The sequence below is a fragment of the Pseudomonas sp. IPO3774 genome (assembly GCF_013386835.1).
In the GTDB taxonomy this organism is placed as follows: domain Bacteria; phylum Pseudomonadota; class Gammaproteobacteria; order Pseudomonadales; family Pseudomonadaceae; genus Aquipseudomonas.
Genome location: NZ_JACAQY010000013.1, coordinates 403940 through 461380, shown reverse-complemented (window position 1 = coordinate 461380; position 57441 = coordinate 403940). Strand labels below are relative to the sequence as shown.

Genomic DNA, 57441 nt, shown 5'->3' with positions numbered 1-57441 from the left:
CTGCCACCAGCGGCTCAGGCGCAATTGCTACCCCCAGCCCGGCCACCGCCGCCTCCAGCAAATAATACAAATGCTCAAACCCCTGACCGTACTTCAACGCGCAAGCGTCGATCCCATGGTGCTGCGCCCAGCTGGGCCAGGCTTGCGGGCGTGAGGTAGTGTGCAACAGGGCCTCACTCAGCAGCGCCTCGGGAGGCGCCTGGCGCAATCGCTCGTAATGGGCAAAACGCGGGCTCATGACCGGGCCGATGCGTTCGCTGGCCAATTCGTACACCTGCATATCCGCCGGCCATGGGGGTTCGGCGAACACCAGCAGCGCGTCCAGGCCGGGGCGGCGCGGGTCAAGATCGCCTTCACCCGCCGACAGATGCAGGCGCAAATCCGGCAACTCGGCGTTCAGGCGCCCCAGACGCGGAATAAACCAGCGCGCCAGCAGGCTGCCGGAGCAGCCGAGTACAAACGGCGCATCGGCACTGCTTTGCGTGAGCTCGGCGCAGGTGTCCCTCAGTCGCTCGAAGGCCTCGAAACTCGCATCCCGCAGACGAATGCCGGCATCTGTGAGTTTGAGGCCGCGCCCGTCCTTGGCGAACAGGTTTACACCAAGGTGTTCTTCCAACACCTTGAGCTGCCGGCTGACCGCACCATGGGTCACGTGCAGTTGCTCAGCGGCCTGGCTAACGCTGTTCAGGCGCGCAGTCGCCTCAAAAGCGCGCAAGGCATTCAGCGGTGGGAGGTCTCGGCTCATCTGTGAGTTTTCCTGACAGGTTGTGGCGATCTTATCGGTTTTCACGTGGAAGCGTCAGGGGTAGAGTGACCGTCATTGCCTCTTACACATTTTCTACCTGGAGCGTCCCATGACTCAGACCCAGACCGATTTACGCAACGGCCCGGATGCCAATGGCCTGTTTGGTTCGTTCGGCGGCCGCTACGTGGCGGAAACCCTGATGCCGTTGATCCTTGACCTGGCCCGCGAATACGAAGCGGCCAAGATCGATCCGGCCTTCAACGAAGAACTGGCCTACTTCCAGCGCGACTACGTCGGACGCCCAAGCCCGCTGTACTTCGCCGAGCGCCTGACCGAGTTCTGCGGTGGCGCCAAGATCTACCTCAAACGCGAAGAGCTGAACCACACCGGCGCCCACAAGATCAACAACTGCATCGGCCAGATCCTGCTGGCGCGGCGCATGGGTAAAAAACGCATCATCGCCGAGACCGGCGCCGGCATGCACGGTGTGGCCACCGCCACCGTCGCCGCGCGTTTTGGCCTGCAATGCGTGATCTACATGGGCACCACCGACATCGAGCGCCAGCAGGCCAACGTATTTCGCATGAAGCTGCTGGGCGCTGAAGTGATCCCGGTAGTCGCCGGTACCGGCACCCTGAAAGACGCGATGAACGAAGCCCTGCGCGACTGGGTGACCAATGTCGACAGCACCTTCTACCTGATCGGCACCGTGGCCGGTCCGCACCCGTACCCAGCCATGGTTCGCGACTTCCAGGCCGTTATCGGCAAGGAAACCCGTACCCAGCTGCAAGCCCAGGAAGGCCGTCTGCCCGACAGCCTGGTGGCGTGCATCGGCGGCGGTTCCAACGCCATGGGCCTGTTCCACCCGTTCCTGGATGACACCAGCGTCGAAATCATCGGCGTTGAAGCGGCCGGCTACGGCATCGAGACCGGCAAACACGCGGCCAGCCTCAACGGCGGCGTACCGGGTGTGCTCCACGGCAACCGTACCTTCCTGCTGCAGGACGACGATGGCCAGATCATCGACGCCCACTCGATCTCCGCGGGCCTCGACTACCCGGGCATCGGCCCTGAACACGCCTGGTTGCACGACATCGGCCGCGTCCAGTACACCTCGGTGACCGACGACGAAGCCCTCGACGCCTTTCACAAATGCTGCCGCCTGGAAGGGATTATTCCTGCACTGGAAAGCGCCCACGCCTTGGCCGAAGTGTTCAAGCGCGCGCCGACCTTGCCGAAAGATCACCTGATGGTGGTCAACCTGTCCGGCCGTGGCGACAAAGACATGCAAACCGTGATGCACCACATGGAACAGTCCAAGCAGGAGAAACACTAAATGAGCCGCCTGCAAACACGTTTTGCGCAACTGAAAGAACAAAACCGCGCCGCCCTGGTGACCTTCGTCACCGCTGGCGACCCGGGGTATGACACCTCGCTGGCGATCCTCAAGGGCTTGCCGGCGGCCGGCGCCGATGTGATCGAACTGGGCATGCCGTTCACTGACCCGATGGCTGACGGCCCGGCCATTCAACTGGCCAACATCCGCGCGCTGACCGCCAAGCAGAACCTCACGAAAACCCTGCAAATGGTTCGCGAGTTCCGCGAGGGCAACAGCGACACGCCGCTGGTGCTGATGGGCTACTTCAACCCGATCCACATGTACGGCGTGCCACGCTTCATCAGCGATGCAAAAGAAGCCGGCGTCGACGGCCTGATCGTGGTCGACATGCCGCCGGAACATAACGGCGAGCTGTGCGACCCGGCCCAGGCTGCCGGTATCGACTTTATCCGCCTGACCACGCCGACCACCGACGACGCGCGCCTGCCCACCGTGCTCAACGGCAGCTCAGGGTTTGTGTACTACGTGTCGGTGGCCGGTGTGACCGGTGCCGGTGCCGCGACCTTGGAACACGTCGAAGAGGCCGTGACCCGTCTGCGTCGGCATACCGACCTGCCGATCAGCATCGGTTTCGGCATCCGCACCCCGGAGCAGGCCGCTGCAATCGCCCGCCTGGCAGACGGTGTGGTGGTGGGGTCGGCACTGATCGACCACATCGCCAACGCCAACAATGATCAACAGGCCATCGACGGTGTATTGACCCTGTGCTCGGCGCTGTCGGAAGGTGTACGCAACGCCCGTAAGTAAGCGGCTCGTAAGCGGTAGGTAAAGTTCCTGATACAGAGGAATCATGCTGGCAAATCAGCACCTAAGCTAACAAGACCAAGGGATTTCGAACCCGGTTCGAAATCCCTTTTTTGTTCGTGCAGTACTGAGGAAACAGCCCCATGAAAATCCCCAAACGTTTGATTGCAGGTGTAGGCGTGCTGGTGCTTGGCGCCAGCGCCCTGGTCCAAGCTGCGCCCTATGATCAGGGTGGCGGACCTGACCGTGGTGGCCCACAGGGCCAGCACGATCAACGTGGCGATGACCATCGCGGGCCGCAGGACAACCACCGTGGCGGGCCGCCTCAGGACTTTGGTCCTGTGAGACAGGTCATCCGCGACAACCATGGCGACTTCCGCCGTGGCGCGCCGCCGCCTCCCGGCATCCACCTGGTGCGCGGCCAGCGCCTGCCACCAAACTACTATGGTGAGCGTCTGGACCCACGGGCGCTGGGCCATCTGCCGCAATACCCTGGTTATGAATGGCGCCGTTCGGGCGGGGACATCGTGTTGATCGCCGTTGGCACCAGCATCGTCTATCAGATTCTGGATGGCGCGCTGTACTAGAGCCGCACTGCTTTTGTGGTGAGGGAGCTTGCTGTGGCCGGGGAGCTGGTGTGGCGAGGGAGCTTGCTCCCTCGCCACACCAGCTCCCCGGCCACAGCAAGCCCCCTCGCCGCAGCAGTCGCCTAAATCTCGATACGCTCGACCTTGCCGACCAACAAGATGTAGGACAACGCACCCAACAACGCCAGCACCGCGATATACGTAATCGCCGGTGCAAACGAATCCCCTGTCGCCAGAAAGCCAATCACGATCGGCGTGGTAATCGCCGACAGATTGCCGATGAAGTTGAACACCCCTCCGGTCAGCCCCAGCAGCCTTGCCGGCGCCAGGGTCGACACCAATGACCAGGTGATCGACGCCAGGCCATTGCCGAAAAACGCCACCGCCAGAAACGCAATCACCCACGCCGTGGAATCAACAAAGTTGGCGCCGATGATCGCCGTGGAAATCAACAGCCCGCCAATGATCGGCAACTTGCGCGCAAACCCCACGGACGCTCCCCGGCGAATCAGCCAATCGGAAAACAGCCCCGAACACAGCACCCCGACAAACGCCGCCAGAAACGGCAGCGACGCCAGCAGGCCGGACTTGATGAAGTCCATGCCGCGATATTTCACCAGGTAGGTCGGAAACCACGTCAGGAAAAACCACAACGTGGAATTCAGGCAGAACTGCCCCAGGTAGATCCCCCACAGTTTGCGCTTGCTCAACACGATGCCGAGGTCGACCCAGCTGAACGGTGCCTTGGCCGCCTGCGCCTGGATGTCCACCAACCCGCCGCCTTCGCGGATCAGCTCGATTTCCGCCGCATTCGCGCCTTTGAAATCCCGTGGCTCGCGGTACACCGCGTACCAGATCAACGCCCACACAATGCCCACGCCGCCGGTGGCGACAAACACCATGTGCCAGCCAAAGGTGTGTTGCAGCCAGGCCAACACCGGCGTGAGAAACGCCAGCCCGACAAATTGTCCGGAGGTATAAACGCCGATCGCCGTGGCCCGTTCACGCTCGGGGAACCAAGTGGTGACCACGCGGCTGTTGATCGGGTAGGCCGGGGCCTCCAGGGCGCCCACCGCCATGCGCAATACGAACAGCGCGATGAAGCTGGCGGCGAAACCGAGCATCACCGTGGCCACCGACCACAGCAGCAGGGCGACGCTGTAGAGAATGCGCGGCGGCACCCGGTCCACCAGCCAGCCGCCGGGAATCTGCATGGCCGCGTAGGTCCAGCCGAACGCGGAGAAGATCAGCCCGACATGCACCGGGTCGATCCCCAGCTCGCTGGTCAGGGCCGGAGCGGCAATCGACAGGTTGCTGCGGTCCAGGTAGTTGATCACCACGGTGATGAACAGCAGCACCATGATGAAGAAACGCTTTCGGCTGGGCGTGACTAAAGAAGCCTGCCCGGTGAAGGACTCGGATTGCATGGGGGTTGCCTCTTCTTATGGTTATTGAGGACAGGTCTTACTGACGAAACCGAATCAAATGTGGGAGCGGGCTTGCTCGCGAAAGCGGTCTACCAGCAGCGGAGGTGTTGACTGACACTCCGCCTTCGCGAGCAAGCCCGCTCCCACATTGATCGGGTTTTCATCTCAAATTCGCGGTGTTTACCACTCCGCAAAACTGCCATCGGCATGCCGCCAGATCGGATTGCGCCAGCGATGCCCGATGGCCGCGCGTTCGATCACGTATTCCTCGTTGATCTCGATGCCCAGGCCTGGCCCGTTGGGGATTTTCACAAAGCCCTGGTCGTAGTCGAAAACACCCGGATCGCGCACGTAATCCAGCAGGTCATTGCTCTCGTTGTAGTGAATGCCCAGGCTCTGTTCCTGGATGAACGCGTTGTAGCAAACCGCATCCAGCTGCAGGCACGCTGCCAGGGCAATCGGGCCGAGCGGGCAGTGCAGGGCAAGGGCCACGTCGTAGGCTTCGGCCATGTTGGCAATCTTGCGGGTTTCGGTGATACCGCCGGCGTGGGACGCATCCGGCTGGATGATGTCGACGTAGCCTTCGCTGAGCACGCGCTTGAAGTCCCAGCGCGAGAACAGGCGCTCGCCGAGGGCAATCGGGGTGCTGGTGAGCGGCGCCAGCTCTTTCAGCGCTTCGTAGTTTTCGCTGAGCACCGGCTCTTCGATAAACATCAGTTTGTAGGGGTCGAGTTCCTTCATCAGCACCTTGGCCATGGGTTTGTGCACCCGGCCATGGAAGTCGACGCCGATGCCGACGTTCGGACCGACCGCATCCCGCACGGCGGCGACGTTGGCCAGGGCCTGGTCGACCTTTTCGAAGCTGTCGAGAAATTGCAGCTCTTCGGTGCCGTTCATTTTCACCGCAGTAAAACCACGGGCCACGGCTTCCTTGGCGGCGCGGGCAGTGTCGGCCGGGCGGTCGCCACCGATCCACGAATACACGCGGATCTTGTCGCGCACCTGGCCACCCAGCAGGTCGCTGACCGACACGCCGAGGGCCTTGCCCTTGATGTCCCACAGCGCCTGGTCGATACCGGCGAGAGCGCTCATATGGATCGCGCCGCCACGGTAGAAACCGCCGCGATAGAGCACGGTCCAGATGTCTTCGATATTGCGTGGGTCCTTGCCGATCAAGTAGTCGGACAATTCTTCGACCGCGGCAGCCACGGTATGGGCGCGGCCCTCGACAACGGGCTCCCCCCAACCAGTCACGCCCTGGTCGGTTTCAACCTTGAGGAAGCACCAGCGCGGCGGGACGATGAAGGTGGTCAGTTTGGTGATTTTCATCTTCTTATCTCTCTTGTAGATGGAGAACGCTGATCAGCCCAAGGCATGCCAGGCGGCGACGTAGGCCTGGGCGTTGCTCGCCACTTGGGCGACGCTCATGCCCGGCTTGAATAACCCGGAGCCCAGGCCGAAGCCTTTGACGCCCGCGTCGAAAAATACCTGCATGTTGTCCGGGGTGATGCCGCCTACCGGCAGCAGCACGGTGCCGGCGGGCAGTACCGCGAGCCAGGCCTTGACCACCGCCGGGCCCATTTGCTCGGCCGGGAACAGCTTCAGCACGTCGGCGCCTTCGGCCAGCGCGGCAAACGCTTCGGTGGGCGTGGCCACACCCGGCGACAGATACAGGCCCGCGGCCTTGGCGGCCCGCAGCACCTTGGCATCGCTATGGGGCATGACGATCACCTGGCCGCCGGCGGCTTTGACTTGATCGACCTGTTCCGGGGTCAGCACGGTGCCGGCGCCGATCAGGCAATCGGCGGGCAGGCTGTCCCGCAGGATGCGGATGCTGGAATAAGGATCCGGCGAGTTCAGCGGCACTTCGATCACCCTGAAGCCCGCCGTGTACAACACCTCGCCAATCGCCAGCGCCTCCTCCGGTCGCAGGCCGCGCAGGATCGCGATCAAACCGTTGTGTGTCAGTGCTTGCTTGAGCATGTCGGGCCTCTCGTCAGGTTGCAGGCAGCAGCCCCGCCGCCATGGCCAGTTGCCAAAGGCCACGCTCAGTAGCCTCCTGCGCCAGGGTCACGTGGGGGAAGCCACAGAGTTGGAGTGCACGCTGGTAGCGGGTGCAGAGTTGGGGTGTGCCGACCAGGACGATGTCGCGCTGCTGGCTGGGCTTGCGAGTGCGCAGGCCGGTCAGTTCGTGGCCGATCAACAGCCCGGACAGATAGTCCGGTTGCTCGTCAGGCGCCAGCTCGCCGGTCAATCCCAGGGAGCGTGCGCTGAACAAGTTCGACAACAGGCCCGTTTGGCCGTCTGCCGACAGCGCAACCTGAACACCGCGATCAAAAGCGGCCACCTGAAACTGTTCGGAAGGGCGCTGGGTGCGCCCCAGAATGCTGTGTTGACTGAGCACGGCGAACAACTCGCCGGTCATGAAAGTATCGAAGTGAGTGATGCAGCCTTCCACCACCTCCACCCACTTGGAATGGCTGCCCGGCAGGCCGATCAATACGTCGCGCCCGGTATGGGCAGCCAGGCTTTGCAGCACGCCGAGCACCTGGGTTTCTTCACCGCGCATCACATTGGGCAACGCGCCGCGTTGAATCACGCCGGGCACGATGTGCACCGCTGCGCCCCGCAGGCTGCGCACCCCATGCAGCGCCTGGCCGAGGGTAGAGACGTCGGCCGGGGTGTCGCGGTAAGCCGCTTCGCTCCAACCCTGGGCGCTGCCGACCATGCCGCAGGCGATAACGGGAAGGTCGGGCTGGGTGTCGAGCCAGTCACCGCAGGCTGCGTCGAATGCCAGCTCGAACCCGTTGCTGCAGCGAACACCGGCTATTTCCCGGGCTTCAGTCGGCAGGTGCATGATCCCCGACGCCAAGGTGCGCCGTTCGATCACGACGCCTGCCGGGCCGAGCTTGTAAGCACGAAGGGAACTGGTTCCCCAATCGAGCGCGATCAATTGCGCCTGCATCGCTTCACCTGAGTGTTCTGAGCGGATGAGGCGAATATAAACCCAAGACCGGCAAAGTCTCAATATATAAATATCAGTCCCATATATAGGGAAATTGCAGGCTTAAAATATTGACAAATCCAGCGTGCGCATCGCCCCCATCCAGATCGCGTGTTCGGTGTGGTCCTTGAGGTCATCACCGGTGGTCGGGTGCAGGAACACCACCAGGCCGTTGCGGTTGAGGGCCAGCCAAGGCAGCACGACGCCGATGTATTCAGGTTCGAATGCCAGCTGGCAGCTCCAGTCCGGGTGCGGGCCCACCGGGCGTTCATGCACGCGGCCCATGCGCAGCGGAAACAATTGCGCGGCGTCTTCGCAGAGTTTGCGCGCCTGGTCGATGGTGTTGGCGTCGAAATAGATATGGGCGTGGTAGCCCTTGATACGTTGCATGACAGGCTCCGGGCTCATTGATCGGCAAATCCTAGACCGCAATGGACGGCAGGGCCAGACCGGTCAGCGATTGTGCGCTGCTGGCCTGTTCGGTCATCAGCCAGTCGACGAAACGCTCGATCAACTGGCTGCGGCGTTTGCGCTGGGGCAGCACCACGTAATAGCCGAAGCGCGAGATCACCGTGTCGCCAATCGGCCGGCACAGCCATTTTTGCTCCAGCAGGTTATCCACAAGGTGACGCCAGCCGATGGCCACGCCCTGGCCCGCGATCGCGGCCTGGATCAACAGCGTGTAATTGTCGAAACGCAGTTGGCCCGGAGTGGGCGCGGTGGTGATGCCCAACTCACGGAACACGCCGCTCCAGTCGAACCACTGGTTGTTGTTTTGCTGGCGCAGGTGCAGCAAGGGGAACTCCAGCAGGCTCTGCACCGACAGTGGCGCGACTCGGTCCTGGAGTAGCTGCGGGCTGCACACCGGGAACACTTCCTCGTTGAACAGCCACAGGCTGTCGCCCTGTTTGAAGCGGCCGTCACCGAACAGCACCGCTACGTCGATATCGCTGCGCAACGTGGCGTGGTTACGCTCGCTGGTGACCAGGCTCACGTCCACCTGCGGGTTGGCTTCATGGAAACGATGCAGGCGTGGCATCAGCCAATACGCGGCGAAGGCAAAGTCGGTCGCCACCTGCAGGACTTCATGCTGGTCCTGCTCGGCAATCGCGCTCAGGCCCTGGTTGATGCTCTGCAAACCGGCCTGTACCTGCTCGAATAACAAGGCGCCCGCGTCGGTCAGCTCGATGCCACGGTAGATGCGATCAAACAGGCGCACCTTCAGCTGTTCTTCCAGGCGCTTGATCTGCTGGCTGATGGCCGGCTGGGTGGTGCCCAACTCCATCGCCGCTGCCGTAAAGCTGCGTTGGCGCGCTGCGGATTCAAAGGCACGCAGCAGGTCGAGTGACAGGTGACCGAGGGATTCATACATAAGCTGGGCTTATCCTAGACATTGCTTCTCATGGGCTTTACCACGATTTCCATGGCCTGCATGCTCATTCGCATAAACATCGACTATGGAATGCCGCGAAACCATGAAGCGCAAGAACATTCTTTTTATCATGGCCGATCAAATGGCCGCGCCGATGCTTCCGTTCTACGGTCCTTCGCCTATCAAACTGCCAAACTTGAGTCGCCTCGCCGCTGAGGGCGTGGTGTTCGACGCCGCTTACTGCAACAGTCCGCTGTGTGCGCCATCGCGCTTTACCCTGGTGAGCGGCCAGTTGCCGAGCAAGATCGGCGCCTACGACAACGCAGCCGATTTCCCCGCCGACGTGCCGACCTATGCCCACTACCTGCGTCGCCTTGGCTACCGCACAGCGCTGTCGGGCAAGATGCATTTTTGCGGCCCCGACCAGCTCCACGGCTATGAAGAACGCCTGACCAGTGACATCTACCCGGCCGACTATGGCTGGGCCGTGAACTGGGATGAGCCGGACGTGCGCCCCTCCTGGTACCACAACATGGCGTCGGTGCTGCAGGCCGGGCCGTGCGTGCGCACCAACCAGCTGGATTTCGACGAAGAGGTGGTGTTCAAGGCCCAGCAGTACCTGTTCGACCATATCCGCGAGGATGGCGACCAGCCGTTCTGCCTGACCGTGTCGATGACTCACCCACACGACCCTTACACCATTCCCAAACCGTTCTGGGACCTGTACGACGACAACGACATCCCGCTGCCTGCAACACCGCCACAGGCTGACCTCGACCCTCACTCCCAGCGCCTGCTCAAGGTCTATGACCTGTGGGACAAGCCGCTGCCGCTGAACAAGATCCGCGATGCACGCCGCGCTTACTTCGGCGCGTGCAGCTACATCGACAGCAACGTCGGCAAGCTGCTGCAAACCCTGGAAGACACGGGCCTGGCCGACGACACCATCATCATCTTCTCCGGCGACCACGGCGACATGCTCGGCGAACGCGGGCTCTGGTACAAAATGCACTGGTTTGAAATGGCCGCCCGGGTGCCGCTGCTGATCAGCGCGCCGGGGCAGTTTGCGGCCGGCCGGGTGACCGCCGCCGTGTCCACCGCCGACCTGCTGCCTACCCTGGTGGAACTGGCCGGCGGCGAGCTGGACCCGAGGCTGGCGCTGGACGGCCGCTCGCTGGTGTCTCACCTGCAAGGGCAGGGCGGGCACGACGAAGTGTTCGGTGAGTACATGGCCGAGGGCACCATCAGCCCGCTGATGATGATTCGCCGTGGCGCCTACAAGTTCATCTACAGCGAGGACGATCCTTGCCTATTGTTCGATGTGCACAACGACCCGCACGAGCGGGAGGACCTCAGCCAGTCACCGGAACACCGGCCACTGTTCGAGGCGTTTTTGCATGAAGCGCGGGCCAAATGGGACATCCCGGCGATCCACCAGCAGGTGCTCGCCAGCCAACGCCGTCGCCGCCTGGTGTTCGAGGCGCTGACCCAGGGCAAGCTGAAGAGCTGGGACCACCAGCCACTGGTAGACGCCAGTCAGCAATACATGCGCAACCACATCGACCTCGACGATCTGGAGCGCAAGGCACGTTTTCCACAACCCTGCCAAAACCAATAAAACTGAGGGGAAGGCCATGCAAAAGTTATCCACCGTGTTGAGCGTTGCGCTGCTGGCATTGAGCAGTGCCGGCGTCTACGCGGACACCAGCTGCGACACCGTGAAGATGGCCGATCCGGGCTGGAGCGATATCGCCGCCACCAATGCCATTACCGGTTTCCTGTTGAACGGCATGGGCTACAAGGCCAAGGTCGACACCCTTGCGGTGCCGATCACCTTTGGCGGGCTCAAGGACGGCCAGGTGGACGTGTTCCTGGGTAACTGGATGCCGGCGCAGCAGGGCTTCTACGACAAGTTCGTGGCCAATGGCGATGTGGTGCAACTGGCGAAGAACCTCGACGGCACCGAGTTCACCCTGGCCGTGCCGGACTATGTCTGGGACGCCGGGGTGCATGACTTTGCCGACCTGAACAAGTTTGCCGACAAGTTCGACAAGAAGATCTACGGCATCGGTTCGGGCGCGCCGGCGAATCTCTCGTTGCAGGAAATCATCAAGAAGAACGACTTTGACCTGGGCCAGTGGAAGCTGATCGAGTCCAGTGAACAGGCGATGCTGGCCGAAGTGTCCCGGGCGGTGAAGAAGCAGAAGTTCGTGACCTTCCTCGGCTGGACGCCGCACCCGATGAACGTGCAGTTGAAGATGCATTACCTCAAGGGTGGGGAGAAGTACTTTGGTGACACCGGCAGCGTGTATACGTTGACCCGCAAGGGCTATGCACAGGCGTGCCCGAATGTGGGGAAATTGCTGACCAACCTGAGTTTCACCCAGGAGATGGAGAACGCCATCATGGCTGAGGTGGTGAACAAGAAGCTCAGTAATGCGGACGCGGCGAAGGCGTGGATCAAGGCGAACCCGGCGGTGCTGGACAAGTGGCTGGACGGGGTTAAAACCGTGGACGGCCAGGATGCACTGGCCGCTGTAAAAGCCAAACTCTGATGCACTGATCGTTCCCACGCTCTGCGTGGGAACGCATCCGGTGACGCTGCGCGTCACGACTCAAGAGCGGACGCAGAGCGTCCAAGACGGCATTCCCACGCAGAGCGTGGGAACGATCATCATGAGCCTGATACTCTGATTCAAACCTCTTCAACCGAGTTTCCAATGCCCTGGCCCAACCGCCATACACTCTTCCCCTTCCTCAGCTGGCTCCCGCGCCAAACCCGCGCCAGCGTCGGGCGAGATGCAATCGTTGGCCTGAGCGGTGCAGTCCTGGCATTACCCCAGTCCATTGCCTACGCGCTGATCGCCGGTCTCCCACCGGAGTATGGTCTGTACGCCGCGATCATCCCGGTATTGATCGCCTGCTTGTGGGGCTCTTCCTGGCACCTGATCTGCGGCCCCACGGCAGCCATCTCTATCGTGCTCTACGCCAGCGTCAGCCCGCTGGCCGTGCCCGGCTCCCAGGACTACATCACACTCATCCTGCTGCTGACGTTCCTGGCCGGCGTCTTCCAATGGCTGTTGGGCATGCTGCGCTTCGGCGCCCTGGTGAATTTCGTCTCGCATTCAGTGGTGCTCGGCTTCACCCTCGGCGCTGCGGTGGTGATCGCCCTGGGCCAACTGCCCAACCTGCTGGGGCTGGACCTGCCCAGCCAGGCCACGGCGATCAACAGTCTGCTGGCGCTGATCAACCATGCCGGGGAGTGGAATCGTCCTTCACTGGTGCTCGGGCTCGGCACCTTGCTGGTGGGGGTGCTGCTGAAACTCTGGGTACCGCGCTGGCCAACCCTGTTGATCGCGCTGGCCCTGGGCAGCCTCATCCCGTGGCTGTGGCCGGCGATGTTCGGGGAGGTGGCGCGGGTCAGTTCATTTGTCGGCAAGCTGCCACCGTTCAGCCCGCTGCCGATGGACCTGGACATGGTCCTGCGCCTGCTGCCGAGTGCCGTGGCGGTGGGCATGCTGGGGCTGGTGACCAGCCTGTCGATTGCGCGCTCACTGTCGGCGCGCTCCCAACAATTGCTCGATGCAAATCAGGAAGTGCGCGCCCAGGGTTTATCCAACATCGTCGGTGGATTTTTCTCCGGGTACTTGTCGGCGGGTTCCTTCACACGGTCGGGCCTGAGTTATGAGGCAGGCGCCTGTTCGCCGCTGGCGGGGGTGTTTTCCGCATTGTGGGTGGCGTTGTTCGCGCTGTTCGGTGCGGCATTGATCGCGCATATCCCGATCCCGAGCATGGCCGCCAGCATCCTGCTGATTTGCTGGGGGTTGGTCGACCATCGCGGTATTCGGGCGCTGTTCCGGGTCAGCCGCGCAGAGTTCGTGGTGATGAGCCTGACCTGCATCGCCACGCTGTTGCTGGAGTTGCAAACGGCCATTTACGCCGGGGTGCTGGCGTCGCTGTTTTTCTACCTCAAGCGCACCTCGCAGCCGCGGGTCCAGCAATGGCGTGACGGTGAGGACGATGTGCTGCGGGTCGGCGGGTCGATCTTTTTTGGCGCCAGCCATTACCTGCAGGTGCGGCTGCAAAGCCTGCACGGCCAGCGGGTGGTGATCGAGGCGCAGCAGATCAACTTCATCGACTATTCCGGGGTGGAGATGCTGCACCAGGAAGCGCGCCGATTGAATGGAGTGGGGCGCAGCCTGGCGTTGCGCAAGGCCCGGCCGCAGGTGGTGGAAGAGCTGAAGAAACTGGAAGGGGCCGACAAATGCCCCATCCATTTCGAAGACTGAATGCGGTTAAAACTGTGGGAGCGGGCTTGCTCGCGAATGCGGTGTGACAGTCGCCGTATGTATCGACTGATCCACCGCATTCGCGAGCAAGCCCGCTCCCACATTTGGATTGCGTCAGGCCAGTTGGCTACGCAATTCAGCCAGCACCGGCGCGGAGTCCGGTCGAACGCCGCGCCACAGGAAGAACGCTTCCGCGGCCTGTTCCACCAGCATCCCCAGGCCATCCATTGCCACCGCCGCGCCCTGCTCACCGGCCCAGCGGCAGAAAGCCGTAGGCTCTTTGCCGTACATCATGTCGTAGCAAAAAGTCTTTCCGGGTTCGATCAGGCTGCCGGCAATCGGCGGTACATCGCCTGACAGGCTGGCGGACGTGGCATTGATGATCAGATCCACCGGTTCACGCAGCCAGTCGAAACCGCTGGCGGACACCGGGCCGAGATCGTCGAACAGCTCGGCGAGCAATTCGGCTTTTTCCACGGTGCGATTGGCAATGATCAGCGAAGCCGGCTGCTCAGCCAGCAATGGCTCCAACGCGCCGCGCACCGCACCACCGGCGCCCAGCAGCAGGATGCGTTTGCCTTGCAGGCTGAACCCGGCATTCACCGTCAAATCCCGCACCAGGCCGGCGCCGTCGGTGTTGTCTCCCAACAGGCTGCCATCGCCGAGCTTGCTCAGGGTATTCACCGCGCCGGCCCGTTGGGCGCGTTCGGTCAGGGCGTTGGCCAGGCGATAGGCCTCTTCCTTGAACGGTACGGTGACGTTGGCGCCACGGCCTTGTGCGAAAAATGCTTTTGCACAGCCGGTGAAATCCTCCAACGGCGCGAGCAAGGTGCTGTAGTCCAGTTGCTCGCCGGTCTGTTCGGCGAACAGACGGTGAATCAGCGGCGACTTGCTGTGGCCGATGGGGTTGCCGAAGACGACATAACGATCCATCAGACCGCCGCCTTGGGCAGCACACCCAGCCAGTCGCGGTCTTGCAGGAAGTAGTCGGTTAGGCGCGCTTCTTCGCTGTCGGGGGCGGCTTTCCAGTCATAGCTCCAGCGCACTTGCGGTGGCAGCGACATCAGGATCGACTCGGTACGCCCGCCCGATTGCAGGCCAAACAAAGTGCCACGGTCGTAGACCAGGTTGAACTCGACGTAGCGGCCACGGCGGAATTCCTGGAATTCGCGCTGCTGCTCGGTATAGGCCATGGCCTTGCGGCGCTGGACGATCGGCAGGTAGGCGTCGATGTAGGCGTCGCCGATGGCGCGCATGAAGGCGAAGCTGGTGTCGAAGTCCCACTCGTTCAAATCATCGAAGAACAAACCGCCGATGCCACGCGGTTCGTTGCGGTGCTTGATGTGGAAGTAGGTGTCGCACCAGGCCTTGTAGCGTGAATAAACGTCCGGGCCAAACGGCGCGCAGGCCTGTTCGGCGACGCGGTGCCAGTGGATGCAGTCTTCTTCGTTGCCGTAGTAGGGCGTCAGGTCGAAGCCGCCGCCAAACCACCACACCGGCTCTTCGCCTTCTTTTTCAGCGATGAAAAAACGCACATTGGCGTGGGAAGTCGGCACATGCGGGTTGTGCGGGTGGATCACCAGCGACACGCCGAGGGCCTCAAAACCGCGACCGGCCAATTCCGGGCGATGGGCACTGGCGGACGGTGGGAGGCCGCTGCCAAACACGTGGGAAAAGTTAACGCCGCCTTTCTCGATTACCGAACCGTTTTCGATCACACGGGTGCGACCGCCGCCGCCGGCAGGCCGGGTCCAGGCGTCTTCGATGAAGCGAGTGTCCGTCTCGAAGGTTTCCAGGGCGCTGCAAATGCGGTCTTGCAGGTCAAGCAGGTAGGCTTTGACAGCCTCGGTGCGGGTAGTCATGACATCACCTTGAATCGGGCAACGCTACACGAGGCCATTGGGCATCGGCGGCAAATGGGCGCACAGGATACCACTGCACCCACTGCTGCCACAGTTGACGAAGATCAAGCTTAGGAGTCCGATAGGGGGCTACGCGAAATGACTTAAGGAGAGTGCAGATGGCCAAACGTATCCAGTTCCGTGCCCATGGCGGCCCCGAAGTGCTTGAGTATGTGGACTACACCCCGGCCGAACCCGGCCCGCAGCAGGTTCGCGTGCAGAACAAGGCCATTGGCCTGAACTTCATCGACACCTATTTCCGCAGCGGTCTGTATGCACCACCGGCCTTGCCGTCGGGCCTGGGCGCAGAAGGTGCTGGCGTGGTTGATGCGGTGGGCAGCGAAGTCACTCAATTCAAGGTCGGCGATCGCGTGGCCTACGGCAGCGGCCCGCTGGGCGCCTACAGCGAATTGCATGTGTTGCCGGCTGCCAACCTGGTGCACCTGCCGGACGACATCAGCTTCGAACAGGCCGCCGGCGCGATGCTCAAGGGCCTGACGGTGCAGTACCTGTTGCGCCAGACCTATGAGTTGAAGGGCGGCGAAACCATTCTGTTCCACGCCGCTGCCGGTGGCGTCGGCTCCCTGGCTTGCCAATGGGCCAAGGCCTTGGGCGTGAAGCTGATCGGTACCGTGAGTTCGCCGGAAAAAGCGGCGCTGGCCAAATCCCTCGGCGCCTGGGAAACCATCGACTACAGCAAGGAAAATGTCGCACAACGCGTGCTGGAACTGACTGACGGCAAGAAGTGCCCAGTGGTGTACGACGGCGTAGGCAAGGACACCTGGCTCACATCCTTGGACAGCGTCGCGCCACGCGGGCTGGTGGTGAGTTTCGGTAATGCTTCGGGGGCGGTGGATGGGGTCAACCTGGGGATTCTGGCGGCCAAGGGCTCGCTGTATGTGACCCGGCCGACATTGGCGACCTATGCCAACAACCCGGAAAACCTGCAGGCGATGGCGGATGATCTGTTTTCGATGATCATCAGCGGGAAGCTGCAGATTGATATTAACCAACGGTTTTCGTTGGGGGATGCGGCGAAGGCGCAAATTGAGTTGTCGGCGCGGCGGACGACTGGGTCGACCATTCTGTTGCCATAAGGCGTTGGATTTTCAGCGGCTTTGAGGGCCTCTTCGCGAGCAAGTCGAATCGTCGCACCGCCGCTCCCACATTTGTCCGCGTTCCAAAAGTTGGACTCGGTCAAATGTGGGAGCGGGCTTGCTCGCGAAAGCAGGCGGCTCGGTCTCAGGAAGGCCGCACAACCTCACCCGTCGCCAGATCCCGAATCAGACTCGGGTTCTTGCGCCCCCCCAGATTCCCCCCCAATACCAGATCCACCTGCCCGCGGAAGTACTGCTCCACACGAATCCGCGTGCGCGCCGCCGGGCGGCCCTGCGGGTTGGCCGAGGTGGAAATCAGTGGCCCGACCAGCGAGCACAGATCCCGCACTTGCGGATGATCAGTCACCCGCAACGCCACCGTGTCATGCACCCCGGTAATCCACTCGGGCAGCAAGTCCTGATGGGGCACCAGCCACGTATTCGGGCCAGGCCAGGTACTGGCCATGCGGTCCATCCACTCATCGGGAAAGTCTTCGAAGAGAAAATCGAACTGACGGATATTGTCGGCAATCAGGATCAGCCCCTTATCCACAGACCGGCCCTTGATCGCCAGCAACCGATCCACCGCTTCTTCGTTCCAAGGGTCACAGCCCAGGCCCCAGACCGCCTCGGTTGGATAGGCAATCACTGCGCCTGCGCGAATTTCTCGTGCGGCTTCTCGCACACGCCACCTGTTGACCATTACTCACTCTCCGGACTAAAGCTCTGCGCAGTTTACCGATCTTCGTTACAAAACCTAGCCGCGCGCAAGCCAGCGCCCGCTTTCGCAGATCACCCGGCCTTCCAGTTCCAGCTCCGTCAGGCTGGCCAGCACCTCGGACAAGGCCCTGCCACTGGCAATCGCCAGGGCTTCACTGGTGTGGGGCGCCGCGTGCAACAGCGCCACCAGCGGATGATTGACCGCAATCGGCGCCGGGCGGGAGAGGGCCTGCCAGCCACGCAGGTTTTCGAGAATGTGCTCGATGGTTTCCACCAGCACCGCGCCATCGCGGATCAGTTGATGGCAGCCTTTGGCCCCGGGGTGATGGATGGAGCCGGGGATGGCGTATACCTCGCGCCCTTGCTCCGCCGCCAGCCGCGCGGTGATCAGCGAACCGCTGGCCATGCTGGCCTCCACCACCAGTACCCCAAGCGACAGGCCACTGATAATACGGTTGCGGCGCGGGAAGTTGCCGGCCTGGGGCGCGGCGTCCAACGGAAACTCGGAAACCACGGCGCTGCCTTGGGCAATCATCGCCTCGGCCAAGCGTCGATGGCGCTGTGGATAAAAATTTTCGAGCCCGGTGCCCAGCACGCCGATTGTATGTCCACCAACATCCAAAGCCGCCTGGTGAGCAGCACCGTCGATACCCAGGGCAAGGCCACTGGTGATGACAAAACCGGCACTCGCCAGGCTGCGGGAAAACGCGGCGGCGGTATCCATTCCTGGCCTGGAGGCGCGACGGCTGCCGACCATCGCCAGCTGCGGTTTCTCCAGAATCGCCGGGTTGCCGGCGACGAATAATAGCGGGGGTGCGTCATCCAATTCTGCAAGCAATGCCGGGTAGTCGGGTTGGTCCCACATCAGCAAATGCTGGGCCGGACGCTCCAACCAGGCCAATGCCGCACTGGCACCATCACGTACTTCCTCGCAACGCCGGGCATCGGCGCTGGCCACCTTGAGCCCCAGGGAGCGCCAGGCACTGGCCGGTGCGCTGATGGCTTTTGACGCAGAACCAAAGGCCTCGATAAGTTTTTTAAAGCCCTTGGGACCCAGTTCCGGCAGCCTGTGCAAGCGTAGTCGGGCTTCCAGTTCTGCCGGGGAAATTTCACGGTCATTCGTCGGTAACATTTGATCGTCCTTGATCGGAACAAGCTGTGGATAACTCTGTTGGTAACTTATTTAGCAACCTAATTATTGTCTTCGTTCAGGCGCCTCAAAACGGTCCATTACCGCCAGCGATCGCGACGCGCTGAGCACCAGGCCGTAGCTGAGCTTTTCGTAGGTGCGGAACACCATTAGCGTCCCGGCCGGCTCGTCGGGCATCTTCACCGGAGCACCGGTCACTCGGTCCCGAACGGTTTCCCCGGTTTTCACCACGGCCAGCAAATGGCCTTCCATCAGGCCGTCACGACGGCCCTTGTTCAGCGTCACCGCGTCCAGCACGCCGATCTGCGTCACGCCCCGTGGCACGTCGATGATGTGCCCGGCAGTGGCGCGAGCAGGCATCTGAATCACCAGGCTGGCCAGGTCGGTGGGCGCTTGCTGGCTGAGCAATCGGTCGCCGGGCCGCACTTCCTGGGTGACGCGCTGCACACCCAACGTGCTGACATCGCCCGCCGTCACAAAACGTGCGGTGCCAATGTCGTCGACGTTGATACCCAGCAATTCCTGGCTTTGCGGGTCGGTATAGGCCTTGCCGCGACGGAAGATCCCGTAGCTTTCGACTGCAGGGTCCAGGGCACCTCGCGCATAAATACGCTCGCCATCGGCGCCCAATACTCGTCCGGCATCTGCTGCAACAATATAGGGAGCGTGCTCCAGTTCCTGGGGGGTATCGAGAATGCGGTTGTGCAGTAAAAAGCGCTGGATGGCCTGCTGCGTATGAAGCGGCAACGGTTGGCCGGGCTGTGGATAGCTCTCGGGAACCTGGGCAATAACGGCCTGGGCCCACAGCAGCAAGACGAGTAGCGATTTCCTCATGGGGTGAATCTCCTTTATTATGTGCATTCGCGTGAAACGCCTTGGCCTTCGCGGCTTTCGGACGTTTTCCCACGGCACTTATCCCGGCACATCAAGGGTCCATCCCCGGCGCCGACTTGCCTTTACCTCACATGTGCAGCAATTACGCTTATGGCTATTTTGAACATCCTCGAATTTCCGGACTCACGCCTGCGCACCATCGCCAAGCCAGTGGCCGTAGTGGACGCCAAGGTTCGTCAGTTGGTCGATGACATGTTTGAAACAATGTATGAAGCCCCGGGTATCGGCCTCGCCGCGACCCAGGTCGACGTGCATCAGCGCGTCGTGGTCATGGACCTGTCCGAAGACCGCAGCGAGCCCCTGGTGTTTATCAACCCTGAGTTCGAAACCCTGACCGACGAGATGGGCCAGTACCAGGAAGGCTGCCTGTCGGTGCCCGACTTCTACGAGAACGTCGACCGTCCCCAGCGCGTCAAGATCAAGGCCCTGGACCGTGACGGCAAGCCGTTCGAGATGATTGCCGAAGGCCTGCTGGCGGTTTGCATCCAACACGAGTGCGACCACCTCAACGGCAAGCTGTTTGTCGATTACCTGTCCACGCTTAAACGCGACCGGATCAAGAAGAAGCTGGAAAAGAAGCATCGCCAGCAAGCTTGATTCCCTTCTTTCAAAGGCTTGCTCCGGCAAGCCTTTTTCTTTTGTGAGACGTTTCCCATGACCGAGCCACTGCGCATCGTTTTTGCCGGCACCCCCGAATTCGCCGCCGAACACCTCAAGGCCCTGCTCGCCAGCCCTTATGAAATCGTGGCGGTCTACACCCAGCCCGATCGCCCGGCCGGTCGTGGGCAAAAACTGATGCCCAGCCCGGTCAAGCAGCTGGCACTGGAAAACAACATTGTGGTGCTGCAGCCGCCGACCCTGCGCAACGCCGATGCCCAGGCCGAACTGGCTGCGCTGAAGCCAGACCTGCTGGTGGTGGTGGCCTACGGCTTGATCCTGCCCCAGGCTGTGCTGGATATCCCGCGCCTGGGCTGCATCAACAGCCACGCCTCGCTGCTGCCTCGCTGGCGTGGCGCGGCACCGATCCAGCGTGCCGTCGAAGCCGGTGATGCGCAAAGCGGGGTGACCGTGATGCGCATGGAAGCAGGCCTGGACACCGGGCCGATGCTGCTGAAAGTCACCACCCCGATCACCGGGCAAGACACCGGCGGCAGCCTGCATGATCGCCTCGCCGAAATGGGCCCGCCGGCTGTCGTCCAGGCCATCGCAGGCCTGGCTGCCGGCACTCTGCAAGGTGAAGTTCAGGACGACAGCCTCGCCACCTACGCCCACAAATTGAACAAGGATGAAGCCCGCATCGACTGGAGCCGCCCGGCCGTTGAGCTGGAGCGTCTGGTGCGTGCCTTCAACCCGTGGCCGATCTGCCACAGCACGCTCAATGGCGAGGCCTTGAAAGTACTGGCCGCCACCCTGGCCGAAGGCAAGGGCGCCCCCGGCGAGATCATCGGCGCCAGCAAGGACGGCCTGTTGGTAGCGTGCGGTGAACAGGCGCTGTGTCTGACCCGTCTGCAATTGCCCGGCGGCAAGGCGCTGAACTTCAGCGATTTGTTCAACAGCCGCCGTGAGAAATTTGCCGTTGGCATCGTCCTCGGCCAAGCGGTGGACGCGCAATGAACCCACGTCTGGCCGCCGCCAAGGCCCTGGCCGCCGTGCTCAACGGCAAGGCTTCCCTCAATAGTTCGTTGCCGACCCAACTGGATAGAGTCGAAGACCGCGATCGCGGCTTTACCCAGGACCTGGCCTTCGGTACCGCCCGCTGGCAGCCACGTTTATCGGCGCTGGCGGCCAAGCTGCTGCAAAAGCCGTTCAAGGCGGCAGACGCCGATGTCGAGGCGCTGCTGCTGGTGGGCCTGTATCAACTGCTCTACACCCGCGTGCCGGCCCACGCAGCCATCGGCGAAACCGTCGGTTGCGCCGACAAGCTGAAAAAGCCTTGGGCCAAGGCCCTGCTCAACGCCGTGCTGCGCCGCGCCCAGCGCGAAAGCGAAGCGCTGCTGGCCGAGCTGGAACATGACCCGGTGGTGCGCACCGCCCACCCGCGCTGGCTGCAAAAATCCTTGAAGGCGTTCTGGCCCGAGCAGTGGGAAGCCATCTGCGCGGCCAACAACGCGCACCCGCCGATGATCCTGCGGGTCAATCGCCGTCATCACACCCGCGACGCTTATCTCACATTGCTTGGCGAAGCCGGTGTAGCGGCCACGGCCTGCGTCTACAGCCAGGACGGCATCGTTCTTACAGAACCGGGCGATGTACGTAACCTGCCCGGGTTCGCCGAAGGCTGGATCAGCGTGCAGGACGAAGCCGCTCAACTGGCCGCCGACCTGCTGGACCTGGCCCCGGGCCAACGCGTACTGGACGCCTGTTGCGCCCCCGGCGGCAAGACCTGCCACATCATGGAAGTGCAAGCGGACCTGGCCGGTGTCGTCGCCGTCGACCTGGAAGCCAAGCGCCTGGTGCGTGTGCGGGAAAACCTCGCCCGCCTGGGCCTCAGCGCCGAGCTGATCGCCGCTGACGGCCGCGACACCGCCACCTGGTGGGACGGCAAGCCGTTCCAGCGCATCCTGCTGGACGCACCGTGCTCCGCCACCGGCGTGATCCGCCGCCACCCGGACATAAAGCTGACCCGCCAACCCGACGACATCGCCGCCCTGGCCGTGCTGCAAGGCGAGTTGCTGGACGCGTTGTGGCCGACCCTCGAAGTAGGCGGCATCCTGCTGTACGCCACCTGCTCGACGCTGCCTACCGAAAACACTGAAGTCATCGAAGCCTTCCTTGCTCGCACCAGCGGCGCACGGGAACTGGACCTCGACATCCAGGCCGGGATCAAGCAGCCTCATGGCCGCCAGTTGCTGGCCCAGGAAGGCGGCCACGACGGGTTCTATTACGCCAAGCTGATCAAGATTGCCGCCGCTCGCGGCTGAATGGTTTTAAGGGAGTGACCGGATGAAAATCATCATCCTCGGCGCAGGGCAGGTTGGCGGTACGCTGGCCGAGCATTTGGCCAGCGAAGCCAACGACATCACCGTGGTCGACACCGACGCGGAGCGCCTGCGGGATTTGGGCGACCGTTTGGACATCCGTACCGTACAGGGCCGCGCCTCGTTTCCTACAGTGCTGCGCCAGGCCGGTGCCGACGATGCCGACATGCTGGTGGCAGTCACCAACAGTGACGAGACCAACATGGTTGCCTGCCAGGTCGCCCACACCCTGTTTCACACTCCGACCAAGATCGCCCGAGTGCGTGAGGCGGCCTACCTGACCCGCGCCGGACTGTTCGACAACGACGCGATCCCGGTCGATGTGCTGATAAGCCCGGAACAGGTGGTGACCCATTACATCAAGCGCCTGATCGAACACCCGGGCGCCTTGCAGGTGATCGACTTCGCCGAAGGCAAGGCACAGCTGGTGGCGGTCAAGGCCTACTACGGCGGGCCGTTGGTGGGCCAGCAACTGCGCCAACTGCGCGAGCACATGCCCAACGTCGAGACGCGGGTGGCGGCGATCTTCCGTCGCGACCGGCCGATCCTGCCCCAGGGCGATACGGTGATCGAGGCTGACGACGAGGTGTTTTTCATCGCCGCCAAAGCGAACATTCGCGCGGTGATGAGCGAAATGCGCCGTCTGGATGAGACCTATAAACGCATCGTCATCGCCGGCGGCGGGCAGATCGGTGAGCGCTTGGCCGAGGCCATCGAAAGCCGCTACCAGGTGAAGATCATCGAGATGAATCCGGCACGCTGCCGGTATTTGTCCGACACCCTCGACAGCACCGTGGTCCTGCAGGGCAGCGCCTCGGATCGTGATCTGCTGCTGGAAGAAAACATCGCCGACGCCGATATCTTCCTGGCCCTGACCAACGATGACGAAGCCAACATCATGTCGTCGTTGCTGGCCAAGCGGCTGGGGGCGAAGAAGGTGATGACCATCATCAACAACCCGGCCTACGTCGACCTGATCCAGGGCGGCGATATCGACATCGCCATCAGCCCGCAACTGGCGACCATCGGCACCTTGCTGGCCCACGTGCGCCGCGGCGATATCGTCAGTGTGCACTCGTTGCGCCGGGGTGCGGCGGAAGCCATCGAGGCGATTGCCCACGGTGATTCAAAATCGAGCAAGGTGATTGGCAAGGCGATCCGCGATATCGGCCTGCCGCCGGGCACCACCATTGGTGCAATCATTCGCGATGAAGAAGTGATCATCGCCCACGACGACACGGTGATCGCCACGGGCGACCACGTGATTCTGTTCCTTGTGGATAAAAAACATATCCGCGATGTGGAGAAGCTGTTCCACGTGGGCCTGAGCTTTTTCTGATCAAACGGAGTGACCGACATGCTCGAATCCCTGGAAAAAATGCTCGCCAAGGGTGTGGATAACTCACTGCTGCGGTTTGGTTTGGGCAAGGGTTATCTTGATCTGAAGGACAACGCCAAGGCGGCCGAGCATTTGCAGAAATGCGTCGAGTTCGACCCGAAGTATTCGGCGGCGTGGAAGCTGTTGGGCAAGGCGCAGCTGGGGCAGGGTGATAACGCTGCAGCGCGGTTAGCTTGGGAGAAGGGTATTGAAGCGGCCCTGGCACATGGCGACAAGCAGGCCGAAAAGGAAATGACCGTATTCCTGAAGAAACTCGACCGCCAAGCTTAAGCAGAACCCAATGTGGGAGCGGGCTTGCTCGCGAAGGCGTCGTGTCAGTCACCGAATTTGTGTCTGATACACCGCCTTCGCGAGCAAGCCCGCTCCCACATTTTGTTTTGTGCCAACCTTGAGTCAGCCGTACATCAATACCACCGCGCCTCACCCGGCGGGCGTTTCTTGAAGCGTTTCATGCTCCACATGTACTGGCTCGGGTAAGCCCCCACATAGCGCTCCACCACCTTGCTCATCGCCGCACACGAAGTGGCGGTGTCGGTGCTGTACATGTCTTCCGGCGCCGCTTCCAGGATCACTTTGTAGCCCGAGCCATCCGGCAGCCGCAGGGCATGCAGGAACACCCCGACCGCCTTGTGCCCCGCCAGCATGTTCGGCACGAACTTGCTGGTCAGCGCCTGGGTGGCGAAGAACGGCACGAAGATCCCGGCCGATTCCGCCGGCTCCGGATCCGCAGGAATGCCCACCTGGCCGCCTTTGCGCACTTCCTTGATGACACTGAGGATGCCTTCCTTGGTGGACGCCGCCACGCGGTTACCCAGTTGCACCCGCTGTTTGCGCAGCAAGTCATCCACCGCCTTGAGCTTCGGCGGGCGGTAGAAAATGATCGGTTTGCACTGGCTGCAATAGAAGTGGTTCAACACTTCCCAGTTGCCCAGGTGGCTGGTGATGCCGACCACGCCTTTGCCCGAGGCCAGGGCTTCGTGCAGCACTTCCAGGCCTTCGACCTCGCGCACCAGGTCGATGGAACGCTGGGCCGGCCAGATCCAGGCGCAGGCGCTTTCGGTCAGGGACTTGCCGATGTCCATCAGGCTGCGTCCAACGAGACGCTCGCGCTCGGCCGGATCCATGTCCGGGAAGCATTTGGACAGGTTGATCCGCACCGTCTCACGGGAACGGTTGGGGGTTTTCCACATGATCCAGCCAATTGCCGAACCGACCGCTTGCACCGCGCGCCAGGGCAGCAGGGCAAACAACCGAAGAGCGCCTACCAGCAAGGCGCCTTTAAACTTTTCCACAGGTCACTCCTGATCGTGTGTGGTGCGCAAAGCCGCCATTCTAACCGGCGTTGGCGAGGTCCGCGTAACGGTCGCAGTCCTGAGTGTGGTCCATGACCATGCCCGAGGCCTGCATGAACGCGTAGCAGATGGTCGGCCCGACGAAGGTGAAGCCGGCTTTTTTCAAGGCTTTGCTCATGGCCTCAGCCTCCGGCGTAATGGCCGGGACCTGGCTGCGGTCCTTGAAATGATTGACCTTGGGCACGCCGCCCACAAACGACCACAGAAACTCCACGGGGTCCTGCAGCGCCAGCCAGGCGGCGGCATTGCGCCGGGTGGCATTGAGTTTCAGGCGGTTACGCACGATGCCCGGATCGAGCATCAGCGCTTCGATCTCGGCATCGCTCAGTTGGGCCAGACGCTGCGCATCAAAGCCGAACAAGACCTTTCGATAATGCTCGCGTTTGCGTAAAACGGTGATCCAGGACAGGCCCGCCTGGAACCCTTCGAGCAAAAGCAACTCGAACAGTCCCTGCGCATCGCGCAGCGGCGTTCCCCACTCCTGATCGTGATAAGCCATGTACAGCGGATCTTCAGAACACCAAAAGCAGCGTGGCATAAGGCTCCAGGGGATGGTGGCGCGGCCGAATCGGGTATACTCCCGCTCTTTAAATCGCAGCCCAAGTAACAGGTGAATTTCGTGAGCCAGCCTACGCCAGCCGTGCGTACCTTCCAAGACTTGATCCTCGCCCTCCAGCAATACTGGGCCGAGCAAGGTTGTGTGGTACTTCAGCCCTACGATATGGAAGTAGGCGCCGGCACTTTCCACACCGCTACCTTCCTGCGGGCCATCGGCCCGGAAACCTGGAACGCCGCTTATGTGCAGCCCAGTCGTCGCCCGACTGACGGCCGCTACGGCGAAAACCCGAACCGCCTGCAGCACTACTACCAGTTCCAGGTGGTTCTGAAGCCAAACCCGGACAACTTCCAGGAGCTGTACCTGGGCTCGTTGAAACATGTCGGCCTGGACCCGCTGGTCCACGACATCCGTTTCGTCGAAGACAACTGGGAATCGCCAACCCTGGGCGCCTGGGGCCTGGGCTGGGAAGTCTGGCTCAACGGCATGGAAGTGACGCAGTTCACTTACTTCCAGCAAGCCGGCGGCATCGAGTGCTACCCGGTGACCGGCGAGATCACCTACGGTCTCGAGCGCCTGGCCATGTACCTGCAAGGCGTGGACTCGGTCTACGACCTGGTGTGGGCTGACGGCCCGTTCGGCAAGGTGACCTACGGCGACGTGTTCCACCAGAACGAAGTGGAGCAGTCGACCTACAACTTCGAACACGCGAACGTCGAGAAGCTGTTCGAACTGTTCGACTTCTATGAAAGCGAAGCCAAGCGCCTGATCGAACTGGATCAGCCGCTGCCGTTGCCAAGCTATGAAATGGTTCTGAAGGCATCCCACACCTTCAACCTGCTGGACGCCCGTCGTGCCATCTCGGTAACTGCGCGCCAGCAATACATCCTGCGTGTACGCACCCTGGCGCGTTCCGTCGCCCAAGCCTACCTGTTGGCTCGCGCCAAGCTGGGCTTCCCGATGGCCACCCCGGACCTGCGTGATGAAGTGTTGGCTAAGCTGGAGGCTGCACAATGAGTGCTCAAGATTTCCTGGTTGAACTGGGCACCGAAGAGCTGCCACCCAAGGCACTGAATACCCTGGCCGACGCATTCCTGGCCGGTATCGAAAAAGGCCTGCAAACCGCTGGCCTGAAGTTCGCCGCAAAAAAAGTCTACGCCGCGCCGCGCCGACTGGCTGTGTTGCTCACCGCACTGGAAACCCAGCAGCCGGACCGCAGCATCAACCTCGACGGCCCGCCACGCCAGGCCGCCTTCGATGCTGAAGGCAACCCGACTCAAGCCGCCCTTGGTTTTGCCAAGAAGTGTGGCGTCGAGCTGAGCGAAATCGACCAGAGTGGCCCGAAGCTGCGTTTCAGCCAGGTCATCACCGGCAAGCCGACCGCCAGCCTGTTGCCGACCATCGTTGAAGACTCGCTGAACGACCTGCCGATTCCCAAGCGCATGCGCTGGGGTGCCCGCAAGGAAGAGTTCGTGCGCCCGACCCAATGGCTGGTGATGCTGCTCGGTGACCAGGTCATCGACTGCACCATCCTCGCCCAGAAGGCCGGCCGTGATTCACGTGGCCACCGCTTCCACCATCCTGAAGCCGTGCGCATCACCGCGCCCGCCAACTACCTCAATGACCTGCGTGCAGCCTATGTGCTGGCGGATGCCAATGAGCGCCGCGAGCTGATCAGCAAGCGTACCGAAGAGCTGGCCCGCCTGCAGGAAGGCACCGCCATCGTGCCGCCAAGCCTGCTGGACGAAGTGACCGCTTTGGTTGAATGGCCAGTGCCGCTGGTGTGCTCGTTCGAGGAGCGTTTCCTCGACGTGCCGCAGGAAGCGCTGATCACCACCATGCAGGACAACCAGAAGTATTTCTGCCTGCTGGACGTCGACGGCAAGCTGCTGCCGCGCTTCATCACCGTGGCCAACATCGAAAGCAAGGACCCGCAGCAGATCATCGCCGGTAACGAAAAAGTCGTTCGCCCGCGCCTGACTGACGCCGAGTTCTTCTTCAAGCAAGACAAGAAGCAGAAGCTCGAAGACTTCAACCTGCGCCTGCAGAACGTGGTGTTCCAGGAAAAACTCGGCAGCGTATACGACAAGGCCGTACGGGTTTCCAAGCTGGCGGCCTACATCGCGCCACGCATTGGTGGCGATGCTGCCTGGGCTGCGCGTGCCGGCCTGCTGTCCAAGTGCGACCTGGCCACCGAGATGGTCGGCGAGTTCCCGGAGATGCAAGGTGTTGCCGGTTACTACTACGCCCTGAATGATGGCGAGCCGCAAGACGTCGCCCTGGCGCTGAACGAGCAGTACATGCCGCGCGGTGCTGGCGCCGAGCTGCCGACCACCCTCACCGGTGCGGCCGTGGCCATCGCTGACAAGCTGGATACCCTCGTCGGTATCTTCGGTATCGGCATGTTGCCTACCGGCAGCAAAGACCCGTATGCGCTGCGCCGTGCGGCCCTGGGCGTGCTGCGCATCCTGATCGACAAGAAGCTCGACCTCGACCTGACCCAGGCCGTGGTGTTTGCGGTTGGCCAGTTCGGTGCCAAGGTCAAGCAAGCGGGCCTCGCCGAGCAAGTGCTGGAGTTCGTGTTCGACCGTCTGCGTGCGCGTTACGAAGACGAAGGCGTGGACGTTTCGGTGTACCTGTCGGTACGTGCCCTGCAACCAGGTTCGGCGCTGGACTTCGACCAGCGTGTGCAGGCCGTACAGGCCTTCCGCAAGCTGCCGGAAGCCGGTGCCCTGGCCGCCGTGAACAAGCGTGTGTCGAACCTGCTGAGCAAGGCCGACAACCTCGGCAATGCCGAAGTCGACCCGGGCCTGTTTGCCGATGCCAAGGAGTTCTCGCTGAACTCGGCCATCGCCAAGGCAGAAAATGCAGTGAAGCCGCTGATCGCCGAACGCAACTACGCCGAAGCCTTGGCGCGCCTGGCCACCTTGCGTGAGCCGGTGGATGCGTTCTTCGAAGCGGTGATGATCAATGCCGAAGACGCGGGCGTGCGGAAAAACCGCTACGCCATGCTGGCGCGCCTGCGCGGCCTGTTCATCAATATCGCTGACATTTCCGTACTGAGCTGACCATGTTGAAACTGCTGATTCTCGATCGGGACGGAGTGATCAATTACGACTCCGACGCTTACATCAAATCGGTGGCGGAATGGATTCCACTGCCCGGCTCGATCGAGGCCATCGCGCAGTTGAGCAAAGCGGGCTGGACAGTGGCCATCGCCACCAACCAGTCCGGCATCGCCCGCGGCTACTACGACATCGCCACCCTCGACGCCATGCACGCGCGCCTGCGCACGCTGGTGGCCGAGCAGGGCGGTGAAGTAGGGCTGGTGGTGTATTGCCCGCACGGCCCGGATGAAGGCTGCGATTGCCGCAAGCCCAAACCGGGTATGCTTAAAACTATTGCTGAACATTACAACGTGCCATTGGCTGGGCTATGGTTTGTCGGGGACAGCCTCGGTGACCTGGAAGCCGCCAAAGCCGTCGACTCTCAGCCAGTTTTGGTAAAAACCGGGAAAGGCGAAAAGACCCAGGCTAAAACCCTGCCGGTAGGTACTTTGATTTTTGACGATCTGGCGGCGGTTGCCGCAGAACTTATCAACAACTAGCAGCCCTTCTGACTTCCTGACCAAGGACTGTTCGGGAGCGCGCTTTTAACAGGCGGGCGTTGTCCCGCAACGGTAAATGCCGCCATGTCGATTTTGCAGGCCATCAGAACCTTCTTCTTTTACCTGCTGTTGGGCACCAGCTCTTTTCTCTGGTGCACCCTGAGCTTTTTTATCGCGCCTTTCCTGCCGTTCAAGGCGCGCTATCGTTTCATCAACGTCTTTTGGTGCAACTGCGCGCTGTGGTTGACCAAGGTGTTCCTGAACATTCGTTTCGAGATCAAGGGCGCCGAAAACGTCCCGGACCAGCCTTGTGTGATTCTGTCGAACCACCAGAGCACCTGGGAAACCTTTTTCCTGTCTGCGTACTTCTCGCCCCTGAGCCAGGTGCTCAAGCGTGAGCTGCTGTACGTGCCATTCTTCGGCTGGGCCATGGCCATGCTGCGACCGATCGCCATCGACCGCGACAACCCCAAGGCCGCACTCAAGCATGTGGCCAAGAAGGGCGATGAGCTGTTGAAGGATGGGGTTTGGGTGCTGATCTTCCCTGAAGGCACACGCGTGCCCTACGGCACTGTGGGCAAGTTCTCACGTGGCGGTACGGCCCTGGCGGTGAACGCCGGGCTGCCGGTGCTGCCGATTGCCCACAACGCCGGCAAGTTCTGGCCAAAGACCGGCTGGGCCAAGCGTGAAGGCACCATCACTGTAATCATTGGCGAGCCCATGTATGCCGAGGGCGAAGGCCCACGTGCCATTGCAGCGCTGAACGACCGTGCCCAGGCATGGAATGAAGCGCAACAAAGGGCCATGGGTTCGTTGCCGCCGGAGCCGGTTGTGGTCGACACGCCGGTGATTTGAGTTTCTGTGGATAACCTGTGTACGGTTTGTTGGCGAATTGCTCTTTTTGGCTTATAGGCTGCTGATTTACTTACATATTTCCCAAGCTCATAAAACAGCGAAAAAGGTGCATAAGTTTTTCCCGCATTAAAAAACCGGTCCTTGAGACCGGTTTTTTATGCACAGGTGAAAAGCCGCGATTCAGTCTCGCCACAATGGCAGCTGAAGGATGAAGGTCGTACCTTTATCCACCTCGCTTTCGCAGCGAATTCTCCCACTGTGACGATCCACGACGGCCTTGACCATGGTCAGCCCCAACCCCAATCCTTCACTGCCCTGAGCCGAGGCGAAGCGCCGGTATTGAGCGAAGAGTTCGGGCAAATCCTGCGGGGAGATTCCTCGCCCCTGGTCGCTGATACGGCACTCCAAAGCGTCTTCATGGCGGGTCAGGCTTAACGTAACGGTGGTGCCCGATGGGCTGTATTTCACCGCATTTTCCAACAGGTTGAACAAGGCTCGGGTCAGCAGCGATTGGTCTGCCCACACCGTTTCTTCGCCGTCTTCATCCAGGTGATGGACCAGGCGAATGCCTTTCAACTGGGCGTGCACTGCGACTTGATCAAATGCGTCGAGCACCAACATGGCGAACAGGCTGGGCTGGAATTGGTAGCCATCGGATTCGGCTTTCGCCAGCTGCACGAATGATTCGGTCAGGTTCAGGGCACGGCGGACTTGTTGTTCGATCTGCGCAAATATCGGCGCGGCGGTGTCCTGAACATCCAACAGGGCCAGGATCGCCGAATGCGGCGCACGCAAGTCATGGGACAGAAAGCGCAGCAGGGTCTCCCGTTGCTGCTGGGCATCACGCTCAATGCTCAGGTCTGTGAGGCTCAGCAGCCAGCCCAGGGCCACGTCACCGTCTGCAGGCAGCAGCGGCGCCAGGTCGAGGCGCAGGCTGCGGTCAAGGGTGTCGCGGAACTCGACAATATCCAGCGTCGACAGGGCAGGGCGAACACCGTCCTGCAGCGGTGGATAACCCAATGCGGCGAGCTGATCCAAGAGGTTTTCGGCCACCAGTTCATTGCCGAACACATCGCGGGCAATTCGATTGGCCAGCAGGACGTTGCCCTTGGGATCGGTAATCAAGGTTGCTACAGGCAAACATTCCAGCCCATCGGCCATGAAGCGACGAGTGTCCCGGGTGCGGCTGACCGCTTGTTCGAGGGCGAAGATTCGTCCCTGCAATACATCACCCTGGCTGGCGGGCGCTCGACGGCGCTCCGGGAGTACTTTGGGCTCGTTGTCCAGGCGTGCCAGTTCCCAGCCGAAGTAGGCCAGGATCACGCTCAGGCGCCGCCAGTTCCAGATCAGGTAGCTGAGCAGCATGCCAATCAGACTTGCTGCCGGCGACCACCAATGGCCCAGGCGCAACAGGCCCCATGAACCCAGAAGCGCAGCCCCCATGCAACCGAGGGTCAGCCACAGTGCATAACGCGGGCGAAACAGCAGAAGGCCCAACAGCACCGCGACCATCGCGGTGGCCAGTAGCGTCGCCATCCACACGGGCAGATCGACAATACTGCGCCCTTGCAGCAAGCCATTGAGAATATTTGCCTGGATCTCCACGCCCGGGGTGGTGCCGACACTGGCCGAAAGCGGCGTGACATAACGGTCGCCCATGCCCGGTGCCGTAGCGCCAATCAGGATCAAGCGGTCGCGCAGCAACTCGGATGGCACCTCCCCGCGCAAGACACTGATATACGGCACGCTGGGAAAGCCGGCATGACTGGCAATAAAAGGAATTCGAATGGCATTTTCCCGCTGCCAGCTGGAGCTTTCCGACGGACCAGGTGCGCCCGGCATTCCGGATGGCTGGCCGCTCAGTTCAAACGCCAGCCAAGCTAACTGCGGTGTCAAATTACCGGGTGGACCTTCACGCAAATACAGGCTTCGAACGATGCCGTCGCTGTCCGCTTCCACGTTGATATGGCCGACGCTACGGGCGCAATCACGCAAGGGCAACACAGGCAGGATTTGCGCCACAGGCTGGCCGTAGCGTGGCGAACCTTCACGAATCAAAGGCAACAGGACGTTGCCAGCGCTGCACATAGCCTCGGCCAGGCGCAGGTCATTGGCTGGCTCCCGGGCGGGCTCGCTGAAGATCACATCAAACAGGATGCCGGCAGGCTTGGCGGCGCTCAGCCGATCAAGCAGGTCGGCATGCACACGTCGGGACCACGGCCATTGGCCAAGTTCCTTCAGACTTCGGTCGTCGATCGTTACCAGCAGGATGCGTGGATCCACCGATAAAGGCGCCAGCCGGCGGAGGCTGTCATACAGCAGGTTATTGAGGGCCAGGCCAGGGCTCAGGGACAGGAAGGCCGTGATGGGTAATAGCAACAGGCTGACCCACAGCCATTCGCGCACCAGGCCATTGAACAGCCGCTGAGCCTGAGTCGGTTGGCGCTTTTCAGCCCTGTGCCACAGCCTCACCGGCTCGCGTCCAGGGCACTACTGCACGCGGTTCGCGGGTGGGTAATAGAAAATGTCATAAACCCCGGTTTCTCCCTCAAGCCCGTGTTCATCATATGCCGACAAGCGAACGTGATAGAACGATGCTTTCAGCCCAGTGAAGCGCATTTGCGGCTTGTCGGAGAAGTTTTCCTGCTTGATGTTCAGAAACTCCTTATCGGTCGCGACCTGGGCCCGGTAGCGTTGGGCCCCGGCCAATGGCCGCAGGAACAGGGTCCAGACAGGCGCATCGCCCTTTTGGCCGTCCTGGCCGACCAACCGTGGCGCATCAAGCAGTTCCACGGGTTTGAGTTCGCCTTGTTTCTTGAACGCGAGGCCCTGCCGCGCACCAACCTTTACTTCACCAGAGACTGGACCGGTAATGGGCTTCTTCTTGATAGGATGCGGGGTCGGTGGAGCGTCATCACGATTGACCGCCACTTGCCCGTTGAGTACTTCCACCAGCGATTGTTCGCCATCGTTACGTACACGGAAATGCGTGCCGCGTACCCCCAGAACGCCCACCGGGGTCATGATCTGGAAACGGTCATAGTCGCTGGCACGCTTGATCACGTAAGCCTCGACCTGACCCTCTTCAAGAATCACCTGGGGAATGGATTGCTCCTCGACCAGATGCAATCGGACCTGGGAGCTGGAGGGCAAGACAATCCGCGAGCCGTCCCCCAGCAACAGGCTGACAAATGCGCCCGATGAGGTTTTCACGCTTTCTTGTTCATCAATGAACATGCCTTCTTCCAGGGCCGCGGACACACCCTTGGCATCCAGTTTCCAGGCTTCGCCCGTGAGGTGCTGCACCACTGCCGGAAGCGGTTGCGCGCGGCACATCCGGTTGTCGTCGATATAGGGTGCACGGGGAGGGGCAGGGCGTGCCAAGGCCGGAAGACTCACTACGCCAAGCGTAACGATCAGGCCCGAACTCAACAGCGTAGAAGCGGCAGAGCGGAATCGGCAAGGGAAAAAGGTCATGGCGCTCATCAAGATTCTAGTTCTAATGGGTCATCAGAAAGCACTTTCAGGCAGCGTCTTGCAGCGGGAAGACCTTGAGTACCGTCTACGATACTCGATGAGGTATCCAGTCGATAGCCGAAATATCTGGGAGCGTGAGATCCATTGCAGAAGATGACACGTCCCTGTGTCGGAGCACTTCCGTCGCTCCAATCCGTGTGTCATCCAGCGAGAGCGAATTTACCTACAACATAGGTGCATCGGACCGATTCGCAACATTTGTTCAGATTTGCGGGTACTTAAAATACCCAACGTTGGGTCTGCTGCTGTTCGCTGAGTTGCTGAAACGGTGAACGGGCGAAGCCCATGCCATTGCCGGGCTCACTCAAAGTCTGCCGTTCCTCGAACGGCATAGGTATCACCGGCTTATTGGCCCCGACCGTTTCCGTGCCCAGCGTAGCAACCATCACCACCAATACCAGTCTTCCCCATACATCAACCTTCCCCAGAACGGCCATACGTCTCGAAACAGCATAAAACCAGATTGCCATTGATCCTTTTCCTGAAGGTCTCGAGCCGGTATCTTCCCAGCTTGGGTGTTGACGATTTCCAATGGCTTGCGGCCATTTGATATCAGCGTACCGAGAGATTCAGAGGGCCTGAGAATCTGGCCATAATTGTTCAGATTCAATGCCCGCATTCTTCAATAAGAAAGGACCCTGCCATGCGTGTCGCAATACTGGATGACGAACCTGCTGAACTGCGGCGGGTGGAACAGACACTGCGACAAATCCCCAGCGCTGCGGATCAGCCATGGACCCTGCACTGCTTCGAGCGTGGAGAAGACCTGCTGCGACAACTGCGCCGCGAGACCTTCGACTTGCTGATCCTTGACTGGCAACTGCCCGACCTCAGTGGCCTGGCATTGCTGCGCTGGACCCGCGAGCACATGGAAGCGCCGCCAGCCGCCATCATGCTTACCAGCCGCGATGCCGAGAGCGATATCGTCCAGGCGCTGAACAGTGGTGCCGATGATTACGTCAGCAAGCCGTTTCGTCCCAATGAGCTTAAGGCTCGGGTGAATGCCGTTCTGCGTCGCCACGGGTTGCAGAAGTCTGCAGCCAGTGAGGTGCATACCTTCAATGACCTGACCTTTGATGATGCTGAACTCACGGTGAGCAGGGCGGGAAAACCCATCAGCCTGACGGAGCGCGAATACCGCCTGGCGCGGTGCCTGTTTGAGAACCTGGCGCGGCCGCTGTCTCGAGAGTACCTGTATGAACGGTTCTGGACCCATGAGGAGATGGTGTCGTCGCGGCCGCTGGATACGCATATTTATCGGCTGCGGAATAAGCTCGGGCTGACGGCGGATCGGGGTTGGCAGTTGCTGACGATCTATGGGTACGGATATCGGTTGGAGAGTGTGACGGCGGCTTCCGAGGACTGAGATGTTCCACGTGGAGCATTTATAAAATGCTCATATCCAGCCCATAAAAAAGGCCAACGCTAAGCGTTGGCCTTTTTTGTTTTTGCGCTGCAACCTGATCAGAAGTCCAGGTTGGAAACCGCCAGGGCATTGCTCTCGATGAAGTCACGACGAGGCTCGACCGCATCACCCATCAGGGTGTTAAAGATCTGGTCCGCGCCAATGGCGTCTTCGATGGTCACGCGCAGCATGCGACGCTGGGCTGGGTCCATGGTGGTTTCCCACAGCTGATCCGGGTTCATTTCGCCCAGACCTTTGTATCGCTGAATGGTATGGCGCTTGGTGCTTTCCGCCATCAACCAGTCCAGGGCTTCCTTGAACTCTTTGACCGCTTTCTTGCGCTCGCCACGCTGAATGTAAGCACCGTCGTCCAGCAGGGTGCTCAGTTGCGCGCCGAGGGTAACAACCGTCTTGTAGTCGTTGCTGCCGAAGAAGTCGCGGTTGAAGGTGACGTAGTTCGACAGGCCGTGGGAAATCAGTTCGACCTCTGGCAGCCAGACGTTACGTTCACGGTCTTCACGCAGGCTGGCTTTGTAGACCAGGCCGGATTTTTCAACGGTACGCAGGCGGACTTCGTACTGGGCCAACCAAGCCTGCATGTGAGCATGATCACCCAACTGTTCCAGGCTGACGGATGGCAGGTAGATGAAGTGCTCGGTCAGCTCCTGAGGGTACAGGCGCGACAAACGCTTGAGGGTCTTCATCACCATGCGGAAGTCGTTTACCAGGCGCTCCAACGCTTCACCGGAGATGCCCGGGGCTTCGTCGTTCAAGTGCAGGCTCGCATCTTCCAGGGCCGACTGCGTCATGTACTCTTCCATGGCGTCGTCGTCTTTGATGTATTGCTCTTGCTTGCCTTTTTTCACTTTGTACAACGGTGGCTGGGCGATGTAGATGTAGCCACGCTCGATCAACTCCGGCAACTGACGGAAGAAGAACGTCAGCAGCAGGGTGCGGATGTGCGAACCGTCAACGTCAGCATCGGTCATGATGATGATGTTGTGATAGCGCAGCTTGTCGATGTTGTACTCATCGCGGCCGATGCCACAGCCCAGGGCGGTGATCAAGGTGCCGACTTCCTGCGAGGAAATCATCTTGTCGAAACGCGCCTTCTCGACGTTGAGGATCTTACCCTTCAACGGCAGGATGGCCTGGGTGCGACGGTTGCGACCCTGCTTGGCGGAACCGCCAGCAGAGTCACCTTCCACCAGGTACAGTTCGGAGAGGGCAGGGTCTTTCTCCTGGCAGTCAGCCAGTTTGCCCGGCAGGCCGGCGATATCCAGCGCACCTTTACGACGCGTCATCTCACGGGCTTTACGCGCCGCTTCACGAGCCCGTGCTGCGTCGATCATCTTGCCGACAACCAGCTTGGCTTCGTTCGGGTTTTCCAGCAGGAAGTCGGAGAAGTACTTGCCCATTTCCTGTTCGACCGCTGTCTTCACTTCGGAGGACACCAGCTTGTCTTTGGTCTGGGAGCTGAACTTCGGATCCGGAACCTTGACCGAGATAATGGCGGTCAGGCCTTCGCGGGCATCGTCACCGGTGGTGGCGACTTTGTGTTTCTTCGCCAGGCCTTCCGCTTCGATGTAGGTGTTCAGGTTACGCGTCAGTGCAGAACGGAAACCCACCAGGTGAGTACCGCCATCGCGCTGAGGAATGTTGTTGGTGAAGCACAACAGGTTCTCGTTGAAGCTGTCGTTCCACTGCAGGGCGATTTCTACGCCGATGCCGTCTTCACGCTGGATGTTGAAGTGGAACACCTGATTGACCGCGGTCTTGTTGGTGTTCAGGTATTCAACGAACGCACGCAGGCCGCCTTCGTACTTGAACAGCTCTTCCTTGCCGCTGCGTTCGTCCTTGAGGACGATACCCACACCGGAGTTCAGGAAAGACAGTTCACGAATCCGCTTGGCCAGAATGTCCCAGCTGAAGTGGATGTTCTTGAAGGTTTCAGCCGAAGGCTTGAAGTGAATCTGCGTACCAGTGCTTTCGCTGTCACCGACGATTTTCATCGGTTCCTGTGGAACACCATGAACGTAAGTCTGTTCCCAGATCTTGCCGCTACGACGTACAGTCAGGATCAGCTCTTCAGAAAGGGCGTTTACTACCGAAACACCTACACCGTGCAAACCGCCAGATACTTTATAGGAGTTATCGTCGAACTTACCGCCGGCGTGGAGCACGGTCATGATGACCTCTGCCGCCGAAACGCCTTCTTCTTTATGCACATCTACCGGAATGCCGCGACCGTTGTCGCGTACGGTGATGGATTCGTCCGGGTGGATGATGATGCTGATGTCGTCGCAGTGACCGGCCAAAGCTTCGTCGATCGAGTTATCGACCACCTCGAACACCATGTGGTGCAGACCGCTGCCATCATCGGTATCACCGATGTACATACCGGGACGTTTGCGTACGGCATCCAAACCTTTAAGCACTTTAATGCTGGTCGAGTCGTACGTATTCGTATTTTCTTCGCTCATGCCTTCACTCCCGATGGTCGTGGGTCTGGGTGATACGGCCTTGTTCCACGTGGAACAAAGCGACTGGCGTTTCCGTCTGCCAGCCTTCCCTCAATAATTCGTGGTCTACACAGGTGATAAACACCTGGCAGCGTAAGTCTTCCAACAAGCGGCATAACGCGCGGCGGTGCTGCTCGTCCAGTTCGGACGGCAAGTCATCCACCAGATAAATACATTGCCCGCGCCGGGCCTGGCTAACCAGATGCCCCTGGGCGATACGCAAAGCGCAGACCACCAACTTTTGCTGACCGCGGGACAAGATATCCGCAGCATTATGTGCGCCCAATCTAAGGCGCAAATCAGCCCGTTGTGGTCCGGCCTGGGTGTGACCAATTTGCTGATCCCGTTGCAAGGACGTCGCGAGCACTGCACTCAGTTCCCGGTCTTTGTCCCAACCACGGTAGTAGCTCAACGTCAGCCCCTCGAGTTCAAGTAACTCGCTCAAGGTCTGCTCAAAGACTGGTTTCAAGGCTTTGATATAGGCGCGGCGGTATTCATCTATTTCAGCGCTGGCCAGGCACAGTTCCCGGTCCCAAGCAGCTTGCGAAGCGGCGTCAAGTGTACCATGCCGCAGCCATGAGTTCCGCTGCCGCAGGGCCTTCTGCAGGCGCTGCCAAGTGGCCATGAAACGCGGTTCCACGTGGAACACTCCCCAATCGAGGAATTGCCTGCGGATTTTTGGCGCGCCTTCCAGCAAGCGGAAGCTGTCCGGGTTGATCAGTTGCAGCGGCAGGATTTCTGCCAGCTGCGCAGCACTACGAGCATTCTGCCCATCGATGCGGATTTGAAACTCCCCCTGACGATCACGAGAAATCCCCAGGCTGCTATGACCGCCTTCGGCCAATTCGACTTGGCCAAATACTGTGCACGCCAGTTGCTCGTACTGAATCACCGGCAACAAGCGGGCACTGCGAAAGGAACGAGCGAGCCCCAGCAGGTGAATGGCTTCCAGCACGCTGGTTTTGCCACTGCCGTTGGCGCCGTGGAGGATATTGATGCGGGGGGAGGGGGAGAAGGTCACCGGGTGCAAATTGCGCACCGCGGTGACCGAGACGCGACTGAGGGACATCTAGCTTCTGCTGAACATGATTACAGGCGCATCGGCATGACAACGTAAGCCGAGTCATCGTTGTCGGATTCTTGTACCAGGGCGCTGCTGTTGGAGTCAGACAGAATCAGGCGAACCTGTTCAGTGGTCATCACGCCCAGCACGTCCAACAGGTAGCTGACGTTGAAGCCGATTTCCAGGTTGCCGCCGTTGTAGTCGACGCCCACTTCTTCTTCCGCTTCTTCCTGCTCAGGGTTATTCGCCTGGATTTTCAGTTGGCCGTTGGCCAATTGCAGGCGGATACCACGGTATTTCTCGTTGGAAAGAATAGCGGTACGGCTGAACGCTTCACGCAGGGCCTGACGATCACCGATCACCAGCTTGTCGCCGCCTTTTGGCAGAACGCGCTCGTAATCCGGGAACTTGCCGTCAACCAGCTTGGAAGTGAAGGTGAACTCGCCAGTGGTCGCGCGGATGTGGTGCTGGCCCAGCACGATACTGACATTGCCATCCGGCTCGGTCAGCAGGCGCGCGAGTTCCAGAATACCTTTACGCGGCACGATCACCTGGTGGCGATCCGGCTGACCGATATCGGCCTTCATCGAGCACATGGCCAGACGGTGACCGTCGGTGGCTACGGCGCGGATGATGCCTTCGGAGACTTCCAGCAGCATGCCGTTAAGGTAATAACGCACGTCCTGCTGGGCCATGGCGAAGCTGGTGCGCTCGATCAAGCGGCGCAGTCGGCTTTGTTCCAGGCTGCAGGTCAGCGAGCCTGGGCCTTCTTCCACGGTCGGGAAGTCGTTGGCCGGCAAGGTCGACAGGGTGAAACGGCTGCGACCGGCCTTGACCACCAGCTTTTGCTCATCAACCTTGATGTCGATCAGCGCGTCGTTGGGCAGGCTCTTGCAGATGTCCATCAGCTTGCGCGCCGGCACGGTGATCTCGCCGGGTTCGGCGGGCTCTTCGAGCTGGACGCGACCGACCAGTTCGACTTCCAGGTCGGTACCGGTCAAGGACAATTGCTGGCCTTCGACAACCAGCAATACGTTGGAAAGCACCGGCAAGGTCTGTCGGCGCTCGACGACGCCTGCGACCAGTTGCAGGGGTTTCAACAGGGCTTCGCGTTGAATGGTGAAATGCATGGTCTAGTCCCTTGCCTTAATAAGCTGCGCTGGTGTTCATCAAGTAGTCAGTGTACGCAGCAGGTTCTTGTAGTCCTCGCGAATATCCGCGTCGGATTCCTTAAGTTCGTTGATCTTGCGGCACGCGTGCAAGACCGTGGTGTGGTCGCGACCGCCAAACACATCACCAATTTCCGGCAGGCTGTGGTTGGTCAGCTCTTTGGAGAGCGCCATCGCTACCTGGCGGGGACGTGCTACCGAGCGCGAACGGCGCTTGGACAGCAGGTCGGAAATCTTGATCTTGTAATACTCGGCCACGGTGCGCTGGATGTTATCCACACTCACCAGCTTGTCTTGCAACGCCAGCAGGTCTTTCAGGGATTCGCGAATCAGCTCGATGGTGATGTCACGCCCCATGAAGTGCGAGTGAGCGATGACCCGCTTGAGTGCGCCTTCCAGTTCACGCACGTTGGAGCGAATGCGCTGGGCGATAAAGAACGCGGCGTCGTGCGGCAGGTCGACTTTGGCCTGGTCGGCCTTTTTCATCAGGATCGCGACGCGGGTTTCAAGCTCCGGCGGTTCTACCGCTACGGTCAGGCCCCAGCCGAAGCGCGACTTCAGGCGCTCTTCCAGGCCTTCGATTTCCTTCGGATAACGGTCACTGGTCAGAATGACCTGCTGGCCACCTTCGAGCAACGCGTTGAACGTGTGGAAAAACTCTTCCTGGGAACGTTCCTTGCGGGCGAAGAATTGAATGTCATCGATCAGCAAGGCATCAACGGAACGGTAGAACCGCTTGAACTCGTTGATGGCGTTGAGCTGCAACGCCTTGACCATATCGGCCACGAAGCGCTCCGAATGCAGGTACACGACCTTGGCATTCGGGTTCTTCTTTAATAGGTGGTTACCCACGGCGTGCATCAAGTGAGTTTTACCCAAGCCAACGCCACCATAAAGGAAGAGCGGGTTGTAACCGTGCTTGGGGTTGTCGGCGACCTGCCAGGCAGCCGCGCGGGCCAGCTGGTTGGATTTACCTTCGACAAAGTTCTCAAAGGTGAACGTGCGGTTCAGATAGCTGGTGTGCTTGAGCGCACCCTCTACCTGGACGGTGCGCTGTTCGGCACGAACCGGGGCCTGTTGTGAGCTGGCGCCGGCCATTGGGTCAAAGCTGTCGCGGGACGGCTCTTCATTTATAGGCGCGTTTTTCTGCGACGAGGATTTCGAAGGCGTCTGGGCGACCGGGGCTGGCGAGTTATTAACAGGTGCCGCAGCGGCCTGAGCCTGGGAGGCACTGGCAGCCAACGGTGCATTCGGCGCAGCACGAGGTGCCGAGCTACGTTTGCTGCCTATTAATAAGGAGAGCACCGGAGCAAGCCCGTTGCCATGTTCATCGAGCAATTCGAGAACGCGGCTCAGGTATTTCTCGTTGACCCAGTCGAGAACAAAACGATTGGGTGCGTAGACACGCAACTCGTCGCCTTCGGCTTCGACCTGTAGCGGACGGATCCAGGTGTTGAATTGCTGGGCAGGCAGCTCATCGCGCAAAAGCTCCACGCACTGCTGCCAAAGTTCCACTGACACGGATATCCCCTAAGTTGAAAGCCGGTGAGGCAAAAACAGCCGCCATTGTAGCGGCCAGCCGTCCACTTATCCACATGTAGGTTGCTCACAGGGCGCCAAGAATCAATGCCTTAACCGTAAAAAAGGCGACAAATGGTCTGTGCATAAGCTCTGTGGATAAGCGCCCCTAAGCTCGTTGTACAAGTGGGGTCGAAAGTCTGTGGGTAACTGGCCTGTGGATAACTAGCCATTCCACACACAGCTTATCCGATAGCGCAGCACAGGCAGAGCACCGTTTCTCCCCCGTGTTGTCATTCTCTGTACAGCCCGTAGAATATGGTCTCAAGGCAGTTATCCACAGAAGATGGGGTGCCTAGCTTTTATAAGCTTTACAGAAAAGCTTTAAATAACTTCCTTCTTTATTTTTATATCTATGGCATTGCTCGTCAAAGGCGAATCGCCCGGATTCGGTCCGCAGGCCTCCAGATATCTAATTAAAGGAAAAGCTGGTTGGAAATTGACCTAGAGGCTTGCTTTCTCTAGAATCGCCGGTCTCTTAAAACGGGGGCCATTCCGGCCCGTTGTGGACGAACCAGGTAACACGCCATGAAACGTACTTTCCAACCAAGCACCATCAAACGCGCCCGTACTCACGGCTTCCGTGCTCGCATGGCCACCAAGAACGGCCGTGCTGTCCTGTCGCGTCGCCGCGCCAAAGGTCGTGCGCGTCTGGCAGTTTGATAATCCGGTACTGGTGGTGAGTCAGGACTTCAGTCGGGAAAAGCGTCTGCTAACCCCCCGGCATTTCAAGGCAGTCTTTGACTCCCCCACCGGCAAGGTTCCGGGGAAAAATCTCCTGCTCCTTGCGCGTAACAACGATCTGGATCACCCCCGTCTCGGGTTGGTGATCGGCAAGAAGAGCGTAAAGCTCTCCGTTGAGCGCAATCGCCTCAAGCGTCTGATGCGCGAATCGTTTCGCCTCCACCAGGAGACTCTGGTTGGTTGGGATATTGTTATCGTCGCGCGCAAAGGCTTGGGGGACGTAGAAAACCCCGAATTGATTCAGCATTTCGGCAAGCTCTGGAAACGTTTGGCTCGTACCAACAAGCCAGCACCAGCTGTCAGCACCGAAACTGTAGGGGTAGACAGTACTGATGCGTAAACTGGCCCTCGTTCCGATCCAGTTTTACCGCTATGCCATTAGTCCCCTGATGGCAAACCACTGTCGTTTCTACCCCAGTTGTTCCTGCTACGCGTTGGAAGCCATAGAAAATCATGGCCTTCTGCGCGGTGGCTGGCTGACCTTTCGTCGTTTAGGTCGCTGTCATCCGTGGAATCCCGGTGGTTATGACCCGGTTCCGCCTATCCCTACCTCCCGTTCTTCTTCGATGGCCGAGTAATCATGGATATTAAACGCACGATCCTGATCGTCGCCCTGGCAATCGTGTCCTACTCTATGGTTCTTAAGTGGAACCAGGATTATGGCCAAGCTGCCCTGCCGACTCAGAATGTTGCTACCAATCAGTCGGCGCCGGCTATTCCGGATACGCCACTGGGTAACAATGCTGCCGCCAGTGCCGATGTACCCAGCGCGAATGCCGATACCAGTACCCCGGTAGAAACCCCGGTCGTCACCAATAAAGACCTCATCCATGTAAAAACGGATGTACTGGACCTGGCAATCGACCCACAGGGTGGTGATATCGCCCAGCTGAAGCTGCCGCTGTATCCACGTCGCCAAGACCATCCGGATGTTCCGTTCCAGCTGTTCGATAACGGTGGCGAACGTGTATATCTGGCGCAAAGTGGCCTGACCGGTACTGACGGTCCGGATGCTCGTGCTACCGGTCGTCCGGTTTATTCGACCGAACAGAAGACTTATCAACTGGCCGATGGCCAGAACCAGTTGAACGTCGACCTGAAATTCAGTCACGACGGCGTCAACTACATCAAGCGTTTCAGCTTCACCCGCGGTTTGTACGATCTGAAAGTCACTTACCTGATCGACAACGAAAGCGCGAAGCCGTGGACGGGCAACCTGTTTGCCCAGCTCAAGCGTGACAACAGCGCCGATCCTTCTTCCAGCACCGCCACCGGCACCGCGACGTACCTGGGCGCAGCCCTGTGGACAAGTAGCGAGCCGTACAAAAAAGTGTCGATGAAAGATATCGACAAGGGCGCGCTGAAAGAAACCGTTCAAGGTGGCTGGGTTGCCTGGTTGCAACACTACTTCGTGACCGCATGGATCCCGAACAAAGGTGATGCCAACCTGGTTCAAACCCGCAAAGACAGCCAAGGCAACTATATCATTGGCTTTACTGGCCCGACGTTGACCGTCGCTCCGGGTGCCAAGGCTGAAGCCAGCGCCACGTTGTACGCCGGTCCGAAGAGCCAGGCAGTCCTCAAAGAGTTATCCCCAGGTCTGGAACTGACTGTGGATTACGGCATTCTGTGGTTCATTGCCCAGCCGATTTTCTGGCTGCTGCAACATATCCACAGCATTGTGGGTAACTGGGGCTTCTCGATTATCCTGCTGACCATGCTGATCAAGGGGATCTTCTTCCCACTGTCGGCTGCCAGCTACAAGTCGATGGCGCGTATGCGTGCCGTGGCCCCGAAACTGGCCGCGCTGAAAGAACAACATGGCGATGACCGGCAGAAAATGTCCCAGGCCATGATGGAGCTGTACAAGAAAGAGAAGATCAACCCGTTGGGTGGATGCTTGCCGATTCTGGTGCAGATGCCGGTATTCCTGTCGCTGTACTGGGTACTCCTGGAAAGCGTGGAAATGCGCCAGGCTCCGTTCATGCTGTGGATAACTGACCTGTCGATCAAAGACCCGTTCTTTATCCTGCCGATCATCATGGGCGCGACCATGTTCATCCAGCAGCGTCTGAACCCGACTCCGCCGGACCCGATGCAGGCCAAGGTAATGAAAATGATGCCAATCATCTTCACCTTCTTCTTCCTGTGGTTCCCGGCTGGTCTGGTGCTGTACTGGGTGGTCAACAACTGCCTGTCGATCTCCCAACAGTGGTACATCACACGTAAAATCGAAGCGGCTACCAAAAAAGCCGAGGCGTAATTTACTCTGTGGATAACACCACTCAAGACGCCCCCTAGTGGGGCGTTTTGCTTTCTGTCACTTTTATCCGGGTACCCGCCATGAGCGCTCCTCGTGAAACCATCGCCGCTGTCGCCACCGCTCAAGGTCGTGGTGGTGTCGGTATCGTTCGTATTTCCGGGCCGCTCGCCAGCGTGGCGGCCCAGGCCATCAGCGGGCGGGAACTGAAGCCGAGGTATGCGCATTACGGGCCGTTTTTAGGTGCTGATGAAGAAGTGCTGGATGAAGGTATCGCCCTTTATTTCCCGGGGCCGAACTCCTTTACCGGCGAAGACGTCCTCGAGCTGCAAGGCCACGGCGGCCCGATCGTTCTGGACATGCTGCTGCAGCGTTGCCTGCAGTTGGGTTGCCGCCTGGCACGTCCGGGTGAATTCAGCGAACGCGCGTTCCTCAACGACAAACTCGACCTGGCCCAGGCCGAGGCGATTGCCGACCTGATCGAAGCCAGCTCTGCACAAGCTGCGCGCAATGCGTTGCGCTCGTTGCAGGGCGCGTTTTCCCTGCGTGTGCATAACCTCACCGAGCAATTGATCAGCTTGCGCATCTACGTGGAGGCCGCGATTGATTTCCCGGAGGAAGAAATCGACTTCCTTGCCGATGGCCATGTCCTGGCGATGCTGGATAAGGTTCGTGATGAGTTATCCACAGTGCTGCGCGAAGCCGGGCAAGGTGCCTTGCTGCGTGACGGTATGACCGTGGTGATTGCCGGCCGTCCCAACGCCGGCAAGTCGAGCCTGCTCAATGCCCTGGCCGGGCGAGAGGCCGCGATCGTCACCGAGATCGCCGGCACCACGCGGGATATCCTGCGCGAACATATCCACATCGATGGCATGCCCCTGCATGTGGTGGACACCGCTGGACTGCGTGACACCGATGACCAGGTGGAAAAGATCGGGGTGGAACGCGCGTTGAAGGCCATCACGGAAGCTGACCGCGTGTTGCTGGTGGTGGATGCCACCGCGCCAGAGGCTGCAGACCCGTTCGCACTGTGGCCGGAATTCCTCGAACAACGGCCGGACCCGGCCAAGGTCACGCTGATTCGCAACAAGGCTGACCTGACGGGCGAGGCAATTGCCCTGGAAGTCAGTGAAGATGGCCACGTGACAATCAGCTTGAGTGCCAAGGCTGCAGGAGAAGGGCTGGAACTGCTGCGCGATCATCTGAAAGCGTGCATGGGCTACGAGCAGACTTCGGAAAGCAGCTTCAGCGCTCGTCGCAGGCACCTGGAGGCAATGCGGCATGCCAGCGCCGCCCTCGAGCATGGCCGTGCGCAACTGACGCTGGCAGGAGCCGGTGAGCTGCTGGCTGAGGATTTACGCCAGGCGCAGCAGCTGTTGGGTGAGATCACCGGCGCATTCAGCTCCGATGATTTGTTGGGGCGGATCTTTTCAAGCTTCTGTATCGGGAAATAGGCGGTTATCCACAGCTGGCTGGTTACCAGTTGTAGGAAACAGTTCCGAGTAGCGTCCGGCTTTCACCCCAGTAGCAGCGGCCCGCATCGTTGCAGCCGGACACATACTCCTTGTCGAACAGGTTCTTCGCATTCACGTCTACCGACCAGTGCTGGTCAATCTGGTAACCAATGGCGGCATCTACCAACGTCACGCTTCCAGCATCCAGCTTCCCGTATAGAGAAGGCGCGGTGTAAGCGAAAGTGCTGTCGAAGTAGCGCACGCCGCCGCCGACGGACAAGCCCTTGAGCTGGCCATCAAGAAAGCGGTATTTGCCCCAGACCGAAGCCTGATTACGCGGAACACCGGTCATCTGGTGACCTTCCACGAGCGACGTTGCCGAATCCTTGGTAATCCGAGCATCGGTGTAGGTGTAGGCCGCAGCCACGTTCAAATTAGGTGTGAGGTTGCTGTTGACCTCCACTTCCACACCCTTGGCCCGGCTTTCGCCGACCTGGCGGTAGGTATTGGTCGTGGCGTCGAGGTACGTGTCGTCCTGCTTGCGCAAGTCATAGACCGACAACGTCATCGCCGTGTCCCAGCCGATCGGCTCGTACTTGAGGCCTACTTCGTATTGACTGCTGGTGATCGGGTCCAGCGGTGTGCCGGCATTGGAGATCTGCTGTACCGGAACGAACGCGGTCGAGTAGCTGACATATGGCGTCAGGCCATTGTCGAACTGGTACATGATCCCGCCCTGATAGGTGAACTTGCGGTCTTCAGAGCTGATGTTGCCGGCCTTGGCCACCTTGTCGCGAAAATCACTGTCGACCCAGTCCTGCCGCCCGCCGAGCAAGAATAACCAGTGGTCATACTTGCTCTGAAGCTGTGCATAAACACCTTTCATCTGCTGTTCGAGCAACGTGTTTTGCACCGCGAGAGGCGTCAATGGGTCCCTCAGGTACACCGGGTTATACACATTGATCGTGCCTGCAAATCCGGCATTCCAATCCTGGCTGAACGAGGTACGGTCATAGCTGGCACCGAACAGCACGGTATTTTCCAGCCCGCCTACCTGGAATTTGCCTTCCAACTGGTTATCCAGCGAGTAGACCATCGATTTGTTGTAGCGGTCGTAGGCATTCATGTTCAGCTGTGTGCCGAACCCCGCATTATTCAGGTTGCCTGGCCAGGTTTCATGGCGGGTGATTCGCGACTGCATGTAGCGCGAGTTCTGCCGAAGCTGCCAGTCATCATTGAAGCTGTGGCTGAACTCGTAGCCGGTGCTCCAGGTTTCCCGTTCGAAGGTGTTCCAATCCGGGTCACCGAGCATGGTGTGCTTTGAGAGCTTTCCGTTGGGGTTGGTCAGTAACGTGCCTGCTGCAGGTAGGCCAAGTTCAAGATTGGTGTGGTCTTTCTGGTAGTTGGCCAGCAGCGTCAGGGTGTTGTAGTCGTCGAAATTGAGGGTCAGGGACGGTGCGATATACAGGCGGTCATCGGGAACGTGATCGGTCTGGGTGTCGGACTTCCTGCCGAGCATCACCACCCGTCCAAGGATATTGCCGCTGTCGTCCAAGGGACCGGAGATATCCACACCCACCTGGCGCCGGTTATTAGAACCGTAGGTCAGCTGAACTTCGCCTTGTGGTGTAGCTGTCGGGTGTTTACTCACCAGGTTGACCAGGCCACCGGGTGCGTTTTCGCCGTAGAGCAGGGAAGAAGGGCCACGGAATATCTCCACCCGTTCCAGGCCATAAGGTTCGCTGGTGGTGTCATACCGGTTGCCTTGGACTCGCAAGCCATCGCGCAGCAGGCCGTAGCCATAATCCGTAGCGTTGAAACCGCGAATGAAGAACAAGTCACCGGCCAGCCCGTCGCCCGCAGCGAAGGGAGGGGCAAAGATTCCCGGCACATAGCCCAGCACTTCGGTGAGCGTCTGGGATTTTTGATCCTTGATGCGCTGGCCGGTCACCACCGACACCGAGCGCGGGGTTTCCGACAATGGTGTGCTGGTCTTGGTACCGATTCGGCTGTTTTGCGCCTTGTAACCTACGTCCCCGGCAATTTCCTGATTGAACCCAGTCTGTTGATAAGTGCTTACAGTAGTGGGGGCCAGCATGAGCTGTTCTCCGCTCGCGGCCGGCTGCAGCGCGTAGCTGCCGGGGCCTTGAACCGCCGCCTGCAATCCCGAGTTTTGCAGCAATAACGCAAACCCTTGCTCCACCGAGTAGTCACCCTCCAGCCCAGGACTTTGCAGGCGCGCCGTCTGCTGCGGCGAGAATGACAGAATCACATTGGCCTTCGACGCGAATTGGCTCAAGGCATTGTCGAGTGGCCCGGAGGCGATCACGTAATGTTGCACTGGGCTGGCAGCAATGGCCCCAGTGCATAGCAAGGTGCTGGCAGTCGCGGCCGTGGCCAGCAGCAAGCCATACGTGATGCCGTGATGGGAGAGACGCTGGCGAAGTTTTGTAGGAAGGCGCATGTGTGAGTAAGCCCTGAAGGTAGCATCGTGATTACCTGTAGGGCCGCGCCAGGTAAAAAAAAGATAACCCCCGCTGAGAGTATTTTTTCAGTATCAAGCTGTAAGCGTGACGGAGACCCAATAGCGCGTGAAATACTTCACGTGGATCGGCAGCGTGACCTGCAGGTTGGCCAATACGGCGTCGGTGGAATCCAGACGGAAAGTGCCGGACACCCGCAGCCGCGCTGATGCGGCATCGCACTGCATAACGCCCGGCCGATAGCGCGCCAGTTCGTCGATGACATCCCCCAGTCGCGCATCCAGAACGATCAGTTGGCCGTCGACCCATGCGGCTTGGTTCCCGCGATAGATATGGCTGGGGCCTACATCTTGCGTGCCGAAGTCGACACTTTCACCAGGTCCGAGCACTCGGCTATGGGCCGGCTGGTCGACGGGTTGCACGCTGACCCGGTCTTCCAGCACACCAACCCGCGTCGACCCTTGCAGTTGGCGAACAGTGAACCGCGTACCCAAGGCTTGAACACGACCCTCATGGGTTTCGACATAAAACGGTGTTTGCCGGCCCGACTTTCCGGTGTGGATAAGTACTTCCCCCTCACGCAAACGGACCAGTCGCTGCTGCCCATCGAAAAGTACGTCGATAGCCGTGTTCGTATTGAGGTCAATTTGAGTGCCGTCGGCCAACCCGATTCGACGTCGTTCGCCGACCTTGGTCCGATAGTCAGCCCAGAGGTTGCCCAGGGACGTGTGTTGTTGAACGTTCCACCCCAAGTACCCGGCGGCACCGAGCATCAGCATCAGCTTGAGCACTTGCCGCCGTTGTTGACTGGCCGAGAGCGCACGACGGGTGAAGTCCTTGGGTAGCGCACCGAGGCCACGTTGCAACTGCTCCATCTGGTTCCAGGCCGCCTGATGGGAGGGATCGCCGTTGAGCCATTGCTGCCAGGCACTTTGTTGCGCGGGTGTCGGTGGCTGCGATTGAAATTGCACGTACCAACTGGCGGCGGCTTCGAACGTCTTGCGATCCGGGGCAGCCATTACATGCCCGCCATGATCAAGGCGCATTCAGTCAGGGCCCGAACCATATGTTTCTTGACGGTGGTCAGCGAGACACGCAACTGATCGGCGATCTGTTGATAAGTCAGGCCTTCGACCTGGGACAGCATGAAAATTCGCCTGGCCCGCTCCCCCAGCCCACACAAGGCTTTATCCACAGCAACGAGGGTTTCAATGATGATGGCCTTGTCTTCTTCACTGATTGCGATCGCTTCGGGCCGGTCTGCCAGGGTTTGCAGATAGGCCTGCTCAATGGCGCGGCGGCGATAGCGATCAATCACCAGTCCCCGGGCAACTGTGGCCAGATAGTCCCTGGGCTCGAGGATCTGCGTCGCATTGCGGCCGCCCAGGATCCGCACGAACGTATCGTGTGCCACGTCAGCTGCATCGCAGGCGTTATGCAACTTTCCCTTGAGCCAGCTGTGCAACCACGAATGGTGCTGCTCATAGATGTGTTGGACTGCAACGGTATGCGAAGGAAGGGCCATGAGAGGTGACGAGGCAGGTTAATGATAATAACTATTATTAACTGCCGTGACGCTTTCTCACAATAGGCGTTCCATCAACCCGTTTCACAAATGCAAATGAACTGTTTCCTGCCTGACCGAGGATTTTCGGAGCCTGAAACTTATCGGGATCCGTATTTTCTGTGGATTAAGCCCTGTGAATAACCGCCCCTGTGCCCAGTTGATAATCAGGCTTGAAACCTGAGTAAAAACCCCTCTGTGGATAACCACCCGTTTAATCCACAGGCTTAAAGCACTTATCCAAGGGCCTCATTGGCACCTAACCACAGACTTTTGAATCTCTGTACATAAAGTAAATAAAGGCCTGTAGAGATTTATCCACAGAAACATGCCTCAGTAGAAATAAACATAAAAACAAAGATTTAATAAATTTCTCTCTTTTAATTTCTATTGTTCGTGATTCATCCACAGCTGGTTAAATTTTGTGCAAAGGGTTCTTTAGGAAGGGCGAAGTCCCTATACTTGCCGACTCGTTCGAAAACCTGATCTCGAACGCTCATTCCTAATTACCTACAGAAGCAGGCACGAGGTGCGTGGTGGATTTCCCTTCCCGTTTTGAAGTGATCGTCATCGGCGGCGGTCATGCCGGTACCGAGGCAGCACTGGCGTCAGCACGCATGGGGGCAAAAACCCTGTTGCTGACGCATAACGTGGAAACCCTCGGCGCCATGAGCTGCAACCCCGCGATTGGCGGGATTGGCAAAAGCCATCTGGTCAAGGAAATCGATGCCCTCGGCGGCGCGATGGCCATGGCTACCGACAAAGGTGGTATTCAATTTCGCGTACTGAACAGTCGCAAAGGCCCGGCCGTACGAGCCACACGTGCTCAAGCCGACCGCATCCTGTACAAGGCCGCTGTCCGCGAAACCCTGGAAAACCAGCCGAACCTGTGGATATTTCAACAGGCAGCCGATGACCTGATCGTCGAACAAGACCAGGTACGCGGTGTCGTCACGCAAATGGGCCTGCGTTTCTTCGCAGAATCCGTGGTGTTGACCACCGGTACCTTCCTCGGCGGACTTATCCACATCGGTATGCAGAACTATTCCGGTGGCCGCGCCGGTGATCCACCGTCAATCGCCTTGGCTCAGCGCCTTCGCGAACTGCCACTGCGTGTTGGTCGCCTGAAAACCGGCACGCCGCCGCGAATTGATGGCCGGTCTGTGGATTTCTCGGTGATGACCGAGCAAGCCGGCGATACACCGATTCCGGTGATGTCGTTCATGGGCTCCAAGGAACAGCATCCGAAGCAGGTCAGTTGCTGGATTACCCATACCAACGCCCGCACCCACGAAATCATTGCTGCGAACCTCGACCGTTCGCCGATGTATTCCGGGGTGATCGAAGGTATTGGCCCGCGCTACTGCCCGTCGATCGAAGACAAGATCCACCGCTTTGCCGACAAGGAAAGCCACCAGGTTTTTATCGAACCGGAAGGTCTGACTACCCACGAGCTGTACCCGAACGGGATTTCAACTTCCTTGCCGTTCGACGTGCAAATCCAGATCGTGCAGTCGATTCGCGGTATGGAAAATGCGCACATCGTGCGTCCTGGCTACGCCATCGAGTACGACTACTTCGACCCGCGTGACCTGAAATACAGCCTGGAAACCAAGGTCATCGGCGGTTTGTTCTTTGCAGGGCAAATCAACGGCACCACCGGTTACGAAGAAGCCGGCGCCCAGGGTTTGCTGGCCGGAACCAACGCGGCACTGCGTGCACAGGGCAAAGACAGCTGGTGCCCGCGTCGCGATGAGGCGTACATCGGTGTGTTGGTCGACGACCTGATCACCCTCGGAACCCAGGAACCGTACCGGATGTTTACGTCCCGGGCCGAATACCGCCTGATCCTGCGGGAAGACAACGCCGACCTGCGCTTGACCGAAAAAGGTCGCGAATTGGGCCTGGTCGACGACGTGCGTTGGGCGGCCTTCTGCAAAAAACGCGAAAGTATCGAGTTGGAAGAGCAACGCCTGAAAAGTACTTGGGTTCGCCCGGGCACCGAGCAAGGCGACGCGATTGCCGAAAAATTCGGCACGCCGCTGACTCACGAATACAACTTGCTGAACCTGCTGTCCCGGCCGGAAATCGACTACGCTGGTCTGATCTCGGTCACCGGCGGTGGCGCAGAAGATCCACAGGTTGCCGAGCAGGTCGAAATCAAGACCAAATACGCCGGTTACATTGACCGTCAGCAGGATGAGATCGCTCGTCTGCGGGCCAGCGAAGACACCAAGCTGCCTGTGGATATCGATTACACAAACATTTCCGGGCTGTCGAAAGAGATCCAAGGCAAGCTTGGGATAACTCGACCGGAGACCCTGGGCCAGGCGTCCCGTATTCCGGGCGTCACGCCGGCAGCCATTTCGCTGTTGATGATTCATTTGAAAAAACGCGGCGCGGGCCGTCAGTTGGAGCAAAGCGCTTGAGTTCGTTGGTCACCTCGCAACACGCCGAAGAGTTATCCACAGGTGCTCGCCAGCTTGGCGTCAACCTGACCGAAGCCCAGCACGAGTTGCTGCTGGGTTATCTGGCCCTGTTGATCAAATGGAATAAGGCTTACAACCTCACTGCGGTGCGTGACCCGGACGAAATGGTCTCCCGCCATCTGCTCGACAGTCTCAGTGTGATGCCGTTTATCGAAAACGGCCGCTGGCTCGACGTTGGCAGCGGCGGCGGCATGCCCGGCATCCCGCTGGCGATCCTGTTTCCGGAGTCGCAAGTGACCTGCCTGGACAGCAACGGCAAGAAAACCCGCTTCCTGACCCAGGTCAAACTCGAACTCAAGCTGGATAACCTGCAAGTTATCCACAGTCGCGTCGAAGCCTTTACGCCTGAACAGCCTTTCAACGGAATTGTTTCCCGGGCGTTCAGCAGCATGGAGAACTTCAGCAACTGGACCCGCCACCTCGGCGACCGCGATACCCGTTGGCTGGCAATGAAGGGCGTTCATCCAAGCGACGAGCTGTTAGCATTGCCGGCAGACTTCCACCTCGATAGCGAACACGCCTTGGCCGTACCCGGTTGCCAAGGCCAACGCCATCTGCTGATACTGCGCCGCACGGCATGATTGGGAACACAAGCAAGAATGGCTAAGGTATTCGCGATAGCGAACCAGAAAGGTGGCGTGGGCAAAACCACCACCTGCATCAACCTCGCAGCATCCCTGGTCGCTACCAAGCGTCGGGTGCTGTTGATCGATCTCGATCCACAGGGCAACGCCACCATGGGTAGCGGTGTGGATAAACACGGCCTGGAAAACTCGGTCTACGACTTGCTGATTGGCGAGTGCGACCTGGCCCAGGCCATGCACTTCTCCGAGCACGGCGGTTATCAACTGCTGCCTGCCAACCGCGATTTGACCGCGGCGGAAGTGGTGCTGCTGGAAATGCAGATGAAAGAAAGCCGTCTGCGCAGCGCTCTGGCGCCGATTCGCGAGAATTACGACTACATTTTGATCGACTGCCCGCCGTCGCTGTCGATGCTGACGTTGAACGCACTGGTTGCGGCCGACGGGGTGATTATCCCCATGCAGTGCGAGTACTTCGCGCTCGAAGGCTTGAGCGACCTTGTGGATAACATCAAGCGTATCGCCGAGTTGCTCAACCCGAACCTGCAAATCGAAGGCCTGCTGCGGACCATGTATGACCCGCGCCTGAGCCTGATGAACGATGTGTCGGCACAGCTCAAGGAACACTTCGGCGATCAGCTCTACGACACCGTGATTCCACGCAACATCCGCCTGGCCGAAGCGCCAAGCTATGGCATGCCCGCGCTGGCGTACGACAAGTCTTCCCGCGGCGCCATTGCCTATCTGGCGCTGGCCGGCGAGATGGTTCGCCGTCAACGCCGCAATTCACGCACCGCTGCAGCCCAGCCAACTTAAGGAATCCCCATGGCCGTCAAGAAACGAGGTCTCGGACGTGGACTGGATGCACTGCTGAGTGGTCCGACTGTCACTTCGCTTGAAGAACAGGCAGTGCAGGCCGACGAGCGCGAGCTGCAGCACCTGCCGCTGGACCTGATCCAGCGCGGCAAATACCAGCCGCGCCGGGACATGGACCCGCAGGCGCTGGAGGAATTGGCGAATTCGATCAAGGCCCAGGGCGTGATGCAGCCGATCGTGGTGCGCCCGATTGGTGCAGGCCGCTTTGAAATCATCGCCGGCGAGCGCCGCTGGCGCGCCAGCCAGCAGGCCGGCAAGGAAACCATTCCGGCAATGGTGCGCGATGTGCCGGATGAAACCGCCATCGCCATGGCGTTGATCGAGAACATCCAGCGTGAAGACCTCAATCCGATCGAGGAAGCGATCGCCCTGCAGCGTTTGCAGCAGGAATTCAAACTGACTCAGCAGGAAGTCGCGGATGCGGTGGGCAAGTCCCGGGTTACCGTGTCCAACCTGTTGCGCCTGATCGCGCTGCCGGAAGTCATCAAAACCATGCTTTCCCATGGCGACCTGGAAATGGGTCATGCCCGTGCTTTGCTCGGTTTGCCGGAAAATCAACAGGTTGAGGGGGCGCGACACGTTGTCGCACGAGGCCTCACCGTTCGTCAGACCGAGGCCCTGGTTCGCCAGTGGCTCAGTGGCAAACCTGCACCGGTCGAAACCGCCAAACCTGATCCGGATATTGCACGCCTGGAGCAGCGCCTGGCCGAACGCCTAGGCTCTGCGGTGCAAATTCGTCATGGCAAGAAAGGCAAAGGGCAATTGGTCATCGGATATAACTCATTGGATGAGCTTCAGGGCGTCCTTGCCCACATCCGCTGAAACAATTGCTTCTGTAGCGCGCAGTCGGAAATCACTACCCGGCAGTTGAATAGGGGCAGAACCGCCCCTATACTCTGCGCGCATTTTGTCGGCACAAATTATGCCAAGTTATTGATTTCCGGCAGCCGACCATTGAGGAGCAAGAGTGATGGAAACCCGCACGCCAAACACGTTGCCGTTCCATCGCTTGGCCGTTTTCCCGGTTTTAGTGGCTCAATTTGTCATTTTACTGATCGCCTCTTTGGCGCTCTGGTATTGGTATGGAGTCGTAGCCGGATACTCGGGACTCTGCGGAGGCCTGATAGCCTTGCTGCCCAATATGTATTTTGCTCACAGGGCCTTTCGGTTTTCCGGCGCCCGAGCAGCCCAGGCTATCGTCCGGTCTTTTTATGCCGGCGAAGCGGGGAAATTGATTTTGACGGCAGTGCTGTTTGCACTGACCTTTGCAGGTGTGAAGCCATTGGCGCCGCTGGCTGTATTCGGCGTCTTCGTGTTGACCCAACTGGTCAGCTGGTTCGCTCCCCTGCTAATGAAAACAAGACTTTCGAAACCTTAGGGCGTTTGAGGCAACCATGGCAGAAACAACCGCTTCGGGCTATATCCAGCACCACTTGCAGAACCTGACCTTCGGTCAGCTTCCCAACGGCGGCTGGGGCTTTGCCCACTCCGCAGCAGAAGCCAAAGAAATGGGCTTCTGGGCATTCCACCTGGATACTCTGGGCTGGTCTGTCGCATTGGGCCTGATCTTCGTCCTGATTTTCCGCATGGCGGCAAAGAAGGCGACTTCCGGTCAGCCAGGTGCTTTGCAGAACTTCGTTGAAGTATTGGTCGAATTCGTCGATGGCAGCGTGCGGGACAGCTTCCATGGTCGTAGCGCGGTGATTGCACCGTTGGCACTGACCATCTTCGTCTGGGTGTTCCTGATGAACGCCGTCGACCTGATCCCGGTCGACTGGATTCCTCAGCTGGCCATCCTGATCTCCGGCGATCACCACATTCCATTCCGTGCGGTTTCGACCACGGACCCTAACGCCACCCTGGGCATGGCCCTGTCGGTGTTCGCGTTGATCATTTTCTACAGCATCAAGATCAAGGGCATCGGCGGCTTCATCGGCGAACTGACCCTGCACCCGTTCGGCAGCAAGAACATCTTCGTTCAAGCGCTGCTGATCCCGGTGAACTTCCTGCTGGAGTTCGTGACCCTGGTCGCCAAGCCGATTTCCCTGGCCCTGCGACTGTTCGGCAACATGTATGCCGGCGAGCTGGTGTTCATTCTGATCGCTGTGATGTTCGGCAGTGGTCTGCTCTGGCTTAGCGGCCTGGGCATTGTTCTGCAGTGGGCGTGGGCTGTGTTCCACATCCTGATCATCACCCTGCAGGCGTTTATCTTCATGATGCTGACCATCGTCTACCTGTCGATGGCGCACGAAGAGAACCATTAAGACCAGTCTCGACTAGTCTGATGTCCCTCCCGGTCAAACGGGAGGGTAGCCCTGAAGGGCTATGAAACGATTTGTTTTACCGCTTTAAAATCTAAAAAACCTAAACCATACGACGTAAAAGTCGGGAGGAAAGATGGAAACTGTAGTTGGTCTAACCGCTATCGCTGTTGCACTGTTGATCGGCCTGGGCGCCCTGGGTACTGCCATTGGTTTCGGCCTGCTGGGCGGCAAGTTCCTGGAAGGCGCAGCGCGTCAGCCAGAAATGGTTCCAATGCTGCAAGTTAAAATGTTCATCGTCGCCGGCCTGCTCGACGCCGTGACCATGATCGGTGTTGGTATCGCTCTGTTCTTCACCTTCGCGAACCCCTTCGTTGGTCAACTCGCCGGTTAATCACTCGTTTTTTCGAGTGATTGGTGTGTTGTGCAACGAACGAGCGAGGTATTGGCGTGAACATTAATGCAACCATTATTGGTCAGTCCTTAGCGTTCTTGATTTTTGTAGTTTTCTGCATGAAGTTCGTATGGCCTCCGGTCATCGCGGCTTTGCACGAACGTCAGAAGAAGATCGCAGACGGACTGGACGCTGCCGCACGAGCAGCTCGCGACCTGGAGTTGGCCCAAGATAAAGCGGGTCAACAACTGCGCGAAGCGAAAGCTCAGGCAGCTGAAATCATTGAGCAAGCCAAGAAACGCGGTAACCAGATCGTTGAAGAGGCTGTTGAAAAAGCCCGTATCGACGCTGACCGTGTGAAGGTTCAGGCTCAAGCCGAGATCGAGCAGGAACTGAACGGTGTCAAAGATGCGCTGCGTGCCCAACTGGGTGCTCTGGCCGTCGGCGGTGCTGAGAAGATCCTGGGTGCCACAATCGATCAAAACGCGCACGCGGAGCTGGTAAACAAACTGGCTGCTGAAATTTAAGCGAGGGCGATCATGGCAGAATTGACCACGTTGGCCCGACCTTACGCTAAGGCAGCCTTCGAGCACGCCCAGGCCCACCAGCAGCTGGCCTCTTGGTCAGCCATGCTCGGCCTGGCTGCAGCAGTGTCGCAAGACGACACCATGCAGCGCGTGCTCAAGGCCCCGCGACTGACGAGCGCAGACAAGGCCGCCACGTTTATTGACGTGTGCGGCGACAAGTTTGATGTAAAAGTGCAGAACTTCATCCACGTCGTTGCCGAAAACGACCGTCTCCCGCTTCTGCCGGAGATCGCCGCTCTGTTTGACCTGTACAAGGCCGAACAAGAGAAATCGGTAGATGTTGAAGTGACCAGTGCTTTTGCATTGAACCAAGAACAGCAAGACAAACTCGCCAAGGTTCTCAGTGCACGACTCGACCGGGAAGTGCGCCTGCAAGTTGCGGAGGATGCCACCCTGAT

General features: G+C 59.7%; 55 protein-coding genes (2 of these 55 only partly in view). 31 read left to right on the top strand and 24 right to left on the bottom strand.

All coding sequences use genetic code 11. The features are described from left to right. Positions 1 to 745 carry the 5' portion of a LysR family transcriptional regulator gene (locus tag HYE77_RS08100; RefSeq protein WP_177068644.1) on the bottom strand. The gene continues 152 nt to the left of window position 1, outside the view, so 745 of the gene's 897 nt are visible here — the first part of the coding sequence; its start codon is at positions 743 to 745; the stop codon falls past the left edge of the window. 109 nt (positions 746 to 854) lie between these two features. Between HYE77_RS08100 and trpB the strand changes: the two genes are divergently transcribed. From trpB to HYE77_RS08085, 3 genes are all read left to right on the top strand, one after another. Further along, entirely contained in the window at positions 855 to 2081 is a 1227-nt protein-coding gene (trpB, locus tag HYE77_RS08095) for a tryptophan synthase subunit beta (protein WP_003214899.1), read from the top strand. Continuing rightward, positions 2082 to 2891, top strand: a complete 810-nt coding sequence (gene trpA, locus HYE77_RS08090; protein ID WP_177068643.1) for a tryptophan synthase subunit alpha — start codon at positions 2082 to 2084, stop codon at positions 2889 to 2891. 140 nt (positions 2892 to 3031) lie between these two features. After that, positions 3032 to 3475, top strand: coding sequence for an anti-virulence regulator CigR family protein (locus HYE77_RS08085; RefSeq protein ID WP_003214903.1), 444 nt, complete (start codon positions 3032 to 3034; stop codon positions 3473 to 3475). A 122-nt stretch (positions 3476 to 3597) separates the two neighbouring features. On the opposite strand, the gene HYE77_RS08080 is transcribed toward HYE77_RS08085, so the two are convergent. The 6 genes from HYE77_RS08080 to HYE77_RS08055 all read right to left on the bottom strand — a co-directional run bounded on the left by HYE77_RS08080 (position 3598) and on the right by HYE77_RS08055 (position 9278). Continuing rightward, a complete protein-coding gene (locus HYE77_RS08080) occupies positions 3598 to 4902 on the bottom strand; it encodes an MFS transporter (protein ID WP_003213647.1) in 1305 nt (434 codons plus the stop codon). A gap of 180 nt (positions 4903 to 5082) precedes the next feature. Beyond that, positions 5083 to 6231 (bottom strand): galactonate dehydratase, encoded by a 1149-nt coding sequence (gene dgoD, locus HYE77_RS08075; RefSeq protein WP_003213645.1) that lies wholly within the window; start codon positions 6229 to 6231, stop codon positions 5083 to 5085. Between the two features lie 33 nt (positions 6232 to 6264). After that, entirely contained in the window at positions 6265 to 6885 is a 621-nt protein-coding gene (locus tag HYE77_RS08070) for a 2-dehydro-3-deoxy-6-phosphogalactonate aldolase (RefSeq protein WP_003213643.1), read from the bottom strand. A gap of 13 nt (positions 6886 to 6898) precedes the next feature. Further along, the gene (locus tag HYE77_RS08065) at positions 6899 to 7867 is read right to left on the bottom strand and encodes a 2-dehydro-3-deoxygalactonokinase (protein ID WP_177068642.1); all 969 of its coding nucleotides are present in this window, start codon (positions 7865 to 7867) and stop codon (positions 6899 to 6901) included. A gap of 102 nt (positions 7868 to 7969) precedes the next feature. Further along, a complete protein-coding gene (locus HYE77_RS08060; RefSeq protein WP_003213639.1) occupies positions 7970 to 8296 on the bottom strand; it encodes a DOPA 4,5-dioxygenase family protein in 327 nt (108 codons plus the stop codon). Between the two features lie 31 nt (positions 8297 to 8327). Then, positions 8328 to 9278, bottom strand: coding sequence for a LysR family transcriptional regulator (locus HYE77_RS08055; RefSeq protein WP_008439576.1), 951 nt, complete (start codon positions 9276 to 9278; stop codon positions 8328 to 8330). 103 nt (positions 9279 to 9381) lie between these two features. Between HYE77_RS08055 and betC the strand changes: the two genes are divergently transcribed. The 3 genes from betC (at position 9382) to HYE77_RS08040 (ending at position 13567) form a co-directional block, all read left to right on the top strand. Then, a complete protein-coding gene (betC, locus tag HYE77_RS08050) occupies positions 9382 to 10896 on the top strand; it encodes a choline-sulfatase (protein ID WP_008439571.1) in 1515 nt (504 codons plus the stop codon). Between the two features lie 16 nt (positions 10897 to 10912). Beyond that, entirely contained in the window at positions 10913 to 11833 is a 921-nt protein-coding gene (choX, locus tag HYE77_RS08045; RefSeq protein ID WP_177022425.1) for a choline ABC transporter substrate-binding protein, read from the top strand. Between the two features lie 165 nt (positions 11834 to 11998). Continuing rightward, entirely contained in the window at positions 11999 to 13567 is a 1569-nt protein-coding gene (locus tag HYE77_RS08040; RefSeq protein WP_177068641.1) for a SulP family inorganic anion transporter, read from the top strand. A 114-nt stretch (positions 13568 to 13681) separates the two neighbouring features. Here HYE77_RS08040 and aroE read toward each other — a convergent pair whose 3' ends face one another. Both aroE and hemF read right to left on the bottom strand, forming a co-directional pair. Then, positions 13682 to 14500 carry a shikimate dehydrogenase gene (aroE, locus tag HYE77_RS08035; RefSeq protein WP_134325487.1) on the bottom strand — a complete coding sequence of 273 codons (819 nt, stop codon included), beginning with the start codon at positions 14498 to 14500 and terminating at the stop codon, positions 13682 to 13684. Beyond that, entirely contained in the window at positions 14500 to 15429 is a 930-nt protein-coding gene (gene hemF, locus HYE77_RS08030; RefSeq protein ID WP_003213625.1) for an oxygen-dependent coproporphyrinogen oxidase, read from the bottom strand. Before hemF ends, aroE begins: the two co-directional genes overlap by 1 nt. A 158-nt stretch (positions 15430 to 15587) precedes the next feature. On the opposite strand from hemF, the gene HYE77_RS08025 reads away from it, so the two are divergent. Then, positions 15588 to 16565, top strand: a complete 978-nt coding sequence (locus HYE77_RS08025) for an NADPH:quinone reductase (RefSeq protein WP_076013283.1) — start codon at positions 15588 to 15590, stop codon at positions 16563 to 16565. Positions 16566 to 16710: 145 nt separating this feature from the next. Here HYE77_RS08025 and HYE77_RS08020 read toward each other — a convergent pair whose 3' ends face one another. From HYE77_RS08020 to HYE77_RS08010, 3 genes are all read right to left on the bottom strand, one after another. Continuing rightward, complete coding sequence (locus HYE77_RS08020; RefSeq protein ID WP_003213622.1) at positions 16711 to 17268, bottom strand: L-threonylcarbamoyladenylate synthase; 558 nt, start codon at positions 17266 to 17268, stop codon at positions 16711 to 16713. A 54-nt stretch (positions 17269 to 17322) separates the two neighbouring features. Further along, positions 17323 to 18417, bottom strand: a complete 1095-nt coding sequence (gene dprA, locus HYE77_RS08015) for a DNA-processing protein DprA (protein WP_003213620.1) — start codon at positions 18415 to 18417, stop codon at positions 17323 to 17325. Between the two features lie 63 nt (positions 18418 to 18480). Next, entirely contained in the window at positions 18481 to 19269 is a 789-nt protein-coding gene (locus HYE77_RS08010) for a peptidoglycan-binding protein (RefSeq protein WP_177068640.1), read from the bottom strand. Between the two features lie 150 nt (positions 19270 to 19419). On the opposite strand from HYE77_RS08010, the gene def reads away from it, so the two are divergent. Genes def through HYE77_RS07985 form a run of 5 tightly spaced genes read left to right on the top strand, consistent with a single transcriptional unit; the run spans position 19420 to position 23976 of the window. Beyond that, complete coding sequence (gene def, locus HYE77_RS08005) at positions 19420 to 19926, top strand: peptide deformylase (protein WP_003213617.1); 507 nt, start codon at positions 19420 to 19422, stop codon at positions 19924 to 19926. Positions 19927 to 19983: 57 nt separating this feature from the next. Continuing rightward, complete coding sequence (fmt, locus tag HYE77_RS08000) at positions 19984 to 20943, top strand: methionyl-tRNA formyltransferase (RefSeq protein ID WP_003213615.1); 960 nt, start codon at positions 19984 to 19986, stop codon at positions 20941 to 20943. Further along, positions 20940 to 22250, top strand: a complete 1311-nt coding sequence (rsmB, locus tag HYE77_RS07995) for a 16S rRNA (cytosine(967)-C(5))-methyltransferase RsmB (protein ID WP_177068639.1) — start codon at positions 20940 to 20942, stop codon at positions 22248 to 22250. Before fmt ends, rsmB begins: the two co-directional genes overlap by 4 nt. Positions 22251 to 22272: 22 nt before the next feature. After that, positions 22273 to 23646 carry a Trk system potassium transporter TrkA gene (trkA, locus tag HYE77_RS07990; RefSeq protein ID WP_003213611.1) on the top strand — a complete coding sequence of 458 codons (1374 nt, stop codon included), beginning with the start codon at positions 22273 to 22275 and terminating at the stop codon, positions 23644 to 23646. 18 nt (positions 23647 to 23664) lie between these two features. Next, positions 23665 to 23976 (top strand): lipopolysaccharide assembly protein LapB, encoded by a 312-nt coding sequence (locus tag HYE77_RS07985; protein WP_003213608.1) that lies wholly within the window; start codon positions 23665 to 23667, stop codon positions 23974 to 23976. 134 nt (positions 23977 to 24110) lie between these two features. Here HYE77_RS07985 and HYE77_RS07980 read toward each other — a convergent pair whose 3' ends face one another. Then, complete coding sequence (locus HYE77_RS07980; RefSeq protein WP_003213605.1) at positions 24111 to 24998, bottom strand: lysophospholipid acyltransferase; 888 nt, start codon at positions 24996 to 24998, stop codon at positions 24111 to 24113. Positions 24999 to 25038: 40 nt separating this feature from the next. After that, entirely contained in the window at positions 25039 to 25596 is a 558-nt protein-coding gene (locus HYE77_RS07975; protein WP_087694571.1) for a DNA-3-methyladenine glycosylase I, read from the bottom strand. 81 nt (positions 25597 to 25677) lie between these two features. Between HYE77_RS07975 and glyQ the strand changes: the two genes are divergently transcribed. The 4 genes from glyQ (at position 25678) to HYE77_RS07955 (ending at position 30076) form a co-directional block, all read left to right on the top strand. Then, on the top strand, positions 25678 to 26631 hold the full coding sequence (glyQ, locus tag HYE77_RS07970; RefSeq protein WP_003213601.1) for a glycine--tRNA ligase subunit alpha: 954 nt from the start codon (positions 25678 to 25680) through the stop codon (positions 26629 to 26631). Then, complete coding sequence (gene glyS / locus HYE77_RS07965; RefSeq protein WP_003213599.1) at positions 26628 to 28682, top strand: glycine--tRNA ligase subunit beta; 2055 nt, start codon at positions 26628 to 26630, stop codon at positions 28680 to 28682. Before glyQ ends, glyS begins: the two co-directional genes overlap by 4 nt. Before the next feature lie 2 nt (positions 28683 to 28684). Further along, positions 28685 to 29221: a D-glycero-beta-D-manno-heptose 1,7-bisphosphate 7-phosphatase gene (gene gmhB, locus HYE77_RS07960; protein WP_166742131.1), complete on the top strand. Its 537-nt coding sequence runs from the start codon at positions 28685 to 28687 to the stop codon at positions 29219 to 29221. Positions 29222 to 29305: 84 nt separating this feature from the next. Further along, the gene (locus tag HYE77_RS07955) at positions 29306 to 30076 is read left to right on the top strand and encodes a 1-acyl-sn-glycerol-3-phosphate acyltransferase (protein ID WP_003213596.1); all 771 of its coding nucleotides are present in this window, start codon (positions 29306 to 29308) and stop codon (positions 30074 to 30076) included. 180 nt (positions 30077 to 30256) lie between these two features. On the opposite strand, the gene HYE77_RS07950 is transcribed toward HYE77_RS07955, so the two are convergent. From HYE77_RS07950 to HYE77_RS07940, 3 genes are all read right to left on the bottom strand, one after another. Then, complete coding sequence (locus HYE77_RS07950; RefSeq protein ID WP_177068638.1) at positions 30257 to 32548, bottom strand: CHASE2 domain-containing protein; 2292 nt, start codon at positions 32546 to 32548, stop codon at positions 30257 to 30259. Between the two features lie 18 nt (positions 32549 to 32566). Continuing rightward, a complete protein-coding gene (locus HYE77_RS07945) occupies positions 32567 to 33562 on the bottom strand; it encodes a FecR domain-containing protein (RefSeq protein ID WP_256347145.1) in 996 nt (331 codons plus the stop codon). A 269-nt stretch (positions 33563 to 33831) separates the two neighbouring features. Next, positions 33832 to 34083: a hypothetical protein gene (locus HYE77_RS07940; RefSeq protein WP_177068637.1), complete on the bottom strand. Its 252-nt coding sequence runs from the start codon at positions 34081 to 34083 to the stop codon at positions 33832 to 33834. Positions 34084 to 34256: 173 nt separating this feature from the next. Between HYE77_RS07940 and HYE77_RS07935 the strand changes: the two genes are divergently transcribed. Further along, on the top strand, positions 34257 to 34979 hold the full coding sequence (locus HYE77_RS07935; protein ID WP_003213588.1) for a response regulator transcription factor: 723 nt from the start codon (positions 34257 to 34259) through the stop codon (positions 34977 to 34979). A gap of 98 nt (positions 34980 to 35077) precedes the next feature. On the opposite strand, the gene gyrB is transcribed toward HYE77_RS07935, so the two are convergent. The 4 genes from gyrB to dnaA are packed head-to-tail and all read right to left on the bottom strand — an operon-like array spanning position 35078 to position 41293. Next, positions 35078 to 37501: a DNA topoisomerase (ATP-hydrolyzing) subunit B gene (gene gyrB, locus HYE77_RS07930; protein WP_003213587.1), complete on the bottom strand. Its 2424-nt coding sequence runs from the start codon at positions 37499 to 37501 to the stop codon at positions 35078 to 35080. 4 nt (positions 37502 to 37505) lie between these two features. After that, the gene (gene recF / locus HYE77_RS07925) at positions 37506 to 38609 is read right to left on the bottom strand and encodes a DNA replication/repair protein RecF (protein ID WP_003213585.1); all 1104 of its coding nucleotides are present in this window, start codon (positions 38607 to 38609) and stop codon (positions 37506 to 37508) included. A 20-nt stretch (positions 38610 to 38629) separates the two neighbouring features. Continuing rightward, a complete protein-coding gene (dnaN, locus tag HYE77_RS07920) occupies positions 38630 to 39733 on the bottom strand; it encodes a DNA polymerase III subunit beta (protein WP_003213582.1) in 1104 nt (367 codons plus the stop codon). Positions 39734 to 39772: 39 nt separating this feature from the next. Then, on the bottom strand, positions 39773 to 41293 hold the full coding sequence (dnaA, locus tag HYE77_RS07915; protein ID WP_032868695.1) for a chromosomal replication initiator protein DnaA: 1521 nt from the start codon (positions 41291 to 41293) through the stop codon (positions 39773 to 39775). A gap of 585 nt (positions 41294 to 41878) precedes the next feature. Here dnaA and rpmH point away from each other — a divergent pair. The 5 genes from rpmH (at position 41879) to mnmE (ending at position 45808) form a co-directional block, all read left to right on the top strand. Then, positions 41879 to 42013 (top strand): 50S ribosomal protein L34, encoded by a 135-nt coding sequence (gene rpmH, locus HYE77_RS07910; RefSeq protein ID WP_003213577.1) that lies wholly within the window; start codon positions 41879 to 41881, stop codon positions 42011 to 42013. 16 nt (positions 42014 to 42029) lie between these two features. Next, positions 42030 to 42434 (top strand): ribonuclease P protein component, encoded by a 405-nt coding sequence (rnpA, locus tag HYE77_RS07905; protein ID WP_010168490.1) that lies wholly within the window; start codon positions 42030 to 42032, stop codon positions 42432 to 42434. Then, the gene (gene yidD / locus HYE77_RS07900; protein ID WP_003213574.1) at positions 42427 to 42672 is read left to right on the top strand and encodes a membrane protein insertion efficiency factor YidD; all 246 of its coding nucleotides are present in this window, start codon (positions 42427 to 42429) and stop codon (positions 42670 to 42672) included. Before rnpA ends, yidD begins: the two co-directional genes overlap by 8 nt. Positions 42673 to 42674: 2 nt before the next feature. Next, the gene (gene yidC, locus HYE77_RS07895; RefSeq protein WP_003213572.1) at positions 42675 to 44357 is read left to right on the top strand and encodes a membrane protein insertase YidC; all 1683 of its coding nucleotides are present in this window, start codon (positions 42675 to 42677) and stop codon (positions 44355 to 44357) included. An 80-nt stretch (positions 44358 to 44437) separates the two neighbouring features. Next, positions 44438 to 45808 carry a tRNA uridine-5-carboxymethylaminomethyl(34) synthesis GTPase MnmE gene (gene mnmE, locus HYE77_RS07890; RefSeq protein WP_177068636.1) on the top strand — a complete coding sequence of 457 codons (1371 nt, stop codon included), beginning with the start codon at positions 44438 to 44440 and terminating at the stop codon, positions 45806 to 45808. 22 nt (positions 45809 to 45830) lie between these two features. On the opposite strand, the gene HYE77_RS07885 is transcribed toward mnmE, so the two are convergent. The 3 genes from HYE77_RS07885 to HYE77_RS07875 form a co-directional block, all read right to left on the bottom strand. Further along, complete coding sequence (locus HYE77_RS07885; RefSeq protein ID WP_177068635.1) at positions 45831 to 48272, bottom strand: TonB-dependent siderophore receptor; 2442 nt, start codon at positions 48270 to 48272, stop codon at positions 45831 to 45833. 93 nt (positions 48273 to 48365) lie between these two features. Beyond that, positions 48366 to 49310 carry a FecR domain-containing protein gene (locus HYE77_RS07880; RefSeq protein ID WP_087694576.1) on the bottom strand — a complete coding sequence of 315 codons (945 nt, stop codon included), beginning with the start codon at positions 49308 to 49310 and terminating at the stop codon, positions 48366 to 48368. Continuing rightward, a complete protein-coding gene (locus HYE77_RS07875) occupies positions 49310 to 49816 on the bottom strand; it encodes a sigma-70 family RNA polymerase sigma factor (RefSeq protein ID WP_008439546.1) in 507 nt (168 codons plus the stop codon). Before HYE77_RS07875 ends, HYE77_RS07880 begins: the two co-directional genes overlap by 1 nt. A 575-nt stretch (positions 49817 to 50391) precedes the next feature. Between HYE77_RS07875 and mnmG the strand changes: the two genes are divergently transcribed. The 9 genes from mnmG to HYE77_RS07830 form a co-directional block, all read left to right on the top strand. Then, on the top strand, positions 50392 to 52284 hold the full coding sequence (gene mnmG / locus HYE77_RS07870) for a tRNA uridine-5-carboxymethylaminomethyl(34) synthesis enzyme MnmG (protein WP_003213563.1): 1893 nt from the start codon (positions 50392 to 50394) through the stop codon (positions 52282 to 52284). Further along, positions 52281 to 52925 (top strand): 16S rRNA (guanine(527)-N(7))-methyltransferase RsmG, encoded by a 645-nt coding sequence (gene rsmG, locus HYE77_RS07865; RefSeq protein ID WP_003213561.1) that lies wholly within the window; start codon positions 52281 to 52283, stop codon positions 52923 to 52925. Before mnmG ends, rsmG begins: the two co-directional genes overlap by 4 nt. Before the next feature lie 18 nt (positions 52926 to 52943). Beyond that, entirely contained in the window at positions 52944 to 53741 is a 798-nt protein-coding gene (locus HYE77_RS07860; protein ID WP_003213559.1) for a ParA family protein, read from the top strand. Positions 53742 to 53750: 9 nt separating this feature from the next. Next, the gene (locus HYE77_RS07855) at positions 53751 to 54623 is read left to right on the top strand and encodes a ParB/RepB/Spo0J family partition protein (RefSeq protein ID WP_063033750.1); all 873 of its coding nucleotides are present in this window, start codon (positions 53751 to 53753) and stop codon (positions 54621 to 54623) included. A 148-nt stretch (positions 54624 to 54771) separates the two neighbouring features. Then, entirely contained in the window at positions 54772 to 55179 is a 408-nt protein-coding gene (locus tag HYE77_RS07850) for a F0F1 ATP synthase subunit I (RefSeq protein ID WP_003213556.1), read from the top strand. 16 nt (positions 55180 to 55195) lie between these two features. Continuing rightward, positions 55196 to 56065 carry a F0F1 ATP synthase subunit A gene (gene atpB / locus HYE77_RS07845; protein ID WP_003213554.1) on the top strand — a complete coding sequence of 290 codons (870 nt, stop codon included), beginning with the start codon at positions 55196 to 55198 and terminating at the stop codon, positions 56063 to 56065. Between the two features lie 133 nt (positions 56066 to 56198). After that, a complete protein-coding gene (atpE, locus tag HYE77_RS07840) occupies positions 56199 to 56456 on the top strand; it encodes a F0F1 ATP synthase subunit C (protein ID WP_002555987.1) in 258 nt (85 codons plus the stop codon). A 56-nt stretch (positions 56457 to 56512) separates the two neighbouring features. Beyond that, positions 56513 to 56983: a F0F1 ATP synthase subunit B gene (locus HYE77_RS07835; protein ID WP_008439543.1), complete on the top strand. Its 471-nt coding sequence runs from the start codon at positions 56513 to 56515 to the stop codon at positions 56981 to 56983. A 12-nt stretch (positions 56984 to 56995) separates the two neighbouring features. Continuing rightward, positions 56996 to 57441: the 5' portion of a F0F1 ATP synthase subunit delta gene (locus HYE77_RS07830; protein WP_003213551.1), read on the top strand. Its footprint extends 91 nt past the window's final position; only the first 446 of its 537 coding nucleotides appear in the window; its start codon is at positions 56996 to 56998; the stop codon falls past the right edge of the window.

Coding starts and splice junctions, on each gene's coding strand:
- trpB (WP_003214899.1), top strand. CDS start 855: ATGACTCAGACCCAGACCGATTTACGCAACGGCCCGGATGCCAATGGC.
- trpA (WP_177068643.1), top strand. CDS start 2,082: ATGAGCCGCCTGCAAACACGTTTTGCGCAACTGAAAGAACAAAACCGC.
- HYE77_RS08085 (WP_003214903.1), top strand. CDS start 3,032: ATGAAAATCCCCAAACGTTTGATTGCAGGTGTAGGCGTGCTGGTGCTT.
- HYE77_RS08080 (WP_003213647.1), bottom strand. CDS start 4,902: ATGCAATCCGAGTCCTTCACCGGGCAGGCTTCTTTAGTCACGCCCAGC.
- dgoD (WP_003213645.1), bottom strand. CDS start 6,231: ATGAAAATCACCAAACTGACCACCTTCATCGTCCCGCCGCGCTGGTGC.
- HYE77_RS08070 (WP_003213643.1), bottom strand. CDS start 6,885: ATGCTCAAGCAAGCACTGACACACAACGGTTTGATCGCGATCCTGCGC.
- HYE77_RS08065 (WP_177068642.1), bottom strand. CDS start 7,867: ATGCAGGCGCAATTGATCGCGCTCGATTGGGGAACCAGTTCCCTTCGT.
- HYE77_RS08060 (WP_003213639.1), bottom strand. CDS start 8,296: ATGCAACGTATCAAGGGCTACCACGCCCATATCTATTTCGACGCCAAC.
- HYE77_RS08055 (WP_008439576.1), bottom strand. CDS start 9,278: ATGTATGAATCCCTCGGTCACCTGTCACTCGACCTGCTGCGTGCCTTT.
- betC (WP_008439571.1), top strand. CDS start 9,382: ATGAAGCGCAAGAACATTCTTTTTATCATGGCCGATCAAATGGCCGCG.
- choX (WP_177022425.1), top strand. CDS start 10,913: ATGCAAAAGTTATCCACCGTGTTGAGCGTTGCGCTGCTGGCATTGAGC.
- HYE77_RS08040 (WP_177068641.1), top strand. CDS start 11,999: ATGCCCTGGCCCAACCGCCATACACTCTTCCCCTTCCTCAGCTGGCTC.
- aroE (WP_134325487.1), bottom strand. CDS start 14,500: ATGGATCGTTATGTCGTCTTCGGCAACCCCATCGGCCACAGCAAGTCG.
- hemF (WP_003213625.1), bottom strand. CDS start 15,429: ATGACTACCCGCACCGAGGCTGTCAAAGCCTACCTGCTTGACCTGCAA.
- HYE77_RS08025 (WP_076013283.1), top strand. CDS start 15,588: ATGGCCAAACGTATCCAGTTCCGTGCCCATGGCGGCCCCGAAGTGCTT.
- HYE77_RS08020 (WP_003213622.1), bottom strand. CDS start 17,268: ATGGTCAACAGGTGGCGTGTGCGAGAAGCCGCACGAGAAATTCGCGCA.
- dprA (WP_003213620.1), bottom strand. CDS start 18,417: ATGTTACCGACGAATGACCGTGAAATTTCCCCGGCAGAACTGGAAGCC.
- HYE77_RS08010 (WP_177068640.1), bottom strand. CDS start 19,269: ATGAGGAAATCGCTACTCGTCTTGCTGCTGTGGGCCCAGGCCGTTATT.
- def (WP_003213617.1), top strand. CDS start 19,420: ATGGCTATTTTGAACATCCTCGAATTTCCGGACTCACGCCTGCGCACC.
- fmt (WP_003213615.1), top strand. CDS start 19,984: ATGACCGAGCCACTGCGCATCGTTTTTGCCGGCACCCCCGAATTCGCC.
- rsmB (WP_177068639.1), top strand. CDS start 20,940: ATGAACCCACGTCTGGCCGCCGCCAAGGCCCTGGCCGCCGTGCTCAAC.
- trkA (WP_003213611.1), top strand. CDS start 22,273: ATGAAAATCATCATCCTCGGCGCAGGGCAGGTTGGCGGTACGCTGGCC.
- HYE77_RS07985 (WP_003213608.1), top strand. CDS start 23,665: ATGCTCGAATCCCTGGAAAAAATGCTCGCCAAGGGTGTGGATAACTCA.
- HYE77_RS07975 (WP_087694571.1), bottom strand. CDS start 25,596: ATGCCACGCTGCTTTTGGTGTTCTGAAGATCCGCTGTACATGGCTTAT.
- glyS (WP_003213599.1), top strand. CDS start 26,628: ATGAGTGCTCAAGATTTCCTGGTTGAACTGGGCACCGAAGAGCTGCCA.
- gmhB (WP_166742131.1), top strand. CDS start 28,685: ATGTTGAAACTGCTGATTCTCGATCGGGACGGAGTGATCAATTACGAC.
- HYE77_RS07955 (WP_003213596.1), top strand. CDS start 29,306: ATGTCGATTTTGCAGGCCATCAGAACCTTCTTCTTTTACCTGCTGTTG.
- HYE77_RS07945 (WP_256347145.1), bottom strand. CDS start 33,562: ATGAGCGCCATGACCTTTTTCCCTTGCCGATTCCGCTCTGCCGCTTCT.
- HYE77_RS07940 (WP_177068637.1), bottom strand. CDS start 34,083: ATGGCAATCTGGTTTTATGCTGTTTCGAGACGTATGGCCGTTCTGGGG.
- HYE77_RS07935 (WP_003213588.1), top strand. CDS start 34,257: ATGCGTGTCGCAATACTGGATGACGAACCTGCTGAACTGCGGCGGGTG.
- gyrB (WP_003213587.1), bottom strand. CDS start 37,501: ATGAGCGAAGAAAATACGAATACGTACGACTCGACCAGCATTAAAGTG.
- recF (WP_003213585.1), bottom strand. CDS start 38,609: ATGTCCCTCAGTCGCGTCTCGGTCACCGCGGTGCGCAATTTGCACCCG.
- dnaN (WP_003213582.1), bottom strand. CDS start 39,733: ATGCATTTCACCATTCAACGCGAAGCCCTGTTGAAACCCCTGCAACTG.
- rpmH (WP_003213577.1), top strand. CDS start 41,879: ATGAAACGTACTTTCCAACCAAGCACCATCAAACGCGCCCGTACTCAC.
- yidD (WP_003213574.1), top strand. CDS start 42,427: ATGCGTAAACTGGCCCTCGTTCCGATCCAGTTTTACCGCTATGCCATT.
- yidC (WP_003213572.1), top strand. CDS start 42,675: ATGGATATTAAACGCACGATCCTGATCGTCGCCCTGGCAATCGTGTCC.
- mnmE (WP_177068636.1), top strand. CDS start 44,438: ATGAGCGCTCCTCGTGAAACCATCGCCGCTGTCGCCACCGCTCAAGGT.
- HYE77_RS07885 (WP_177068635.1), bottom strand. CDS start 48,272: ATGCGCCTTCCTACAAAACTTCGCCAGCGTCTCTCCCATCACGGCATC.
- HYE77_RS07880 (WP_087694576.1), bottom strand. CDS start 49,310: ATGGCTGCCCCGGATCGCAAGACGTTCGAAGCCGCCGCCAGTTGGTAC.
- HYE77_RS07875 (WP_008439546.1), bottom strand. CDS start 49,816: ATGGCCCTTCCTTCGCATACCGTTGCAGTCCAACACATCTATGAGCAG.
- HYE77_RS07860 (WP_003213559.1), top strand. CDS start 52,944: ATGGCTAAGGTATTCGCGATAGCGAACCAGAAAGGTGGCGTGGGCAAA.
- HYE77_RS07855 (WP_063033750.1), top strand. CDS start 53,751: ATGGCCGTCAAGAAACGAGGTCTCGGACGTGGACTGGATGCACTGCTG.
- HYE77_RS07850 (WP_003213556.1), top strand. CDS start 54,772: ATGGAAACCCGCACGCCAAACACGTTGCCGTTCCATCGCTTGGCCGTT.
- atpB (WP_003213554.1), top strand. CDS start 55,196: ATGGCAGAAACAACCGCTTCGGGCTATATCCAGCACCACTTGCAGAAC.
- atpE (WP_002555987.1), top strand. CDS start 56,199: ATGGAAACTGTAGTTGGTCTAACCGCTATCGCTGTTGCACTGTTGATC.